Source organism: Pseudomonas gingeri (assembly GCF_013386115.1).
In the GTDB taxonomy this organism is placed as follows: Bacteria; Pseudomonadota; Gammaproteobacteria; order Pseudomonadales; family Pseudomonadaceae; genus Aquipseudomonas; species Aquipseudomonas gingeri.
The window spans coordinates 199,398-257,068 of the sequence record NZ_JACAOR010000008.1 but is presented as its reverse complement, the minus strand read 5'-3'; the positions used below and the strand labels follow the sequence as shown (position 1 = coordinate 257,068).

General features: G+C 63.2%; 52 protein-coding genes (1 of these 52 only partly in view). 32 read left to right on the top strand and 20 right to left on the bottom strand.

All coding sequences use genetic code 11. The annotated features are described in order from the left end of the window. The 5 genes from HX881_RS17155 to rlmF all read left to right on the top strand — a co-directional run. Positions 1-306: the final stretch of a leucyl aminopeptidase gene (locus HX881_RS17155; RefSeq protein ID WP_177085633.1), read on the top strand. The gene continues 1,185 nt to the left of window position 1, outside the view; the window shows 306 of its 1,491 coding nt (coding positions 1,186-1,491); the start codon falls outside the window, past its left edge; its stop codon occupies positions 304-306. 58 nt (positions 307-364) lie between these two features. After that, complete coding sequence (locus HX881_RS17150) at positions 365-793, top strand: DNA polymerase III subunit chi (protein ID WP_017124087.1); 429 nt, start codon at positions 365-367, stop codon at positions 791-793. An 8-nt stretch (positions 794-801) separates the two neighbouring features. After that, entirely contained in the window at positions 802-1,227 is a 426-nt protein-coding gene (locus tag HX881_RS17145; RefSeq protein ID WP_177085631.1) for a DNA polymerase III subunit chi, read from the top strand. A gap of 238 nt (positions 1,228-1,465) precedes the next feature. Further along, on the top strand, positions 1,466-4,312 hold the full coding sequence (locus HX881_RS17140; protein ID WP_177085629.1) for a valine--tRNA ligase: 2,847 nt from the start codon (positions 1,466-1,468) through the stop codon (positions 4,310-4,312). A 292-nt stretch (positions 4,313-4,604) separates the two neighbouring features. Next, positions 4,605-5,633: a 23S rRNA (adenine(1618)-N(6))-methyltransferase RlmF gene (gene rlmF / locus HX881_RS17135; protein ID WP_177085627.1), complete on the top strand. Its 1,029-nt coding sequence runs from the start codon at positions 4,605-4,607 to the stop codon at positions 5,631-5,633. A 62-nt stretch (positions 5,634-5,695) separates the two neighbouring features. On the opposite strand, the gene HX881_RS17130 is transcribed toward rlmF, so the two are convergent. Continuing rightward, entirely contained in the window at positions 5,696-5,977 is a 282-nt protein-coding gene (locus tag HX881_RS17130) for an HU family DNA-binding protein (protein ID WP_005785131.1), read from the bottom strand. A 396-nt stretch (positions 5,978-6,373) separates the two neighbouring features. On the opposite strand from HX881_RS17130, the gene yejK reads away from it, so the two are divergent. Continuing rightward, the gene (yejK, locus tag HX881_RS17125; RefSeq protein ID WP_017124091.1) at positions 6,374-7,381 is read left to right on the top strand and encodes a nucleoid-associated protein YejK; all 1,008 of its coding nucleotides are present in this window, start codon (positions 6,374-6,376) and stop codon (positions 7,379-7,381) included. Between the two features lie 3 nt (positions 7,382-7,384). Continuing rightward, positions 7,385-7,735 (top strand): glutaredoxin family protein, encoded by a 351-nt coding sequence (locus HX881_RS17120; RefSeq protein WP_017124092.1) that lies wholly within the window; start codon positions 7,385-7,387, stop codon positions 7,733-7,735. Positions 7,736-7,853: 118 nt separating this feature from the next. Here HX881_RS17120 and HX881_RS17115 read toward each other — a convergent pair whose 3' ends face one another. The 9 genes from HX881_RS17115 to HX881_RS17075 all read right to left on the bottom strand — a co-directional run bounded on the left by HX881_RS17115 (position 7,854) and on the right by HX881_RS17075 (position 16,409). Beyond that, the gene (locus HX881_RS17115; protein ID WP_177085625.1) at positions 7,854-8,795 is read right to left on the bottom strand and encodes a glutathione S-transferase family protein; all 942 of its coding nucleotides are present in this window, start codon (positions 8,793-8,795) and stop codon (positions 7,854-7,856) included. A 143-nt stretch (positions 8,796-8,938) separates the two neighbouring features. Continuing rightward, entirely contained in the window at positions 8,939-9,268 is a 330-nt protein-coding gene (locus HX881_RS17110) for a GIY-YIG nuclease family protein (protein WP_177085623.1), read from the bottom strand. A 46-nt stretch (positions 9,269-9,314) separates the two neighbouring features. Beyond that, positions 9,315-9,785, bottom strand: coding sequence for a nuclear transport factor 2 family protein (locus HX881_RS17105; RefSeq protein WP_017124095.1), 471 nt, complete (start codon positions 9,783-9,785; stop codon positions 9,315-9,317). Between the two features lie 102 nt (positions 9,786-9,887). Further along, a complete protein-coding gene (locus HX881_RS17100; RefSeq protein ID WP_017124096.1) occupies positions 9,888-11,201 on the bottom strand; it encodes a CynX/NimT family MFS transporter in 1,314 nt (437 codons plus the stop codon). Continuing rightward, positions 11,191-11,850, bottom strand: coding sequence for a FadR/GntR family transcriptional regulator (locus HX881_RS17095; RefSeq protein WP_017124097.1), 660 nt, complete (start codon positions 11,848-11,850; stop codon positions 11,191-11,193). Before HX881_RS17095 ends, HX881_RS17100 begins: the two co-directional genes overlap by 11 nt. Before the next feature lie 381 nt (positions 11,851-12,231). Beyond that, positions 12,232-12,996 (bottom strand): amino acid ABC transporter ATP-binding protein, encoded by a 765-nt coding sequence (locus HX881_RS17090; protein WP_010444394.1) that lies wholly within the window; start codon positions 12,994-12,996, stop codon positions 12,232-12,234. Between the two features lie 28 nt (positions 12,997-13,024). Continuing rightward, a complete protein-coding gene (locus tag HX881_RS17085) occupies positions 13,025-14,119 on the bottom strand; it encodes an amino acid ABC transporter permease (RefSeq protein WP_177085621.1) in 1,095 nt (364 codons plus the stop codon). A gap of 10 nt (positions 14,120-14,129) precedes the next feature. Then, entirely contained in the window at positions 14,130-15,311 is a 1,182-nt protein-coding gene (locus tag HX881_RS17080; RefSeq protein ID WP_177085619.1) for an amino acid ABC transporter permease, read from the bottom strand. Positions 15,312-15,377: 66 nt separating this feature from the next. Beyond that, entirely contained in the window at positions 15,378-16,409 is a 1,032-nt protein-coding gene (locus HX881_RS17075; RefSeq protein ID WP_017124100.1) for an amino acid ABC transporter substrate-binding protein, read from the bottom strand. Between the two features lie 472 nt (positions 16,410-16,881). Between HX881_RS17075 and HX881_RS17070 the strand changes: the two genes are divergently transcribed. From HX881_RS17070 to HX881_RS17050, 5 genes are all read left to right on the top strand, one after another. After that, positions 16,882-17,538, top strand: coding sequence for an alpha/beta hydrolase (locus HX881_RS17070; RefSeq protein ID WP_177085617.1), 657 nt, complete (start codon positions 16,882-16,884; stop codon positions 17,536-17,538). A gap of 75 nt (positions 17,539-17,613) precedes the next feature. Then, on the top strand, positions 17,614-19,089 hold the full coding sequence (gene rhlB / locus HX881_RS17065; RefSeq protein WP_177085615.1) for an ATP-dependent RNA helicase RhlB: 1,476 nt from the start codon (positions 17,614-17,616) through the stop codon (positions 19,087-19,089). A 134-nt stretch (positions 19,090-19,223) separates the two neighbouring features. Next, a complete protein-coding gene (locus HX881_RS17060) occupies positions 19,224-20,171 on the top strand; it encodes an ornithine cyclodeaminase family protein (protein WP_177085614.1) in 948 nt (315 codons plus the stop codon). A 25-nt stretch (positions 20,172-20,196) separates the two neighbouring features. Beyond that, positions 20,197-21,324: an NAD(P)/FAD-dependent oxidoreductase gene (locus HX881_RS17055; protein WP_177085612.1), complete on the top strand. Its 1,128-nt coding sequence runs from the start codon at positions 20,197-20,199 to the stop codon at positions 21,322-21,324. A 69-nt stretch (positions 21,325-21,393) separates the two neighbouring features. Next, the gene (locus HX881_RS17050; protein WP_177085610.1) at positions 21,394-22,023 is read left to right on the top strand and encodes a helix-turn-helix transcriptional regulator; all 630 of its coding nucleotides are present in this window, start codon (positions 21,394-21,396) and stop codon (positions 22,021-22,023) included. Between the two features lie 127 nt (positions 22,024-22,150). Here HX881_RS17050 and HX881_RS17045 read toward each other — a convergent pair whose 3' ends face one another. From HX881_RS17045 to HX881_RS17020, 6 genes are all read right to left on the bottom strand, one after another. Further along, on the bottom strand, positions 22,151-22,927 hold the full coding sequence (locus HX881_RS17045; RefSeq protein ID WP_177085609.1) for an ABC transporter substrate-binding protein: 777 nt from the start codon (positions 22,925-22,927) through the stop codon (positions 22,151-22,153). Between the two features lie 316 nt (positions 22,928-23,243). Continuing rightward, complete coding sequence (gene moaE / locus HX881_RS17040) at positions 23,244-23,693, bottom strand: molybdopterin synthase catalytic subunit MoaE (protein WP_177085607.1); 450 nt, start codon at positions 23,691-23,693, stop codon at positions 23,244-23,246. A gap of 1 nt (position 23,694) precedes the next feature. Continuing rightward, positions 23,695-23,940 (bottom strand): MoaD/ThiS family protein, encoded by a 246-nt coding sequence (locus HX881_RS17035; RefSeq protein ID WP_177085605.1) that lies wholly within the window; start codon positions 23,938-23,940, stop codon positions 23,695-23,697. Further along, entirely contained in the window at positions 23,940-24,410 is a 471-nt protein-coding gene (moaC, locus tag HX881_RS17030) for a cyclic pyranopterin monophosphate synthase MoaC (protein WP_177085603.1), read from the bottom strand. Before moaC ends, HX881_RS17035 begins: the two co-directional genes overlap by 1 nt. A gap of 230 nt (positions 24,411-24,640) precedes the next feature. Continuing rightward, entirely contained in the window at positions 24,641-26,035 is a 1,395-nt protein-coding gene (locus HX881_RS17025) for a PhoH family protein (RefSeq protein WP_017124110.1), read from the bottom strand. A gap of 337 nt (positions 26,036-26,372) precedes the next feature. Further along, entirely contained in the window at positions 26,373-27,497 is a 1,125-nt protein-coding gene (locus HX881_RS17020; RefSeq protein ID WP_177085601.1) for a polysaccharide deacetylase family protein, read from the bottom strand. 299 nt (positions 27,498-27,796) lie between these two features. On the opposite strand from HX881_RS17020, the gene yaaA reads away from it, so the two are divergent. From yaaA to HX881_RS16940, 16 genes are all read left to right on the top strand, one after another. Beyond that, positions 27,797-28,576 carry a peroxide stress protein YaaA gene (yaaA, locus tag HX881_RS17015; RefSeq protein WP_017124112.1) on the top strand — a complete coding sequence of 260 codons (780 nt, stop codon included), beginning with the start codon at positions 27,797-27,799 and terminating at the stop codon, positions 28,574-28,576. A gap of 959 nt (positions 28,577-29,535) precedes the next feature. Continuing rightward, positions 29,536-30,852, top strand: coding sequence for a nucleotide sugar dehydrogenase (locus HX881_RS17010; protein ID WP_017124113.1), 1,317 nt, complete (start codon positions 29,536-29,538; stop codon positions 30,850-30,852). Between the two features lie 193 nt (positions 30,853-31,045). Beyond that, positions 31,046-32,527 (top strand): mannuronan synthase, encoded by a 1,482-nt coding sequence (gene alg8 / locus HX881_RS17005; RefSeq protein ID WP_042934529.1) that lies wholly within the window; start codon positions 31,046-31,048, stop codon positions 32,525-32,527. Between the two features lie 36 nt (positions 32,528-32,563). After that, positions 32,564-33,736 carry an alginate biosynthesis protein Alg44 gene (locus HX881_RS17000; protein WP_177085599.1) on the top strand — a complete coding sequence of 391 codons (1,173 nt, stop codon included), beginning with the start codon at positions 32,564-32,566 and terminating at the stop codon, positions 33,734-33,736. Positions 33,737-33,745: 9 nt separating this feature from the next. Further along, the gene (algK, locus tag HX881_RS16995; RefSeq protein ID WP_042934519.1) at positions 33,746-35,155 is read left to right on the top strand and encodes an alginate biosynthesis TPR repeat lipoprotein AlgK; all 1,410 of its coding nucleotides are present in this window, start codon (positions 33,746-33,748) and stop codon (positions 35,153-35,155) included. Further along, entirely contained in the window at positions 35,152-36,636 is a 1,485-nt protein-coding gene (locus HX881_RS16990; protein ID WP_177085597.1) for an alginate export family protein, read from the top strand. The genes algK and HX881_RS16990 overlap by 4 nt, the downstream gene beginning before the upstream one ends. Continuing rightward, the gene (algG, locus tag HX881_RS16985) at positions 36,636-38,252 is read left to right on the top strand and encodes a mannuronan 5-epimerase AlgG (RefSeq protein WP_103033080.1); all 1,617 of its coding nucleotides are present in this window, start codon (positions 36,636-36,638) and stop codon (positions 38,250-38,252) included. Before HX881_RS16990 ends, algG begins: the two co-directional genes overlap by 1 nt. 11 nt (positions 38,253-38,263) lie before the next feature. Continuing rightward, positions 38,264-39,697 carry an alginate O-acetyltransferase gene (locus tag HX881_RS16980; protein WP_177085595.1) on the top strand — a complete coding sequence of 478 codons (1,434 nt, stop codon included), beginning with the start codon at positions 38,264-38,266 and terminating at the stop codon, positions 39,695-39,697. Positions 39,698-39,708: 11 nt separating this feature from the next. Next, positions 39,709-40,833 carry a mannuronate-specific alginate lyase gene (locus HX881_RS16975; RefSeq protein WP_042934522.1) on the top strand — a complete coding sequence of 375 codons (1,125 nt, stop codon included), beginning with the start codon at positions 39,709-39,711 and terminating at the stop codon, positions 40,831-40,833. Positions 40,834-41,141: 308 nt separating this feature from the next. Then, entirely contained in the window at positions 41,142-42,692 is a 1,551-nt protein-coding gene (locus HX881_RS16970; RefSeq protein WP_017124121.1) for an MBOAT family O-acyltransferase, read from the top strand. An 11-nt stretch (positions 42,693-42,703) separates the two neighbouring features. After that, positions 42,704-43,882: an alginate O-acetyltransferase gene (locus HX881_RS16965; RefSeq protein WP_017124122.1), complete on the top strand. Its 1,179-nt coding sequence runs from the start codon at positions 42,704-42,706 to the stop codon at positions 43,880-43,882. A 14-nt stretch (positions 43,883-43,896) separates the two neighbouring features. After that, positions 43,897-44,553, top strand: a complete 657-nt coding sequence (locus HX881_RS16960) for an alginate O-acetyltransferase AlgF (protein WP_017124123.1) — start codon at positions 43,897-43,899, stop codon at positions 44,551-44,553. Positions 44,554-44,705: 152 nt separating this feature from the next. Next, positions 44,706-46,157, top strand: a complete 1,452-nt coding sequence (locus HX881_RS16955; RefSeq protein WP_017124124.1) for a mannose-1-phosphate guanylyltransferase/mannose-6-phosphate isomerase — start codon at positions 44,706-44,708, stop codon at positions 46,155-46,157. A 174-nt stretch (positions 46,158-46,331) separates the two neighbouring features. Further along, positions 46,332-46,796, top strand: a complete 465-nt coding sequence (locus HX881_RS16950; RefSeq protein ID WP_017124125.1) for a hypothetical protein — start codon at positions 46,332-46,334, stop codon at positions 46,794-46,796. 108 nt (positions 46,797-46,904) lie between these two features. After that, positions 46,905-47,306 carry a thioredoxin domain-containing protein gene (locus tag HX881_RS16945; RefSeq protein ID WP_177085593.1) on the top strand — a complete coding sequence of 134 codons (402 nt, stop codon included), beginning with the start codon at positions 46,905-46,907 and terminating at the stop codon, positions 47,304-47,306. Positions 47,307-47,315: 9 nt separating this feature from the next. Then, on the top strand, positions 47,316-48,140 hold the full coding sequence (locus HX881_RS16940; protein ID WP_177085591.1) for an SDR family oxidoreductase: 825 nt from the start codon (positions 47,316-47,318) through the stop codon (positions 48,138-48,140). A gap of 86 nt (positions 48,141-48,226) precedes the next feature. Here the strand turns inward: HX881_RS16940 and HX881_RS16935 are convergent, their stop codons facing one another. From HX881_RS16935 to HX881_RS16920, 4 genes are read right to left on the bottom strand one after another with little or no spacing between them, the layout of a single operon-like run. Continuing rightward, positions 48,227-49,087: an efflux RND transporter periplasmic adaptor subunit gene (locus HX881_RS16935; RefSeq protein WP_177085589.1), complete on the bottom strand. Its 861-nt coding sequence runs from the start codon at positions 49,085-49,087 to the stop codon at positions 48,227-48,229. Between the two features lie 10 nt (positions 49,088-49,097). Further along, complete coding sequence (locus HX881_RS16930) at positions 49,098-49,298, bottom strand: DUF1656 domain-containing protein (RefSeq protein WP_017124129.1); 201 nt, start codon at positions 49,296-49,298, stop codon at positions 49,098-49,100. Then, a complete protein-coding gene (locus HX881_RS16925; RefSeq protein WP_177085587.1) occupies positions 49,288-51,474 on the bottom strand; it encodes an FUSC family protein in 2,187 nt (728 codons plus the stop codon). Before HX881_RS16925 ends, HX881_RS16930 begins: the two co-directional genes overlap by 11 nt. Before the next feature lie 10 nt (positions 51,475-51,484). Continuing rightward, positions 51,485-52,996 carry an efflux transporter outer membrane subunit gene (locus HX881_RS16920; protein ID WP_177085585.1) on the bottom strand — a complete coding sequence of 504 codons (1,512 nt, stop codon included), beginning with the start codon at positions 52,994-52,996 and terminating at the stop codon, positions 51,485-51,487. A gap of 269 nt (positions 52,997-53,265) precedes the next feature. On the opposite strand from HX881_RS16920, the gene HX881_RS16915 reads away from it, so the two are divergent. The 4 genes from HX881_RS16915 (at position 53,266) to HX881_RS16900 (ending at position 57,387) form a co-directional block, all read left to right on the top strand. Continuing rightward, the gene (locus HX881_RS16915; RefSeq protein WP_177085583.1) at positions 53,266-53,682 is read left to right on the top strand and encodes a hypothetical protein; all 417 of its coding nucleotides are present in this window, start codon (positions 53,266-53,268) and stop codon (positions 53,680-53,682) included. A 15-nt stretch (positions 53,683-53,697) separates the two neighbouring features. Continuing rightward, a complete protein-coding gene (locus HX881_RS16910) occupies positions 53,698-54,048 on the top strand; it encodes a hypothetical protein (protein ID WP_177085581.1) in 351 nt (116 codons plus the stop codon). Positions 54,049-54,054: 6 nt separating this feature from the next. After that, on the top strand, positions 54,055-56,334 hold the full coding sequence (locus HX881_RS16905; RefSeq protein WP_177085579.1) for a hypothetical protein: 2,280 nt from the start codon (positions 54,055-54,057) through the stop codon (positions 56,332-56,334). 96 nt (positions 56,335-56,430) lie between these two features. Next, the gene (locus HX881_RS16900) at positions 56,431-57,387 is read left to right on the top strand and encodes a LysR family transcriptional regulator (protein WP_177085577.1); all 957 of its coding nucleotides are present in this window, start codon (positions 56,431-56,433) and stop codon (positions 57,385-57,387) included. Positions 57,388-57,671: the final 284 nt, after the last annotated feature.

Here is a 57,671-nt window from a genome sequence, read left to right as displayed (position 1 = left end):
GACGAGCTGATCGAGCAACTGCTGAACGCCGGCCGCCAGGCCGACGACCGTGCCTGGCAACTGCCGCTGTTCGATGAATACCAGGAGCAACTGGACAGCCCGTTCGCCGACATCGCCAACATCGGCGGGCCGAAGGCCGGCACCATCACCGCCGCCTGCTTCCTGTCGCGCTTCACCAAGAACCTCAACTGGGCCCACCTGGACATCGCCGGCACCGCCTGGACCAGCGGCGGCAAGGACAAGGGCGCCACCGGCCGTCCGGTGCCCCTGCTGACCCAATACCTGCTGGATCGCGCCAAGGCCTGACGCCGGCGACCAGGGCGCCCTCCTCCACTGAGCAGGGCGCCGTGGCTCAGGAACCTCTATGACCCAAGTCGATTTCTATATTCTGCCCAGCCCTGATCCTTCAGCCCGGCTGGATTTCGCCTGCAAGCTGACCGAAAAGGCCTGGCGCCTGGGGCACAAGGTCTATCTGCACTGCAGCGATGCCGGCCAGCGCGATGAGCTGGACGCCCGCCTGTGGCGCTTCAAGGGCGAGAGCTTCGTTCCCCACGGCCCCGCGGAAAGCGAACCCGAGGGCAGCGTGGTCCTGGGACTGGGCGAAGACCCCGGCCCTCATCAGGACCTGCTGGTGAACCTGGACTTGAAAGTCCCGCCCTTTGCCTCGCGCTTTGCCCGCGTGGCGGAAGTGGTGGTGGAAGACCCGGCGATCCGCCAGGCGGCGCGGGAGAGTTTCCGCTTCTACCGCGAACAGGGATATCCTCTGCAAGATCACCGTCTACAGCGACTTTGAGCACCCCGATGGACACTCCAAAACAACCACAAAAAGCTGCCCCCCTGCTCGATGAGCTGGAATCGATCCGCAAGTTGCTCGGCGACGACACCCTGCAGCCACCGCTGCTGACCGAAACCGTCGCCAGCGAAGGGCAGATTCCCCTGCTGTTCGACATGGTGGGTAAAAAGGCCGAGGTCGAGCCAGTCCCCGAGGTCGCGCCGCCAGTCGCGGCCGAACCGACACCCGCGCCGGCACCGATCGCCGAAGCGAAGCCGGAACCGCCCAGGCCCGGCAACCAAGACGCCCTGCTGCACCTGGACAGCGAATTGCGCGCCGCCGCGCAACTGATCATGCAGGACGTGATCGACGACTTCGCCCCGCATATCGAAACCGAGATCAAGCGCCGCCTGGATGCCCGGATGGAGCGCCTGCTGAGCCAGTATCCCTCCTGACACGACGCCCCCCCCTGTGGGAGCCGGCTTGCCGGCGATGGCGTCCATAAGAGCGATGCCGGGCTGACGGGCCTCATCGCCGGCAAGCCGGCTCCCACAGAGGACCGCGTTTCAACGCAAAATACCGCGCCAGCGGGCATATTTGTCCCCCGGGCCCTCACCTCGCTCTACGCCCCGCGCCATATCCCCGTTATACTTGTCGGCTTTCCTGAATTAACGCCTAAGGGTCCCGCCGCGCATGGATAAGACCTACCAGCCGCACGCCATTGAAACTTCCTGGTACCAGACCTGGGAGTCCGAGAACTACTTCGCCCCGCAAGGCGCGGGCGACTCGTACACCATCATGATCCCGCCGCCGAACGTCACCGGCAGCCTGCACATGGGCCACGGCTTCAACAACGCGATCATGGATGCCCTGATCCGTTTCCGCCGCATGCAGGGTCGCAATACCCTGTGGCAGCCGGGCACCGACCACGCGGGGATCGCCACCCAGATGCTGGTGGAGCGCCAGCTCGAAGCCCAGGGCCAGAACCGGCATGACCTGGGACGCGAGAAGTTTCTCGAAAAGGTGTGGGAGTGGAAGGACCAATCCGGTGGCAATATCAGCCGCCAGATCCGCCGCCTGGGCTCGTCCGTGGACTGGAGCCGCGAGCGCTTCACCATGGACGACGGCCTTTCCGAAGCGGTCAAGGAAGCCTTCGTGCGCCTGCACGAAGACGGCCTGATCTACCGCGGCAAGCGCCTGGTCAACTGGGACACCAAGCTGCACACGGCGATTTCCGACCTCGAAGTGGAAAACCACGACGAAAAGGGTTTCCTGTGGAACCTGCGCTACCCGCTGGCTGATGGCGCCAAGACCGCCGAAGGCCTGGACTACCTGATCGTCGCGACCACTCGTCCGGAAACCATGCTTGGCGACGCCGCCGTCGCGGTCAACCCGGAAGACGAACGCTACAAGGCCCTGATCGGCAAATTCGTCGAGCTGCCGCTGGTCGGCCGCCGCATTCCGATCATCGCCGACGATTATTGCGATCCCGAATTCGGCACCGGCTGCGTGAAGATCACCCCGGCCCACGACTTCAACGACTATGAAGTCGGCAAGCGCCACAACCTGCCGCTGCTGAACATCTTCGACAAGAACGCCGCCGTCCTGCCGGCCTGCCAGGTGTTCAACCTCGACGGCACGCTGAACGACAGCATCGACGGCAAGATCCCGGCGCAATACGCCGGCCTCGACCGTTTCGAGGCGCGCAAGCAGATCGTTGCCGATTTCGATGCCGCGGGCCTGCTGGTCAGCGTCGATGACCATGCCCTGAAAGTGCCGAAGGGCGACCGTTCGGGCACCATCATCGAGCCGTGGCTGACCGACCAGTGGTACGTGTCGACCAAGCCGCTGGCCGAACCGGCCATTGCCGCCGTGGAAGACGGTCGCATCGCCTTCGTGCCCAAGCAGTACGAAAACATGTACTTCTCCTGGATGCGCGATATCCAGGACTGGTGCATCAGCCGCCAGCTGTGGTGGGGCCACCGCATTCCGGCCTGGTACGACGAGTCGGGCAAGGTCTATGTCGGTCGCGACGAAGCCGAAGTACGGGCCAAGCACAACCTCGGCCCGGACGTTGCGCTGCAACAGGACAACGACGTCCTCGACACCTGGTTCAGTTCGGGCCTGTGGACCTTCTCCACCCTGGGCTGGCCGGAGCAGACCGACTTCCTCAAGACCTTCCACCCCACCGATGTGCTGGTAACCGGTTTCGACATCATTTTCTTCTGGGTCGCCCGGATGATCATGCTGACCATGCACCTGGTGAAGAACGAGGACGGCACCCCGCAGGTCCCGTTCAAGACTGTCTACGTCCACGGCCTGGTGCGTGATGGCCAGGGCCAGAAGATGTCCAAGTCCAAGGGCAACGTCCTCGATCCACTGGACATCATCGACGGTATCGAGCTCGAAGCCCTGGTGCAGAAACGCACCACCGGCCTGATGCAGCCCAAATTGCAGAAGGCCATCGAGAAGCAGACCCGCGCCGAATTCGCCGAAGGTATCGCCAGCTACGGCACCGACGCCCTGCGCTTCACCTTCTGCTCGCTGGCTTCCACCGGTCGCGACATCAAGTTCGACATGGGCCGCGTCGAGGGCTATCGCAACTTCTGCAACAAGATCTGGAACGCCGCGCGTTATGTGCTGGACAAGGGCGAAGACTGCGGCCAGAACGGCGAAGCCTACGAGCTGTCCCTGGCTGATCGCTGGATCATCTCGCAGTTGCAGCGCACCGAAGCCGAAGTGACCCGCCAGCTCGACCAGTTCCGCTTCGACCTCGCGGCCCAGGCCCTCTACGAGTTCATCTGGAACCAGTACTGCGACTGGTACCTGGAACTGTCCAAGCCGGTCCTGTGGGACGAGAACGCACCGATCGAGCGCCATCGCGGCACCCGACGCACCCTGGTGCGCGTGCTGGAAGTGGCCCTGCGCCTGGCGCATCCGTTCATGCCGTTCATCACCGAGGAAATCTGGCAGCGCCTGGCGCCGCTGGTCGGGGCGCAAGGCAAGACCATCATGCTGCAACCATGGCCGGTGGCGAACGAAGCGCGGATCGACGCGGTTGCCGAAGACGATATCGAATGGCTCAAGGGCCTGATGCTCGGCGTGCGCAACATCCGCGCCGAGATGAATATCGGCCCGGGCAAGCCATTGGCGTTGTTCCTGAAGAACGTCAACGAGCAGGATCAGCGTCGCCTGAGCGAGAACGAGCAGTTGCTGAAAAAGCTCGCGAAACTCGAATCGATCACCGTGCTGGCTGCCGGCGACGAGGCACCGCTGTCCGCCACCGCCCTGGTGGGCGAGATGGAAGTGCTGGTGCCGATGGCCGGACTGATCGACAAGGGCGCCGAACTGGCGCGCCTGGACAAGGAAATCCAGCGCCTGCAGGGTGAAGTGCAACGGGTCGGCGGCAAGCTGTCCAATGCCGCGTTCGTCGACAAGGCTCCAGCCGAAGTCATCGAGAAAGAGCGCGCCAAGCTGGCCGAGGCCGAACAGGCCCTGGGCAAGCTGGCCGAGCAGCATGCACGGATCGCCAGCCTGTAAGCGTGACGCCTGACTGAAAAAGGGAGGCCCTCGGGTCTCCCTTTTTCATGCCCGGCGCATCCTCACAAGCGCCCCGAAACCTTGCAGGAGCCGGCTTGCTGGCGATAAGGCCCGCGGGCCTGGCGCCGCCTGATCGGACGCCATCGCCGACAAGCCGGCGCCTACCGGGTTATGTCGCGCTCAAGACAGAAGATCGGCACTGGAGCGTGTCCGCCACAATGCCCTGCGCGCCAGCGTCGGGGAATATGGGACAATGCCCGTCACTCCAAGCCCTACCCGAATCGATCCCGCCATGAACGCCCCGAGCAAACCCAAAGCCCCGCGCAAGAAGCCCAAGCCCGCCACCCCGGCCAAGAGCGTCGAGCCTCGCGAGAAAGCCAGCCTGCACCCACGCAACCGTCACCAGGGCCGCTATGACTTCCCGCAACTGATCAAGGGCTGCCCCGAACTGGGCCAGTTCGTGATCCTCAACCCCTATGGCAAGGAAAGCATCGACTTCGCCGACCCGGCTGCGGTGCGCGTGTTCAACCGGGCGCTGCTCAAGGCCTTCTACGGTATCCAGCACTGGGACATTCCGGCCGACTTCCTCTGTCCGCCAGTGCCGGGGCGAGCCGACTACGTGCACTTTCTCGCCGACCTGCTGGCCGAAAGCAACCAGGGCAACATTCCCCGTGGCGCGGCCGTGCGCGTGCTGGATATCGGCGTCGGCGCCAACTGCATCTATCCGTTGATCGGCCATGGCGACTATCGCTGGCAGTTTCTCGGCTCGGATATCGACAAGACCGCCCTGGCCGCGGCCAAGGCCATCGTCCAGGCCAACGGCCTGAACAAGGCCATCACCCTGCGCCAGCAAGACAACCCGAAGCACATCCTCAGCGGCCTGCTGGACAGTACCGAGCATTTTGACCTGACCCTGTGCAATCCGCCGTTCCATGCGTCCCTGGATGAAGCCCAAAGCGGCAGCCGGCGCAAATGGCGCGCCCTGGGCAAGGCCGACCCCAAGCGCAAGCTGCCCGTACTGAATTTCGGCGGTCAGGCGGCGGAATTATGGTGTGAGGGGGGCGAAGTGCGCTTCGTGACCCAACTGATCAGCGAAAGCCCGCCACTGGCGAGCCAGGTGCTGTGGTTCAGCACCCTGGTGTCGAAGGCCTCGAACCTGCCGGCCATCGAAGCGGCCCTGAAAAAAGCCGGCGCCCTGGAGAGCAAGGTGGTGGAGATGTCCCAGGGCCAGAAGCAGAGCCGTTTCGTCGCCTGGACGTTCCACAGCCAGGCCCAGCAACAGGCCTGGGCGCAACGGCACTGGAGCGCGGCCCGCGCCTGAGACTTTCACCAGGCGAAAAAAAACCGTGCCCGGATCGCTCCGAGGCACGGTCGCACTGCGTCTTACTTGTTAACAGCGTCAGTCAGGCCTTTGGCCACAACGAGCTTGATAACTTTCTTGGCAGCGATTTCGATGGCAGCGCCAGTCGATGGGTTGCGGCCAGTACGGGCAGGACGCTCGGTCACTTTCAGCTTGCCGATACCTGGCAGGGTGATTTCGCCGCCGTTTTCCAGTTGATCGGCAACGATCTGGCCCAGTTGGTCCAAGGCAGCGCGAGCGGTGGTTTTCGGCGCGTCGATAGCTTCAGCGATGTCGGCGATCAGTTGGTCTTTAGTCAAAGCCATTGAGATGTTCCTTCCCTATCAAATTCATTTGGATTGCAGAGTGCAGTGTCAGCCGTCGAGCCAAGTCTTGTGGACCTGACACCCCGCTGATAAACCACGACGGATCGCGGATGTAGATAGCAAAAACGGGGTTTGGTTCGACCTGACACCTGCTGAATGCACGCTTTGCGCCCTTACTGTGCGCAAGACGGGGGCAAAACTAGCACAGAGACGGGGAAATATCCGCCTCTACCTAGCCATTTGGTCAGCTTTTGCGCTCGTTTTCGAAAAAAAACTGCCAGAAACCGCCGATCGGCCAAGTTTGACCCCGCAAACGCTGATTCGGTCCGCGTCTACGGTACACTGGCAGCTTTTCCGGGGAGCCGCTCTTCCCCCTGACAATCAGCCGAGAAACCCATGCCGATCCGTCACTGTATCGTCCACCTGATCGACAAGAAACCCGATGGCACGCCAGCCGTGCTCCACGCCCGCGATTCGGAACTGAGCGAGTCCCAGGCCATCGAGCACATGCTGGCCGACCTCAATGAAAGCTATAACGCCAAGCAGGGCAAGGCCTGGGGCTTTTTCCACGCCGAGTCCGGCGCGCATCCTTTCAGCGGCTGGCTGAAAGAGTACCTGGACGGCGGCAAGGATTTTACCGCGTTCAGCCGCGTGGCCGTGGAACACCTGCAGAAGCTGATGGAAGAGTCCAACCTCTCGGTCGGCGGCCATGTCCTGTTCGCCCACTACCAGCAAGGCATGACCGATTACCTGGCCATCGCCCTGCTGCACCACAGCGAGGGCGTGGCGGTGAATGCCGAGCTGGACGTCACCCCGTCCCGGCACCTGGACCTGGCCCAGTTGCACCTGGCCGCACGCATCAACATCTCCGAGTGGCAGAACAACAAGCAGTCCAAGCAGTACATTTCCTTTATCAAGGGCAAGAACGGCAAGAAGGTCTCGGAGTACTTCCGCGACTTCATCGGCTGCCAGGAAGGGGTCGACGGCCCGGGTGAGACCCGCACCCTGCTCAAGGCCTTCAGTGACTTCGTCGAAAGCGAGGACCTGCCCGAAGACGATGCCCGCGAAAAAACCAAGACCCTGGTGGACTACGCCAGCAGCCAGGCCAAGATGGGCGAACCCATGGGCCTGGAAGAGCTGTCCGGGTTGATCGACGAAGACCGCCCGCGGGCGTTCTACGAACATATCCGCAACAAGGACTATGGCCTGTCGCCGGAAATCCCCGCCGACAAACGCACCCTGAACCAGTTCCGCCGCTTCACCGGTCGGGCCGAAGGGCTGTCCATCAGCTTCGAAGCGCACCTGCTGGGCTCGAAGATCGAATATGACGAGGAAGCCGGGACCCTGATCATCAAGGGCCTGCCGACCCAGCTCACCGATCAGCTCAAGCGCCGCAAGGACTGAACCGTGCTCAATGGCATGTTGAAGAAGTTCCTGCTGATCCTGCTGGTGGTCGTGGCCTATCAGAACTGGGGCAAGATCGAGCGGGTGTTCAACCCCGGTTCGGTGGTCTCCGAACAGACCCAGGCCAAGGCCCGGGTGACTCTCTATGCCACCGACTGGTGCGGCTACTGCAAGCTGACCCGGCGTTTTCTCGACCAGAAGGGCATTCCCTACAGGGAGTTCGATATCGAGAAGAACGCCGAGGCGCGCAAGGCCTATGAAGCCCTGGGTGGCGGGGGTATTCCGATACTGGATGTCAACGGCACCCTGATCCGCGGATATCAGCCAGAGGCGATCATCGCCGCCCTGCAATAGCCAGCCGGACGCATTCCCATTGTAGGAGCCGGCTTGCCGGCGATGAGGCCAATGAGTCTCGCATCGATCTTGCGGCCGCCATCGCCGGCAAGCCGGCTCCTACAGGGGGACGGTGTTTTCAATCCCTTAGCGCTTCGATCCTGAAGCCGAGCCGCGGAAAGTGCACATGCACCACGCCCGCGCGTTCATCCACACGTCGCAGGATCAGTTCCTCGCTGCCCGCAAACAGCAATTCGCCGGCCACCGGATCAACACCATAATCCGTCGCGGCGATCACCACCCGCTGGCCGGCCTTGAAACCATTCGGGTCGTTGAAGACTTCATCGGGAAGATCGGCCGGCGTGGCCTCGCGCGCGACCTGCAACGCCTCCCCGGCGCTCATGACATTCGCGGCGCCATGCCCGAACCCCAGGACCCGGGCGAGCCAGGCCGATACGGCCGGGTATTCGTCCACCAGCGGTGAGGTGACCGGCGTGGCCTTGAGGAACCACAGGGGATGGGCCATCGCGATATCGGCGATGGAGGGCTGGCCAAACAGGAAGTCGCCCTCTTCACGCTGCAACTGCTGTTCCAGGCGCGCCATGAAGGTCGGCCACTGGTGCCGGGCCTCTTCCAGGGATACCCGGGTGGCCGAACCACCGCTGAACAGGCCGGCGCGATCGATCATGAAGCCCTTGAGCTGCTCCGGGGAAAACCGGGCAAAGCGCACCGCCGCCGATTCCGGCTGGAACACCAGGCTCACGGCATGCTTGAACACCACCGAATCGGCCCAGGCGGCGAAGGTCGCCGCGACCATTTCCCGTCCTTCGGGGAACAGGGTCGGCGAGGCCTTTTCCTGTTCGAGGCGACGGGCGATCAAGGCGGTGTCGCAATAGATATCCGCGCCCACCTGCAATACCGGCGTCTTGCGATAACCGCCGGTCAAGGCCGTCAGGTCGGGCTTGGGCATTACCGGCGGGATCGTCACCGAACGCCAGGACAACCCCTTGAACCCCAGCAACAACCGGGCCTTTTCGGCAAAGGGCGAAGTTGCGTAATGGTGAAGAATCAACTCAGGCATGCTGGAGTCCGCCGGACAGGTAGGAGCCCGCAGCTTAGCCTGCAAATCGGGGTCAGCCTACCCGGATGGCCTGATGTCGCCTTATCAGCGATATCAATGACACGCCAGCCTGTTCGTGATGGGGCACCGAAAGGCGCCCCTTGTCATTTTCGGCCGACCGAAAAATCTTCCAGGCTGAAACCCGCCGCCAGGTTTTCCTTGGCGCTCTTGCGCAATTTCTTGATCAGGCGCTCCTGGCGCAGGGCCTCGCCCTTGTCGCCGCACGCCTCGATATACACCAGCGCCACCGCCGGGCTCGAATGGAAGAAACGCGCGCCCTTGCCGCTCTGGTGCGAGGCAAAACGCCGTTGCGGATCATCGCTGATGCCGCAATACAGCGAGCCGTTGGCAGCCCGCACCAGATAGACGAACCAGGGCTTGGCCGCCGGTGTGGCAGGTTCAGTGGCGGCAATCGGCGCTTGACGGGTGTTCACGGGGCAAAGGGACTTGGCGGCAACGGGGCCGGAATCTTAGCAGACCTCAGCGGTTCGCCTGGAATGCCTTCAAGCCCTTGAGCGCCTGGGCACGCACGGCGTTTTTCACCAGTGGCGTCCAGCCCAGCAGCAGGCCTTTGGTGCCCAGGGCCTGGCGGGCCCAGCGCCACAGGTCGAAATGATCGTGGTGCTCGCAGATCTTGCCATCGCGGAACACGAAGCGGGCCTGGATATCGTTGACCACGATATTGCCGGTCTGGCTGAACAGGTACGTCGCCACCCAGTGGGCGCCCCCGGTGCGCTCATCGGCGCGAACATTGTCGAAGACCAGGCTGAAGTCCTTGGCCCGGGTCGTCAGCATGCGCCACATATCACCGGCGTCACGGCCGCGCAGTTCGCCGAAGGCCGGATCACTGAACAGCACGTCCTCGGTGTAGCAGGCGCTCATCGCCTCGGCATCCAGTCGCTGGAAAGCCTTGTAGAACTCGGTAATCAACGCGCTGTGGGCATCACTCATGGGCAGGCTCCGTGCAGATCAAAAGATTGCCTGCACGATAGTCCGCAAATGCCCGCCTGACCATCGGCATTCGCCGGCCGAATACCCGCAGTGCGAGGTGCTTCAGAGTTTTTCGCTGTTGACCTGCACATAGCGCGCCCGACCGGCGCCCAGCCCCGCGACAATGGCGCCAAGACCGATCACGCCGAAGATCCAGCCCAGGGCCTGCCAGTCGCCGGTGAGGTCATGCACCAGGCCGACCGCGAACGGCCCCATGGAAGCCAGGGTGTAGCCGATGCCCTGGGCCATGCTCGACAGGTTCGCTGCCACATGGGCATCGCGCGAACGCAGCACGATCAGGGTCAGCGCCAGGCTGAAAGTGCCGCCCTGCCCCAGTCCCAGCAGGATCGCCCAGCCCCAGAGCCCGTCGAGCGGTGCATACAGGCAACCGAACAGGCCCCCCAGGGTCAGCAGCATGACCACCAGGATCGCCAGCCGCTGGTCCTTGCCACGGGTAGCCAGCCAGGGCGCGGCCAGTGAACTGGCCAGTTGCACGAGGATCGAACCGGACAGCACGATCCCCGCCTGGGTCGCCGTCAGGCCGCGGCCGATCAGCACCGAAGGCAACCAGCCGAAGACAATGTAGGCCAGGGACGATTGCAGCCCCATGTACAGGGTCACCTGCCAGGCCAGCGGATCGCGCAACAGGCCGCGCACGCGGTACGCCGCCTGATGGGCGCCGTGCTTGTTGCCGACCTGTGGCAGCCACAGCAACGCCGCCACCAGCGCCGGGATCACCCAGAAGCCCAGGCCCAGCGACCAACTGTTACCCAGGTGCTGGCTCAGCGGCACCGTCGCCCCTGCCGCCATCGCGGCGCCCAGGCACAGGGCCATGGTGTAGACCCCGGTCATGGTCCCCGCCTGCCTGGGAAAGTCACGCTTGACGATTCCCGGCAACAGCACGCCGATGACGCCGATACTCGCGCCCGCCATGATGCTGCCGGCAAACAGGCCGAACTCGCCAAAGGAACTGCGCACGATCAGGCCACCCGCCAGGGTCAGCAGGATTCCCAGCACCACCCGCTCACTGCCAAAACGCCGCGCCAGCAACGGCGCCAGAGGGGCAAACAACCCCAGGCAGAGCACGGGCAAGGTAGTCAGCAAGCCGGCCTTGGCCGCCGACAAGCCGAGGCTGCGGGATACCTCGCTGAGCATCGGCGCCATGCTCGACAACGCCGGGCGCAGGTTCAAGGCCACCAGCACCAGCCCCAGCAGCAACAACCAGGGACGGCGCAGCAGCGGTTGCTCCTGCTGGACGATGGCGTCATCGGCTTCGGCGTCGATCAGCAACCTGTCGAGCTCGGACGACTGGGCTGGCGTGGATGTCGAGGTAGTTGAAGCAGAACGGGGCATGAGGCTCTCGGATTCAAGGTTCATTGATCAAGGTCCGGCACAGGGCCTTGGCGCGTTCCGGGTCGCGCTGCTCGACCGCCTCCAGCAGGGCGATATGCAGATCGAACACCGACTGGCGACGTGGCGTGATATCCAGCGTCTGGTGCAGGGCACCGGCAATCACGCTGGAAAAGTAGCGATACAGCTCGCTGAGCATCGGGTTGTGCGCGGCGTCGATCAGGCGCTGGTGAAACACCAGGTCGCAGGTGATATAGCTGTCGAGGTCGCCGTGGTAGTGATCGCCGCTGGTCGCCAGGGCCTCGCGCAGGCCTTTGAGATCCTCGTCGGTCCGGCGCAGGGCCGCCAGGCCAACGGCTTCGACTTCAAAACTGTGCCGCGTCTCGCGGGCCTGATCCAGGGAACAACGCGACAGCGCCTGCATGGTCGCCAACGGATCGGTGGTCGCTCGCAGGTAGCTGCCGTCACCCTGGCGAATCTCGATCAAGCCGGAAAACGCCAGCACGCGCATGGCCTCGCGCATGGTATTGCGACTGATACCCAGCTCGGCAGCCAGCTCCGGCTCGGTCGGCAAACGCTCGCCCACGGCCCAGGTGCCGAGGGTAATGCGCTCGCGCAACTGCTCCAGGGCCTGGTCGACCAGGGAACGCTTGATCAGGGGAATACTGGAAGACATGGAATCCGCCTTAACATCCAATCATAGGATGAATTTACAGATAGCCTATCCCAGATCAACGGCTGAGCTCAAGGGCGAGTGATGCCAGCCGCACCGCCGCTTTCGCGGGCAAGCCCACTCCCACAGGATGGGGGCTCACCACGGACTATCGCCCAGCCTCAAACCCTGTAGGAGCTGGCTTGCCAGCGATAACGAGGCAAGGTACTCAGCTCAGAGAAGTTGAAGATGTCGCCGAGGTCGAGCCATTGCTGCCGAATGGGCATAAAAAATCCGATACCAGGGGACTGGTATCGGATTTTCTAGAAGCCCCGGATTGGACTCAAATGCTTAAGTAAACAGCATCACGGACCAGGTCCGGGTTTTTCATTCAGCGCCTGTCGATCAATGCAGGATCTGGCTCAGGAACAACTTGGTCCGCTCGTTCTGCGGATTGTCGAAGAAGTCGTTCGGCGCCGCCTGTTCGACGATTTCACCCTTGTCCATGAAGATCACGCGATTGGCCACGGTGCGGGCGAAGCCCATTTCGTGGGTCACGCAGAGCATGGTCATGCCGTCTTCGGCCAGGCCGATCATGGTGTCGAGTACTTCCTTGACCATTTCCGGGTCGAGAGCCGAGGTCGGCTCGTCGAACAGCATGATCTTCGGTTTCATGCACAGGGCACGGGCAATCGCCACACGCTGCTGCTGACCACCGGACAACTGACCCGGGAACTTGTGGGCCTGCTCCGGGATACGCACGCGCTCCAGGTAGTGCATGGCGATCTCTTCCGCCTTGCGCTTGGGCATCTTGCGCACCCACATCGGTGCCAGGGTGCAGTTCTGCAGGATGGTCAGGTGCGGGAACAGGTTGAAGTGCTGGAACACCATGCCGACTTCACGGCGGATCGCTTCGATCTGCTTGAGGTCGTTGGTCAGTTCCACGCCATCGACCACGATGCGGCCCTGCTGGTGCTCTTCCAGACGGTTGAGGCAGCGGATGGTGGTGGACTTGCCCGAACCGGACGGACCGCACAGGACGATACGCTCGCCCTGCTTGACGTTCAGGTTGATGTCCTTGAGCACGTGGAACTGGCCGTACCACTTGTTCACGCCCTGCATCTGAATAATGCCTTCAGGACTCACAGGCTGTTTGATCGCTTCACTCATAACAGAACTTCCTAAATTAGGTAGCGCCTCAGCGCTTGTGGCCTGTGTCCAGCTTGCGTTCCAAATGCATGGAATAGCGGGACATACCAAAACAGAAAATCCAGAACACCAGGGCGGCGAACACGTAGCCTTCGGTGGCCATGCCCAGCCATTTCGGGTCGGCGGCGGCTTGTTTGACGCTGTTAAGCAGGTCGAACAGGCCGATGATGATCACCAGGCTGGTGTCCTTGAACAGCGCGATCAGCGTGTTGACGATGCCGGGAATCACCAGCTTCAGGGCTTGCGGCAGGATCACCAGGCCCATGCTGCGCCAGTAGCCCAGGCCCATCGCGGCCGCGGCCTCGTATTGGCCTTTCGGAATCGCCTGCAGCCCGCCCCGGACCACCTCGGCCACATAGGCCGACTGGAACAGGATCACGCCGATCAAGGCCCGCAGCAGCTTGTCGAAGTTCATGCCTTCGGGCAGGAACAACGGCAGCATCACCGAGGACATGAACAGCACGGTGATCAACGGCACGCCGCGCCAGAACTCGATGAAGGTCACGCAGATCACCCGGATCGCCGGCAGGTTCGAGCGACGCCCGAGTGCCAGCAGGATCCCCAGCGGCAAGGCGCCGGCGATACCGACGGTGGCGATCACCAGGGTCAGCATCAGGCCGCCCCATTGGCTGGTCGCCACGTTTTCCAGGCCGAAACCGCCGTGCAGCAGGAAATAGGCGACGATCGGGAACACCACCAGGAAGCTCAGGCCGTAGATCGCCTTGCGCGGGAAGCGCGAGATGAACAACGGGGCGGCACCGATGATCGCCAGCCACACGGTCGAATCCACGCGCCAGCGCAGTTCCTGCGGGTAGTAGCCGTACATGAACTGGCCGAAACGCTGCTGGATGAACACCCAGCAGGCGCCGTCCTTGGTGCAGTCGGCACGGGTGGTACCGACCCAGTTGGCGTCCAGGATCGCCCAATGCAGGATCGGCGGCACCACCAGGTAGATCAGGTAGAAGGCGAACAGGGTCAGCAGCGTGTTGATCCAGCTGGAGAACATGTTCGCCCGTATCCACGCCATCGGGCCGAAGACCTTGGCCGGCGGTGGCATGTCGGGTTTGAAAGTATGGGAACTCATGGGCGTTTCCTCACCGCTCGATCAGCGCAATGCGCTTGTTGTACCAGTTCATCAGCAGGGAAATGCTGATACTGATCGCCAGGTACACGCTCATGGTGATGGCAATGACTTCGATGGCCTGCCCGGTCTGGTTCAGCACCGTACCGGCAAACAGCGAGACCATTTCCGGATAACCGATACCGGCGGCCAGGGACGAGTTCTTCGCCAGGTTCAGGTATTGGCTGGTCAGCGGTGGAATGATCACGCGCAGGGCCTGCGGAATGATCACCTTGCGCAGGGTCGGACCGTTGCGCAGGCCCAGGGAGCGTGCCGCCTCGGTCTGGCCATGGCTGACCGACTTGATCCCGGAACGCACGATCTCGGCGATGAACGCCGCGGTGTACACCGTCAGGGCCAGGGTCAGTGCCAGCAGTTCAGGGATCAGCACCCAGCCGCCGACGAAGTTGAAGCCTTGCAGCTTGGGCATTTCCCAGTGCAGCGGAGCACCGAAGACCAGCGCGCAGAGCGCCGGGATCACGATGAACAGCGCCAGGCCGGCCCAGAACTTGTGGAACGGCACGCCGGTTTCTTCGAAGCGCTTGGTCGCCCAGCGGGACATGAACACGATCGCGACGATGGCCAGCACCACGCTGATCACGAACGGCCAGAAACCTTCGGAGGCCCGGGCCGCCGGCATGTTCAGGCCACGGCTGCTGACGAAGAAGGTATCGCCGAAGTTATGGCTGTTGCGCGGCCCCGGCATGGTCAGGAACACCGCGAAATACCAGAACAGGATCTGCAGCAGAGGCGGAATGTTGCGGAAGATCTCCACATAGACCGTGGCCAGCTTGTTGATGATCCAGTTCGACGACAGCCGCGCGACACCGATGATGAAGCCCAGCAGGGTCGCCAGGATCACGCCGATAAAGGTCACCAGCAGGGTGTTGAGCAGACCGATGACGAAGACGCGCGAATAGCTGTCCGCCTCGGTGTAGTCGATCAGGTGTTGAGCGATACCGAAACCGGCACTGCGCTCGAGAAAACCGAAACCGGAAGTGATACCCCGGTGTTGCAGATTGGTCTGGGTGTTGTGAAACAGGTACCAGCCCAAGGCGATCACCGCGACAACCGTGATGACCTGAAATACCCACGCGCGCACTCGCGGATCGCTGAGGGTGAGCCTCTGCTTTGGTGCGCCGACTTGATTTTGCATGTAGTGCCCCAGAAAAAACGGAACAGAAACATCGCCCGGCGGTTGGCCCGCCGGACGATAGGTCAATCAGCGCACCGGTGGTGCGTATTGAATGCCGCCGTTGTTCCACAGAGCGTTCAGGCCGCGGTCGATTTCCAGCGGGGTGCTCTTGCCGAGGTTCTTCTCGAAGATTTCGCCGTAGTTACCGACCTGCTTGACGATCTGGACGACCCAGTCCTTGCGCAGTTTCAGGTCCTTGCCGTATTCACCGTCGCCACCCAGCAGACGGGCAACGTCCGGGTTCTTGGTGGACTTGGCTTCAGCTTCGACGTTCTTCGAAGTGATACCGGCTTCTTCGGTGTTGAGCAGCGCGTAGCCGACCCAACGAACGATGGCCAGCCACTCGTCGTCGCCGTTACGCACGACCGGGCCCAGAGGCTCCTTGGAAATGGTTTCCGGCAGAACCACGTAGTCCTTCGGCGAAGCCAGCTTGCTGCGCTGGGCGAACAGCTGGGACTTGTCGGAGGTCAGTACGTCGCAACGACCGGATTCCAGCGACTTGGCGCTTTCGTCGGAGGTGTCAAAGGTGATCGGGGTGTACTTCAGGCCGTTGGCACGGAAGTAGTCGGAAACGTTCAGCTCGGTGGTGGTACCGGCTTGAATACAGATGGTCGCGCCGTCCAGTTCCTTGGCACTTTTCACGCCCAGCTTGTTGTTGGCCAGGAAGCCCACGCCGTCGTAGTAAGTGATGAAGCCAGGGAATTTCAGGCCCATGCCCGCGTCACGGGAACTGGTCATGGTGGTGTTACGCGACAGGATGTCGATTTCGCCGGACTGCAGCGCGGTGAAACGCTCCTTGGCGTTCAACTGGCTGAACTTGACCTTGGTCGCGTCGCCGAATACGGCGGCGGCAACGGCACGGCAGACGTCAGCATCGATACCGAGGATCTTGCCGGTGGCATCAGGCACCGAGAAACCTGGCAAACCGTCACTCACACCGCACTGTACGAAACCCTTCTTCTGTACGGCATCGAGGGTAGCGCCCGCTTGCGCGAAACCGCTGACACCGAGAACGGCTGCAGCAGTCACGACTGCCAGGGTGGATTTCAACATCTTCATTCAAACCTCCAGTTTGCTCTTGTTGTGTCGGAGCTAGAGTCCTGCCGCACCCTTATGAGGCGCTGTTGACCCGCGTTGGCTTATTTTTGGGTCAAGCGGCAAAGAACTTGAGCCATGAGTCTAGTGGGGGAAAATCCCCCGAGGGGCACTCATTGCTCACCAATCGGCCGAGTGGGCTTGCGCCCTGTGTGTTCGCGAAGCCTTCCCGGCCATTGGCGAACGTCAATCTGAATCCGTTACCCGGATTCGTGCTATCCCACAGCTGGCGTTAGCCTGATAGTGTTACCGCCAGGGGAGAAAGCACACACTCGAATCTCCCATAGCAAAGCCCGTACCATAGTGGTGGCTAAAGCGATTCAGCCATTGGTCAACCGAAAAACTTTCAAAGTTGCGACATATTATTAATAGATCAACCATCCGTGCACCGCAATAACGCACTCAATCGGAGCGCACGCACACCAATGGAGCAGACATGACCGATCCCCTGATCATTCACCCCGCCAAGCCCGCCGACGCCTGTGTTATCTGGCTTCACGGCCTGGGCGCGGACCGCTATGACTTCCTGCCCGTGGCCGAGGCCCTGCAGGAACGCCTGCTGACCACCCGCTTCGTGCTGCCCCAGGCGCCGACCCGCGCGGTGACGATCAACGGCGGCTACGCGATGCCCAGCTGGTACGACATCCTGGCCATGAGCCCGGCCCGCTCCATCAGCCACGAAGAGCTCGAAGCCTCGGCCGCCACCGTCATCGAATTGATCGAAGCCCAGCGGGCCGCGGGGATCGACCCGGCGCGGATCTTCCTGGCCGGCTTCTCCCAGGGCGGCGCCGTGGTCCTGCATACCGCTTTCCTGAGATGGCAAGGCGCCCTGGGTGGCGTGCTCGCCCTGTCGACCTACGCCCCGACCTTCAGCGACAGCCTGCAGCTTTCGGCCAGCCAGCAGCGGATTCCGGTGTACTGCCTGCACGGCCATTACGACGAGGTGGTGCAGAACGCCATGGGTCGCACGGCCTACGAGCACCTGAAGCGCCTTGATGTCACCGTGACATGGCAGGAATACCCAATGGGGCACGAAGTGTTACCTGAGGAAATCAACGACATCGGGACCTGGCTGGCCGATCGTTTGCGCTGATCGCCGTAACGCACTACGCCGCGCCCGATTCTTGCATTACACTGGCCGGCGTACATTCCTTAACCAATTGATGAGATGACCGTGCTCAAAGCACTCAAAAAAATATTCGGTAAAAGCGAGGCTGAGCAGCTCGCACCAGGTCCCAGCGCTCCCACCCCCAGCCCAGACAGCCGCACCGCCGGCCAACCGTCGGGGCGCGCCGAGCCTGCCGCCAAACCGAAAGCCCAGCCGGTAACCCCTTCCGTTGCGCCAGAGCAGGCCGAAAAGCCGCGCAGCGAAAAGCCCAGGGCCGAACAACCGCGCCGTGAACGAGCGCCGAAACCCAAGCCCTTGCCGTGGAAACTCGAAGACTTCGTCGTCGAGCCACAGGAAGGCAAGACCCGCTTCCACGACTTCAAGCTGTCGCCGGAACTGATGCACGCCATCCAGGACCTGGGCTTTCCCTATTGCACGCCGATCCAGGCGCAGGTGCTCGGCTACACCCTGGCCGGCAAGGACGCCATCGGGCGTGCCCAGACCGGTACCGGCAAGACCGCCGCGTTCCTGATCTCGATCATCACCCAGCTGCTGCAGACCCCGCCGCCGAAAGAGCGCTACATGGGCGAGCCGCGGGCACTGATCATCGCGCCGACCCGCGAACTGGTGGTACAGATCGCCAAGGACGCCGCCGACCTGACCAAGTACACCGGCCTCAACGTCATGCAATTCGTCGGTGGCATGGACTTCGACAAGCAGCTCAAGCACCTCGAGGCCCGCCATTGCGACATCCTCGTCGCCACCCCGGGCCGCCTGCTGGACTTCAACCAGCGCGGCGAAGTGCACCTGGACATGGTCGAGGTGATGGTGCTGGACGAAGCCGACCGCATGCTCGACATGGGCTTCATCCCCCAGGTCCGCCAGATCATTCGCCAGACCCCGCCGAAAAGCGAACGCCAGACCCTGCTGTTCTCCGCGACCTTCACCGAAGACGTGATGAACCTCGCCAAGCAGTGGACCACCGACCCGGCGATCGTCGAGATCGAATCGCAGAACGTCGCCAGCCAGAACGTCGAACAGCATATCTATGCCGTGGCCGGTGCCGACAAGTACAAGCTGCTGTACAACCTGGTCACCGACAACGGTTGGGAACGGGTCATGGTCTTCGCCAACCGCAAGGACGAAGTACGCCGGATCGAGGAGCGCCTGGTGCGTGACGGCGTCAATGCCGCCCAGCTGTCGGGCGACGTGCCGCAGCACAAGCGCATCAAGACCCTGGAAGGTTTCCGCGAAGGCAAGATCCGCGTCCTTGTCGCCACCGACGTCGCCGGTCGCGGGATCCATATCGACGGCATCAGCCATGTGATCAACTTCACCCTGCCGGAAGTGCCGGACGACTACGTGCACCGCATCGGCCGCACCGGTCGTGCCGGAGCCGATGGCGTGTCCATCAGCTTCGCCGGGGAAGACGACTCCTACCAGTTGCCCTCGATCGAAGCCTTGCTGGGACGCAAGATCAGTTGCGAAACCCCGCCAACCGAACTGTTGCGCCCGGTGGTCCGCCAGCGTCCTTGACGCACGCCGCCAGCGCCACGCAAGAACGCCGCCTTTTCCAGGGCGGCGTTTTTTTTCGCTCGCCGATTGCCGAATTAAACTAAAAGTCCATAATGGACAAAATAGTTTAACAAAAAGCCAAGGGAGCCCCTCGCATGTCCAGCCCCACACCTTATGTGATTGCCCAGCCGCAGGCTCATCAGTTGCTGCAGCAAATCGACGTGCCGCAGATCATGCGCAAACTGTTTCGGGACCTCGCGGCCGGGCAGGCGGTGCAGCCCGCCCAGCAACTGGTCGGGTTCCCACAAGGCGACGGCGACTTCATCAACTACCTGGGGGTGCTGGCCGAGGAGCGCGTCTACGGCGTCAAGACCTCACCCTACATCGTGCGCGAACAAGGCCCGCTGGTCACGGCCTGGACCCTGCTGATGTCCATGGACAGCGGCCAGCCACTGCTGCTTTGCGACGCCGGCGAACTGACCACCGCGCGCACCGCGGCAACCACCGCCGTGGCCGTGGATGCCCTGGCCCCACCGACCGCCAGCCGCCTGGCGATAATCGGCAGCGGCCCGGTGGCCCAGGCGCACCTGCGCTACACCAGGAACCTGCGCGAATGGCAAGGCATCCGCCTGTATTCACCCAACCTCGCTGCCGAGACCCGGGGGCGCCTGCACGGCATCGAAGCCAGCCTGGAAATCGCCGACAGCCTCGACGCGGCCCTGGATGACGCCGATGTCATCATGCTCTGCACTTCCTCCGCCACGCCGGTCATCGACCCGCGCGCCCTGGGCAAGCCGGCACTGATCACCTCCATCAGCACCAACGCGCCACGCGCCCATGAAGTCCCGCCGCACTGCCTGGGCGAGATGCAGGTCTACTGCGACTACCGCCAGACCACGCCTGCCTCGGCGGGAGAAATGCTGATCGCCAGCACGCAGCACGACTGGCAGGCCGAGAGCATTCGCGGCGACCTGGCAGAATTGCTCAGTGGACAGGTTCCACGCCCGCAGTACGCACAGCACGTGTTCTTCCGCTCCATCGGCCTCGGCCTGGAAGACATCGCACTGGCCAATGCGCTCTATCATCTGCACGACGCCCGCTGACCACACCTTTTCCCGGAGGCCTTGAATGCACCAGGCAGACTTCATCATCATCGGCGGCGGCATAGCCGGCGCCTCCACCGGCTTCTGGCTGGCCGAACACGGCCGGGTCATCGTGCTCGAACGCGAGTCGCACCCGGCCTACCATTCCACCGGACGTTCGGCCGCCCTCTACAGCGCCGCCTACGGCACCGCCCAGGTGCGCGCCCTGACCCTCGCCAGCCGGGACTTTTTCGATCATCCACCCGCCGGCTTCGTCGAACACCTGCTGCTCACGCCCCGTGGCGAGATGACCGTGGACTTCACCGGCGACCCGGATGAATTGCAGTCGCAGTACCTGAGCGCCAAGGCCAGCGTGCCCGAAGTGCAGAAGCTCAGCGCCGACGAAGCCTGCGCCCGCCTGCCGATCCTGCGTCGGGACAAGGTCCACGGCGCCCTCTATGACCCCAGTGCCTGCGATATCGACACCGACGCCCTGCACCAGGGCTACCTGCGCGGCATTCGCCGCCGGCACGGGGCAATCCATACCGACTGCGAAGTCCTCGGACTGGAGCGCGATGCCGACGGCCTCTGGCAGGTGCGGACCAACGGACAGACCTTCAGCGCCCCGGTGATCATCAACGCCGCCGGCGCCTGGGCCGACCGGATCGCTCAACTGGCCGGCGCCGCCGCACTGGGCCTGCAGCCGAAACGGCGGGCCGCCTTTATCTTCGCGCCCCCGGAGGGCCTGGACAGCCACCACTGGCCGATGCTGGTCAGCCTCGACGAATCGTTCTACATGAAACCGGATGCCGGCATGTTCCTCGGTTCGCCGGCCAACGCCGACCCGGTCGAACCCCACGACGTGCAGCCCGAGGAACTGGACATTGCCATGGGCATCTACCAGATCGAGGAAGCCACCACCCTGAGCATTCGCCGTCCGACCCGCACCTGGGCCGGCCTGCGCAGCTTTGTCAGCGATGGCAACTTGGTGGCCGGTTTCGATTCGGCGGTCGCGGGCCTGTTCTGGGTCGCGGCGCAAGGCGGTTATGGCATCCAGACCTCCCCCGCCATGGGCCAGGCCAGTGCCGCCCTGGTGCGTGGCCAGGCCCTGCCCGAACATCTGCAACACTTCGGCCTGACGGCCGCGATGCTCTCGCCTGCCCGCCTGGGATGACGACCGCCGGCGATTACGGCACACTGCCAGCGCCCTTACCGGGGCGCTGACGCAGCCTGGAGAATGACCATGACACCCCGACAGGATCCCGCCCTGGATAATTTCCGGGCGATTGCCGACGCCATTGCCACCTTGTTCTTTCCCCACGCGGAAGTGGTGCTGCATGATCTGCGCACCCAAAAGGTCGACTACATCGCCAACAACATCTCCAAACGCGAGATCGGCGACGACGCGGCCCTGGAAGACATGCTTGACGAGGAAGTCAGCGAGCGCAATATCGGCCCCTATGAAAAGCTCAACTGGGACGGCCAGAAGATTCGCAGTGTCAGCACGGTCCTGCGCGACAGCCAGGGCACCCCGCTGGCGGTGCTGTGCATCAACCTGAATATTTCCCTGTTCGAAAGCGCCAAGGCCGCGCTGGACCTGTTTCTCTCACCCAGCAAACTGGTGCCGCAGCCCGACGCACTGTTTCGCGATGACTGGCAGGAGCGGATCAACACCTTCCTGCACAGCTGGCTGCGCCACCGACAACTGGGGCTCAACCTGCTGACCCGCGACCACAAGCGCGAGCTGGTGCTGGCGCTGCACGCCGAAGGTGCCTTCAAGGGCAAGAGCGCGGCCAACTATGTGGCGAACGTGCTGAACATGGGACGGGCGACGGTGTACAAGCACCTGAAGGAATTGAAGGCAGAGGTCTGAGCACAACCGGATCCTGACAGGAACACCCCACCTGCAGGAGCCCGGCTTGCCGGCGAAGAGGCCCTCGGGGCCGCCAGAAGCTTCGCTGGCAAGCCAGGCTCCTACAGGGAACGCGGTGTTTTGACACTCAGTCGCCGTAGATATCCGACTTGAAATACTTGCCCTCGATCTTCTGGTACTCGCCACTGGCACGGATACCCTCGATGGCCTTGTTCAACTGGCCCAGCAACTCGCTGTTGCCCTTGCGCACAGCGATCCCGGCGCCTTCGCCGACATACTTCGGATCCTTCAGTTCGGGCCCGACAAACCCATAACCGGCGCCCCGTGGCATCGCCAGGAAGTCGCTCAACGGAATGGTGTCGGCAAAGATGCCATCCAGGCGGCCCGAAGCCAGGTCCATGTAGATCTCTTCGTTGTTGCTGTAGCGCACCACCTTGATCCCCCGTGGCTCGAAGACCTCGGTGGCGTAGCGGTCGGTGGTGGTCGCGCGCTGCACGCCGATGGTCTTGCCCTTGAGGCTGGCGTACTGGTCGTCCACCACCGCGCCCTCCTTCATCACCAGCCGCGATGAAGTGAAGTAGTACTTGTGGGTGAAATCCACCGACTTCTTGCGTTCGTCGGTAATGGTCATCGATGACAGCGCCGCGTCGATCTTCTTGACCTTCAGCGACGGAATCAGTCCGTCGAACTCGCCTTCGATCCATTCGCACTTGACCTCCATCTGCGCGCACAAGGCATTGCCGATGTCGTAGTCGAAGCCGCTGATCTTGCCCTCCGAGGTCTTGAAGGCAAAGGGCGGATAGGCTGCCTCGATGCCGATACGCAAGGTCTTCTCGGCGGCGAACGGGCTGGCACTGGCGAGCAGGCTCAGGGTGACGGCACAGATCCGGGTGAACTTCTTCATGCTGGGGCTCCCGCTTGTTATTGGAGGTGTTGTGGCACGGCAGTGGACAGAAGAGGACAACTCTATTTTGTACTTATAAATCCATACTGGACTTTTATGTACATAACGTCAACGAGCAAATACAGCCTGCCCGAGGGGGCGGGAAGGAGAGGTTCGCAGTGATTTCACAGGTGCCTTCGCGGCGGTCCGGCCAGCCCGCGCCCTGCATTGATCGTTCCCACGCTCCGCGTGGGAACGCAGCCCGTGACGCTCCGCGTCACAGACCCGAAGCGAACGCGGAGCATGGGAACGATTGGGTAAGCGGCTATTGCAAATGCTACTTCCAGCGTTCGGCCGCCGCCTGGTCGCTGTCCCGCCCCTCGACCCAGCGCGGGCCTTCGGCGGTATTTTCCTTCTTCCAGAACGGCGCGCGGGTCTTGAGGTAATCCATGACGAAATTGCAGGCGTCGAAGGCCGCCTGACGATGGGCACTGGCCACGCCGACAAACACGATCGGCTCGCCCGGTTCCAGGGCGCCGACCCGGTGCAACACCTCCAGCCGGAGCAACGGCCAGCGCTGCGCGGCCTCGTCGACGATCTTCTCCAGGGCCTTCTCGGTCATGCCCGGGTAATGTTCGAGGAACATCCCCGCCACATCCCGCCCATCGTTGAAATCGCGGACATAGCCGACAAAAGCGACCACCGCGCCGACACCGACATTGGCCGCGTGCAACGCATTGACCTCAACACCGGGATCGAAGGCCCCGGCCTGGACGCGAACCGCCATGTCAGCCTCCGGTCACGGTAGGGAAAAACGCCACTTCATCACCCTCGGCCAGGGGCTCGTCCAACGAGCACAGCTCCTGGTTGCGCGCGCACATCAGGCTCTGTTCGGCCAGCACCGCCCAGGCCCCGCCCCGCTGCAACAGATGCTGGCGCAACTGCCCGATATCGGTGAAGTCACCTTCAACCTGTTCGGCGTCTACCCCGAGCACCTCCCGGTAACGGGCAAAAAACTGCACATCGAACGTCATCACGCATCCACCTGATAGTGACCGCTCTTGCCGCCCAGCTTCTCCAGCAGGCGTACATGCTCGATGATCATGCCGCGATCCACCGCCTTGCACATGTCGTAGATCGTCAGCGCCGCCACACTGGCCGCGGTCAGCGCTTCCATTTCCACCCCGGTCTGGCCGGACAGCTTGCAGCGGGCGACGATCCGCACCGCGTCGCTGCCCTCGGCGCTCAACTCGACCTTGACGCTGGTGAGCATCAGCGGATGGCAGAGGGGAATCAGCTCGGAGGTTTTCTTCGCGGCCTGGATACCGGCAATTCGCGCCACGGCGAACACATCCCCTTTCGGGTGACCGCCGCTGACAATCATTTGCAGGGTCTCGGGCAACATGCGCACTCGCGCTTCGGCCACCGCCTCGCGGAAGGTCACGGCCTTGTCGGTGACGTCGACCATATTGGCGCGACCTTGGGAATCGAGATGAGTCAGCACAGCGATACTCCTGATCAGGAGCGTCGATTGTAAACCTGCGGGTCAGCTTTACGCACGCCCCGCAAGACCTGCGCATGCACGCCGATGGCAGGAGCGGGCTGGCCCGCGATGGCGACCGACCAGACGCTGCAAGCCTCACCGGCCCCATCGCCGGCAAGCCGGCTCCCGCAGAGACCTCATGACCCATAAAAAAGGGCGGCCGCCTGGCCGCCCCTCGGGTGTGGATGAAATTACAGGTGGGATTCGGCGTATTCGGCCAGGATCGAACGCGGCACGCCCTGCAGGGTGATGTGCACGCCGTTCGGGAAATCCTTGAAGCGTTCGGTCAGGTAGGTCAGCCCGGAACTGGTCGCGGACAGGTAAGGGGTGTCGATCTGTGCCAGGTTGCCCAGGCACACCACTTTCGAACCGGCGCCGGCACGGGTGATGATGGTCTTCATCTGGTGCGGCGTGAGGTTCTGGCATTCATCGATCAGGATCAGGCTCTGCTGGAAGCTGCGACCTCGGATGTAGTTGAGGGATTTGAACTGCAACGGCACCTTGCTGAGGATGTAGTCGACGCTGCCATGGGTGTTTTCGTCATCCATGTGCAGGGCTTCGAGGTTGTCGGTGATCGCTCCCAGCCAGGGCTCCATCTTCTCCGCCTCGGTGCCGGGCAGGAAACCGATTTCCTGGTCCAGGCCCTGCACGCTGCGGGTCGCGATGATACGGCGGTAGCGCTTGCTGACCATGGTCTGCTCGATGGCAGCCGCCAGGGCCAGGATGGTTTTCCCGGAACCGGCGGCGCCGGTCAGGTTGACCAGGTGGATATCCGGATCGAGCAGCGCGAACAGCGCCAGGCTTTGATAGATGTCACGCGGTTTCAGGCCCCAGGCTTCCTGGTGCAACAGGGGCTCCTGATGCAGATCGAGGATCAACAGCACATCGGCGCGGATCTCCTTGACCCAGCCGACAAACCCTTGCTCATCGATGATGAATTCGTTGACGTGCACGGCCGGCAGGTTGTCGGTCATTTGCACCTGGTGCCAGGTGCGACCATGGTCCTGACGGGTCTCGACCTTGCTGACACGGTCCCAGAAGGAGCCGACCACATTGTGGAAGCCCTTGGGCAGCAGGTCGACGTCGTCGACCAGTTGGTCGGTGCTGTAGTCCTCGGAAGCGATACCGCAGGCGCGCGCCTTGAGGCGCATGTTGATGTCTTTGGTCACCAGCACCAGGCGCAGCCCCTTGTCGCGCGCGTGCATGTCGACCAGCTGGTTGATGATGATGTTGTCGTTGAGGTTTTCCGGCAGCAGCACATTGGGTTCGCTGCGCTTGCTCATCAGGATCGACAGCAGGCCCTTCGGCCCGCTCTTGCCGCGCTGGATCGGTACACCCAGCTCGACATCCTCGGGGCTGGCATCGCCCAGGGTCTTGTCGATCAGGCGGATCGCCTGGCGACATTCGGAAGCCACGCTGTGGTGGCCGCTCTTGAGCTTGTCGAGTTCCTCCAGGACGGTCATCGGGATGGCGACGTGGTGTTCTTCGAAGTTGAGCAGTGCGTTTGGATCGTGGATCAGTACGTTGGTATCGAGCACGTAAAGGATTGGCTGGTTGGAAGAAGGAGTGCGTCCGTGATCATCCATACTCGGTCACCTTTGTGGGAGCCAGTCGACGCGAGACCTTGACGGTATCGCGCCTCGAAGTGACCGCCGAATTCGCCTGGAGGGGACAGGCGCTCTGTGCACAAGGTAGGGCCTTGGGAGACGCCACCTGTGTCGCAGGTTTCGGCGGTCTGACTCCGTAATACCGCAAAACCCGTGACAGGAAAAAGCACTTTGACGCTTTTTTGAAGTTTATTTTTCAGAGTGACGAATAGCCCTTGGCGAGCTGGCCGGACACCGTTAAAGTCGGAAGTCCGCCTGCACTGAATTTCGTAAGAAATTTCCCACAAGCCCAGCAAATACGGGCTTCTCGCTCTTCCTATCGAAACGCGTCATCACAGCCTTTCCAGCCAAGCCCGCTTTCAGCGGTCTGCCTGAGCAGCCAGGGCAATGCGCCGAGGGCCTTGTCCTGAGTGTCATGGAAGACGATCACGCCACGACGCCACAACAACATCAGGGTCATCACCCGCTGGGCCGACTGCTCGGCGGTAAGCTTGCCGGTGGCGTCGGCGGAATCGATATCCCACAACACCACCTGCAACCCCTGGGACTTGAAGAACGCCCCGCTGTCCGCCTGGCGCTGCCCGTAGGGCGGACGGAACAAGGGCTGATAGTTCTCCGGCAACACGCGCTGCGCCAGCATGGCGCTACGCTGGACCGAGTCCTGCCAGTCCTGCCAATGGCTGTGGGAACGATACTGCCAGCCCTGGATACCCACGCACTGCTCTTTATAGAGATCGCGCACGGCCATGATCGAGGTCTTGTCGACCCGCGCCTGCAAGGCACTGCCGAGGACAAAGAACAGACCGTTCATCTTCTGCCGGCGCAGGTACGCGGTCAGTTCGTCGGTGTTGCCCGCCGAAGCCCCGGGGCCGCCGTCGAAGGTCAGCAGGAACAGCCGGTCATGGAACGCCTCGCCGTTACGCTCAGGCTCGCCGAACAGGGCGATCTCGCTGCTGGTCTGGGGAAACAGCGCGGCCATGCGCAGCAACTCGTCCAGATAGCGCTCGTGAAACGCCCGGCTCGGCTCGGCCCAGCGGGCATAGAAGGAATCCTCGGCCACCCGGAACTTGCCGGCCTGTTCGCGCAGGCTGTCCATGTCCTCGACGTAATAACAGAAGGAAGCATCCTGCTCGCAGCTCTGCTGGGCGAAATTGTAGTTTTCCAACAGACGCTGCCAGAGACGGGCGCGCACCCGGTTGATCGACGCCAGGTTGATCTGCTTGAGGCCAAGGCGCTGCCGCAGTGCCGGCTCATCGGTCATTTCGCTGATCAGCAGGGCGTGGGCGAAAGTGAGGATTTCCGCCCGCGAGGCGACATCGAACAGGGTCGGGCTGCTCAACTGTTCCGGCCAGGTGCCGCGATCCAGGGTCGCCGCGTCGTTCGGCGCGGCGACGGCGGCGAGGCAGGCCAGCAGGGCCGAGAAGAAAAGAACGATACGCAAAAGGGTGACTCCATTTCAGAACCCGCCGCGCACTATAGCCGATCTGACAATCCTGACTCTCGTGGAGCCTGTAGCGGCCTCTTCGCGGGCAAGCCCGCTCCCACGGGTTTGCGGCCTGATGTGGGAGCGGGTTCGCCAGCGAAGAAGCCATGAAAAGGCGCCCGAACGCTGACATTGTGGGAGCTGGCTTGCCCGCGAAGAGGTCCGCAAGCCTTGCACCCTCTGCTCTATCGCCATCATAGGTGGAGTCAAACCGCCCAAGCCCCTAGAATCCCCCGACGATTACAGGAGACGACTTCATGCTGATGGTGATTTCCCCCGCCAAGACCCTCGATTTCGAAACACCACCGGTGACGAAACGCTTCACCCAGCCGCAATACCTCGACCATTCCCAGGAACTGATCGAACAATTGCGCACCCTCAGCCCGGCGCAGATCAGCGAGCTGATGCACGTTTCCGACAAGATCGGCGGCCTCAACGCCGCGCGCTTCGGCAGCTGGAACCCGGCCTTTACCCCAGACAATGCCAAGCAGGCGCTGCTGGCCTTCAAGGGCGACGTCTACACCGGCCTGCGCGCCGAAGACTTCAGCGACGCCGACTTCGACTTCACCCAGACCCATCTGCGCATGCTCTCCGGCCTCTACGGCCTGTTGCGCCCGCTGGACCTGATGCAGCCCTATCGCCTGGAAATGGGCACGAAGTTCGCCAATGCCCGGGGCAAGGACCTTTATGCCTTCTGGGGCACGCGCATCAGCGAATGGCTGAACGAAGCCCTGGCCGAACAGGGTGACGACGTGCTGCTGAACCTGGCCTCGAACGAGTACTTCTCGGCAGTCAAGCGCCCGGCGCTGAAGGCGCGGATCATCAATACCGAATTCCGCGACCAGAAGAACGGGCAGTACAAGATCATCAGCTTCTATGCGAAAAAAGCCCGCGGCATGATGGCGCGTTTTGTGATCCGGGAACGCCTCGAGAACCCCGAACAGTTGAAGACGTTCGACGAACAAGGCTACCGATTCAGCACAGAACTGTCCAAGCCGGACAACCTGGTGTTCCTGCGCGATCACGCGCCGGAGTAACACCCTGCCCGATCGTTTCCACGCGCAGCAAAGGTACGCCTCACTGGACGCCGCGAGTGCGCTCCCGAGGTGACGCGCAGCGTCATGGGTTGCGTTCCCACACGGAGCGTGGGAACGAGCAACAGACGACCCACATTTCTGTTACCCTGCACCTACTCGGTGCATTACACGCAATGTGTAATCGCCGACGATCCCTGTGCATCCCCCCTCCCCGCAGCAGCAAAAAATCAATTATTTGACGCCAACAAATTGACTGTAACAACCATGAAATTTCTTTCACTCGACATTTCGCATTTTTTTGCGTAGTGGCACCGGAAATTTTTTTCCGTAGTGGCATACAACCATCTAGGCATTTTTCATCCCCGTAACTAAAGGGCGAAACGGAAAGTGCTATCAATATGAAAGCAGTGCCATCTTTCATAATATTTCAAAAATTTTCGAAAACAGGATGAGCGGACAGGAACTTATGTTCCAAAGCGTTGCTCATACCACCCGTAACGATTCTCGGAGAATTTGTAAGAGATGACTTACGTGGCGGCGGGATGACATGTTTAAGTTGCCATCAGCGACTTACAACCGCACCCCACAGTTTCAACTCAATCAAAAGGACAGGAGATACGCACCATTAATATCCCCTATACAGGCCAAGGCGGGCCCTCAGACAAAGCACTTGCAAGTGACTTATAACCTGTTGATTCAAAAGGCCCTAGCGCGGGCATAACAGAGTTTCGAGCACGCTGGCAAGGGTCTTCCCGATGAAGGCCGGCCACATGAAGGGGCACGTCCCCTATAACAAGGCCAAGTTTCGCCCAACTTGAGTGCAATTATTTAGCCACTCGACACTTATATGCCTGCACTCGGGGAGGTGACTTCATTTGGTCACACTTCGAGAGCAATACGGTTACTGGCTACATTAACTCCGGCCATTTAATGGCGTGATTAAGACAGAGGTAAATGCGATGCGCATTAGCATATTTGGTTTGGGTTACGTCGGTGCAGTATGTGCCGGTTGCCTGTCTGCACGGGGTCATGATGTCGTTGGCGTTGATATCTCCAAAGACAAGATCGACCTGATCAACAGCGGCAAATCGCCGATTGTCGAGCCGGGGTTGGAAGCGCTGTTGGCGCAGGGTATTTCCAGCGGTCGACTGCGTGGTACCACCGATTTTGCCGAAGCGATTCGCGCCACCGACCTGTCGATGCTGTGCGTCGGCACACCGAGCAAGAAGAACGGTGACCTGGAACTGAACTACATCGAATCGGTGTGCCGTGAAATCGGTTTTGTCCTGCGTGACAAGACCACCCGCCACACCATCGTCGTACGCAGCACCGTATTGCCGGGCACCGTGAAAAACGTGGTGATCCCGATCCTCGAAGACTGCTCGGGCAAGAAGGCCGGCGTCGACTTCGGCGTCGCGGTCAACCCCGAGTTCCTGCGTGAAAGCACCGCGATCAAGGACTACGACTTCCCGCCGATGACCGTCATCGGCGAATTCGACAGCGCTTCCGGCGACGTCCTGCAAGCCCTCTACGAAGAACTCGACGCCCCGATCATCCGCAAGGACATCGAAGTCGCCGAGATGATCAAGTACACCTGCAACGTCTGGCACGCCACCAAGGTGACCTTCGCCAACGAGATCGGCAACATCGCCAAGGCCGTCGGCGTCGATGGCCGCGAAGTGATGGATGTGGTCTGCCAGGACAAGACCCTCAACCTGTCCCAGTACTACATGCGTCCGGGCTTCGCCTTCGGCGGTTCCTGCCTGCCCAAGGATGTCCGCGCCCTGACCTACCGCGCCGGCTCCCTGGACGTCCAGTCGCCGCTGCTCAACTCGCTGATGCGCAGCAACGAGAGCCAGGTGCAGAACGCCTTCGACATCGTCGCCAGCCACGACAAGCGCAAGGTCGCCCTGCTCGGCCTGAGCTTCAAGGCCGGCACCGACGACCTGCGCGAAAGCCCGCTGGTGGAACTGGCGGAAATGCTCATCGGCAAGGGTTTCGACCTGAGCATCTACGACAAGAACGTCGAGTACGCCCGTGTCCATGGCGCGAACAAGGACTACATCGAGTCGAAGATCCCCCACGTATCGTCCCTGCTCAACGCCGACTTCGACGAGGTCGTGGGCAACAGCGACGTGATCATCCTCGGCAACCGTGACGAGAAGTTCCGCGCCCTGGCGGAGAACGCCCCGCACGGCAAACAGGTCATCGACCTGGTCGGCTTCATGTCCAAGGCCACCAGTGCGAGTGGCCGGACCGAAGGTATCTGTTGGTAAACCAACCCAACCGCTGCGCGGTTGATCGCCAGCAAGCCGGCTCCCGCAGGACGGAGTCGACCCTACGTATCAGGTACGACTCGGCACCGTAGGAGCCGGCTTGCCGGCGATGGCGTCCGAAAGGACGCCTTGCCTGCCTTAACCCCATCGGGCCAGCCGCCAGGTTCGCCCGAGATAGAGACGGATGCAGATTATGCACAGGCTAAAGCACGGCCTTCTTCAGGCCGCCGGTTGGCTGTTCTACATGAGTTTGCTGATGGGCCTGGCCTCGTTGCTGCCCACCTCGACCTTCGACGCCGAATCCAAGGACTTCATCTTCCTGATCGGTGCCGTGGGCATCTGGCGCTATTCCATGGGCGCCACCCATTTCGTGCGCGGGATGATCTTCCTCTACATCGTCTACCCGCACCTGCGGCGCAAACTGCGCAAGCTGGGCAAGGCCGCGGACCCGTCCCAGGTGTTCCTGATGGTCACCAGCTTCCGCATCGACGCCCTGACCACCGCCCAGGTCTACAGCTCGGTGATCCGCGAAGCCATCGACTGCGGCTTCCCGACCACCGTGGTCTGCTCCCTGGTGGAAATGTCCGATGAACTGCTGGTCAAGAGTCTCTGGGCCCGGATGAATCCGCCCGAGCGGGTCAAGCTCGACTTCGTGCGGATCGCCGGTACCGGCAAGCGCGACGGCCTGGCCTTCGGTTTCAGGGCGATCTCCCGGCACCTGCCGGACGACCGCGCGGTGGTCGCGGTGATCGACGGCGACACCGTGCTCAGCGAAGGCGTGGTGCGCAAGACCGTGCCCTGGTTCCAGCTGTTCGACAATGTCGGCGGCCTGACCACCAACGAATTCTGCGAAGTGCGCGGCGGCTACATCATGAGCGAATGGCACAAGCTGCGCTTCGCCCAGCGCCACATCAACATGTGCTCCATGGCCCTGTCCAAGCGCGTGCTGACCATGACCGGACGCATGTCGGTATTCCGTGCCAGCGTGGTCACCGACCCGGGCTTCATCGCCGACGTCGAAAGCGACTCGCTGCAACACTGGCGCCTGGGCCGCTTCAAGTTCCTCACCGGCGACGACAAGTCCAGCTGGTTCAGCCTGATGCGCCTGGGCTACGACACCTTCTACGTGCCCGACGCGGCGATCCACACCGTGGAGCACCCGCCGGAAAAGAGCTTCATCAAATCCAGCCGCAAGCTGATGTACCGCTGGTACGGCAACAACCTGCGGCAGAACTCCCGGGCCCTGGGCCTGGGGATCCGCCGCCTCGGCCTGTTCACCAGCGTCGTGCTGTTCGACCAGCGCGTGTCGATGTGGACCTCGCTGCTGGGCCTGACCGTGGCGCTGATCGCCAGCTTCAAGTACGGCATCGCGTTCATCCTCGCCTACCTGCTGTGGATCGGCATCACCCGCCTGATCCTGACGATCCTCCTGGCCTGTTCGGGACACACCATCGGCCCGGCCTACCCGGTGATTCTCTATTACAACCAGATCGTCGGGGCACTGATGAAGATCTACGTGTTCTTCCGCCTCGACCGTCAATCCTGGACCCGCCAGGACACCAAATTGAGCCGCGACCTCGCCAGCTTTCAAGGTTGGTTCAACACCTGGTCGTCTCGGACCATGACCTTCTCTGCCGGCAGCATCTTCGTCGCCGTGCTGATGACGATGGTCTGACCCGACTCGCCTGAATTAGCTAACGGAGCCTTACCCATGAACTCGAAAGTCAACGCCAATGTCGTCCACGAATCCGAAGCCCAGCGCCAGCACGCCCGGGTGAAAATCCCCGCCCGGCTGCGGTTCTTCGGCACCGAGGGCAAGCCCCTGGAAGTCCGTGTCGAAGACCTGTCCGCCGGCGGCCTGAGCTTCAACCTGCCGCAGCAACAGGCCGTGACCCTGGGAGAAGTACACAAGGGACGCCTGCAATTCGTCATCGACAACCTCGGCCTGGCCATGGACGTCGAGTTGCAGATCCGCTCCTACGATCGCCAGAGCGGCCGTGTCGGCTGCCAGTTCCAGAACCTGGAACAGCAGGACATCGCCACCCTGCGCCACCTGATCACCTCGCACCTGGCCGGTGACATCGTCAGCATGGGCGACGTGCTCGCCACCCTGCAGCGCGACAACTTCACCAGGGCGCGCAAGAAAAAGGATGACGGCAGCGGCATGAGCCCGCTCGGTCGCCTGCGCGCCGTGACCTTCAGCCTCGGTGTCTTCGTCGTCGGCCTGGCGGCCTTCGGCTTCGTCCTCAAGTCGGTCTACGGCATGTACTTCGTCAGCCACGCCCAGGCCGGCCTGGTCAGCGTGCAGGGGATGAACGTCACCATGCCCCGCGACGGCACCGTGCAGAGCCTGATCAAGGACGACGGCGTCGCGGCCAAGGGCGCCCCGCTGGCGACCTTCAGCACCAGCATGCTCGACGTGCTCAAGGGCCACCTGGACGAAGACCAGCTGCAGCCGGCCAAGGTCGAGGAACTGTTCGGCAAGCAGATGACCGGCACCCTGACCTCGCCCTGCGACTGCGTGGTTGCCCAGCAACTGGTCGCCAACGGCCAATACGCCAGCAAGGGCGACGTGATCTTCCAACTGGTGCCACGCAACAGCGTCGCCAACGTCGAGGCGCGGTTCTCCTACCGCCAGTTCGGCGAGGTGCGTCCGGGCACCCGGGTGAACTTCCAGGTCGCCGGTGAAGACCAGGTCCGCCAGGGCAGGATCGTCAGCAGCACCAGCCTGAAAAGCGACGACCTGTCCTCGGATATCCGTGTCCTGATCAAGCCTGACGAAAACCTCGACAGCACCCTCGCCGGCCGTCCGGTGGAGGTCAACAGCGACCGCGGCCCGAGCGTGAACTGGCTGATCGACAAAGCCATGGCCGCCGGTCTGTAAGCAGAGGACATGCCTGTGACGACCTTACGAACCCTGCCCCTACCGCTGACACTGGCCATGGCGATCAGCCTGGCCGGTTGCGCCGGCCTGCCCGACCAGCGCCTGGCCAACGAAGCGCTCAAGCGCGGCGATACCGCCCTGGCCGAGCAGAATTATCGCAAGCTGGCGGACCTGGGCTACAGCGACGCACAGGTCGGCCTGGCCGATATCCAGGTGGAAAGCCGCGATCCGGCGCAGATCAGGCAGGCGGAAGCGACCTACCGCGCCGCCGCCGACACCTCGCCCCGTGCCCAGGCACGCCTGGGCCGGTTGCTGGTGGCCAAGCCCGGCGCGACCGAGGCCGAACACCACGAAGCCGAAGGCCTGCTGAAAAAGGCCTTCGCCAACGGTGAAGGCAACACCCTGATCCCCCTGGCGATGCTCTACCTGCAATTCCCGCAGAGCTTCCCCGGTGTCGATGCCCAGCGGCAGATCAGCCAATGGCGCAGCGCCGGCTATCCGGAAGCGGGCCTGGCGCAAGTGCTGCTCTACCGTACCCAGGACACCTACGACCAGCACCTGGACGAGGTGGAAAAGATCTGCAAGGCCGCGCTCAACAGCACGGATATCTGCTACGTCGAACTCGCCACCGTGTACCAGAAACGTGCCCAGCCGGACCAGCAGGCCGAACTGCTCAAGCAACTGCAGGCCGCCTACAGCCGTGGCACCGTCGGTGCCCAGAGGATGGACAGCGTGGCCCGCGTGCTCAGCGATTCGACCCTCGGCCAGCCGGACGCGAAAACCGCCCAGGCGATGCTCGAACAGGTCGCCCCCGGCTACCCGGCCTCCTGGGTCAGCCTGGCGCAACTGCTCTACGACTTCCCGGACCTGGGCGACGTCGACCAGATGATGGAGTACCTCAACAACGGCCGCGCGGCCGACCAGCCCCGCGCTGAACTGCTGCTGGGCAAGCTCTACTACGAAGGCAAGTGGGTGCCGGCGGATGCCAGGCAGGCCGAGGCGCACTTCCAGAAAGCCCTCGGCAGGGAAGTCGCCGCCGACTACTACCTGGGACAGATCTACCGCCGCGGCTACCTCGGCCAGGTCTACCCGCAGAAGGCCCTCGACCACCTGCTCAAGGCCGCCCGCAACGGCCAGAACAGCGCCGACTTCGCCATCGCCCAGCTGTTTTCCCAGGGGCGCGGGACCAAGCCCGATCCGCTCAACGCCTACGTCTTCAGCCAGCTGGCCAAGGCCCAGGACACGCCGCAGGCCAATGAGCTGGCCCAACAACTCGAAGAACAACTGCCGCCCGCGCAGCGCGCCGATGCCCAGCGCCTGCTGCAACAGGAGCAGCGCCTGCGCGGGACCCTGAGCCGTAACCCGCTGGACCTGCAACAAGCCCTGCAAGAAGGCGACAGCGAGGAAAAAACCCTATGACACTCAATCCTTTCGTGAAGGCCGGTATCGGCCTGAGCTTCGCCCTGGCCTGGTCCACACCGACCCTGGCAGCGCTCAGCGACACCCAGAATTTCGGCCTGGAAGTGAAGATCACCGCGCAATCGGAAGACGACCGCGACCTCGGCACCCTCAAGGGCGGCGACGCCAACGGCGTCGGCCTCGACCTGCGCCCATGGGCCTACGGCGAACGCGGCAACTGGAGCGCCTACGCCATGGGCCAGGCCGTGACCGCCACCGACATCATCGAGACCGACACCCTGCAGCAGTCCGATGGCAGCCAGGAAACCTCGGGCAACGATGCCCGCAAGCCGGACAAGAGCTACCTGGCCCTGCGCGAATTCTGGGTCGGCTACAAAGGCCTGACGCCTTATCCGGGCGAGCTGCTCAAGTTCGGTCGGCAACGCCTGCGCAACGATGACGGACAATGGCGCGACACCAATATCGAAGCGCTGAACTGGACCTTCGACACCACGCTGCTGCGGGCCAACCTGGGTGCCGCCGAGCGCTTCAGCGAGTACCGCACCGACCTCACCGAACTGGCGCCCAAGGACAAGGACCGCCTGCATGTCTATGGCGATGTCGCCTACCAGTGGACACCCGGGCAGTGGATCGGCGTGCGCGCCCATCACACCCACGACGACGGCAAGCTCGACTACCCGACACCCGGTGTCGCCGCCGATCCGCTGGACAAGAAGGAAAACGGCGACCTGACCTGGCTCGGCCTGGAAGCCAACAGCGACGCCTATAACTGGCGCAACACCAACACCGTCAACTACTGGGCCAGCCTCACCGGCATGAGCGGCAACCGCGACAGCGTCAATGCGCTCAACGCCGACGGCAGCCGCCCGGTCGACGCCAAGCACAGCGACAGCATCAACGGCTGGGCCACCGACCTGGGTATCCGCGTGCGCCTCGATCCGAACTGGCAGGTCGGCGCGGCCTATGCCCGCGCCAGCGGCGACTACGAACAGAACGGCCTGGAAAGCAACCGCTCGAATTTCACCGGTACCCGTTCGCGCACCCACCGCTTCGGCGAAGCCTTCCGCGGTGAACTGAACAACCTGCAGACCGCCACCCTGTTCGGCTCCTGGCAGTTGCGCGAGGACTACGACGCCAGTCTGGTCTACCACAAGTTCTGGCGCGTCGACGGCAACAAGGACGTCGGCAGCAACGGCATCAACGCCGTGCAGAACAACTATGACGACGCCACCGGCGCCCTGCTCTCCAGCACTTCGCTGCCGTTGCAGGACGGCAAGAAAGACATGGGCCAGGAGATGGACCTGGTGGTCACCAAGTACTTCAAGCAGGGCCTGCTGCCGGCGGCCCTCAGCCAATCCATCGATGAACCCTCGGCGCTGGTGCGCTTTCGCGGCGGCGTGTTCAAGCCGGGCGATGCCTACGGCAAAAACGTCGATTCCTATATGCACCGCGCGTTCATTGACGTGATCTGGCGCTTCTGATGCAGCTCGCGAAGGGAGTGTCCGAGATGAACCATATCGCCATGCAAGGCCCGCTCAGTGTCCTGGCTGCAGCCCTGCTGCTGGCCAGCGGCGCCGCCTTCGGCAATGCCGAGCAGCCGCTCGCCAGGACCGAGCGCGCGCCGATCATCGCCAAGGAGCTGCAACAGGCCAAGACCTACACCGTCAGCAGCGCGCCGACCGAACCGCTGCACCTGGAAAAACCGAAGCTGCCGGACCTCAGTGGCTACACCGCCGAAGCGGCGGCGGCGAAGATCGTGCGCAGCAAACCGGGCAAGATCAGCGTGCGCCGGATGATGCAGGAAGACGCCCTGAAGGACTTTATCGGCGGCGACAACAAGATGGCCGAATGGGTGGTCCGCCAGCACGGCATTCCCCAGGCGATCTTCGTCGACGATGGCTATATCAACCTCAAGGACCTGAGCAAGAAACTGCCGAAGAACTACATCAGCGAAACCTCGCCGGGTGTGTTCCTCGCCAGGCTGCCGATCGTCGTCGGGCGCAAGGGCATCCTCGAAATCGACCGGCAGACCCAGGAACTGCGGCTGTCCCAGGAAGGCGGTTCGTTCCTAGTCAACGACGGCCAACTGTTCATCCGTGACACCAAGGTCACCGGCTGGCGCGAAGCGGACAACGGCCCGGCCACCTTCCGCTCGCCCAAGGAGTTCCGACCGTTCCTGCTCGCCTGGGGCGGCACCGAGACCTATATCGTCAACAGCCAGATGGCCAGCTTCGGCTACGCCAACAGCAAGTCCTACGGCGTGAGTATTTCCCAGTACACGCCGAACATGGCCAAGGTCCTCAAGCGGCCCGAGCCGACCGGCTGGATCATCGGCTCGCAGTTCTCGGACATGTGGTACGGCTTCTACTGCTACGAGACCCGCGACTTCGTGGTCAAGGGCAATACCTACCGCGACAACATCGTCTACGGCATCGACCCCCACGACCGTTCGCACCGGCTGATCATCGCCGACAACACCGTCCATGGGACCAAGAAGAAGCACGGCATCATCATTTCCCGGGAAGTGAACGACAGCTTCATCTTCAACAACCGCAGCTATGACAACCACCTCTCGGGCCTGGTGATCGACCGTAACAGCGTCAACAACCTGATCGCCTACAACGAGATCTACAAGAACCACACCGACGGCATCACCCTCTACGAGAGTGCCGACAACCTGATCTATGGCAACAAGGTGATCAGCAACAAGCGCCACGGCATCCGTATCCGCAACAGCGTGAACATCCGCCTGTACGAGAACGTATCCATGGCCAACGGCCTGACGGGCATCTACGGCCACATCAAGGACCTGACCGACACCGACCGCGACATCAAGCTCGACCCGTTCGACGCCGAAGTCTCGCTGATCGTGGTCGGCGGCGAACTGGCCGGCAATGGCAGCGGCCCGCTATCCATCGACTCGCCGCTGAGTGTCGAGCTGTACCGGGTGTCCATGCTCGCCCCGGCGAAGAACAGCGGCATCAGCTTCACCGGGATTCTCGGCGATCGCCAGGATGAAATTCTCGACCTGCTGGTACGCCAGCAGAAAGCCGTGCTGATCGACCCCGTCGAACGCCAGACCCAACTGCGGGATTGAGGATGACCTTTATGAACCCACACCTGATCAAACTGCTCGGCCTGTCCGGCCTCGCCGCCGCGATCTTCGCCGCCAGCGGCAACCTGCGGGCCGAGGAAGTCCAGGCGCCGAACTTCACCGCGCAGCCCTGCTGCAGCCTGTGCCCGGCGGCCCATGACGCGAAGAACTACGTCACCCGCTACCAGCAGAACTTCACCACGCTGGTCCAGGCCCAGGGCGACTGGCTGTTCCGTACCCAGGAAGACCTGCGCACCGAATTCGACACCACGCCGGCCGGCTACAAGCGCATGCAACAGTTGCACGACGCCTTCAAGAGCAAGGGCGTGGAACTGGTGGTGGTCTACCAGCCGACCCGCGGCCTGGTGGATCGCAACAAACTGTTCCCGGCCGAACGCGACAAGTTCGATTACGAGAAGGCCCTGCACAACTACCAGGCCATGCTCGGGCGCTTCGCGAAAATGGGCTATCACGTCCCGGACCTGTCGCCCCTGACCAACGAACAGCAGGCCCACGATTTCTACTTCCGCGGCGACCAGCACTGGACGCCATACGGCGCCGAGCGCACCGCGAAGATCGTCGCCGAGACGGTGAAAAAAGTCCCCGGCTTCGCCGACATTCCCCATCGCGAATTCGAGACCAAGGTCTCCGGGCGCATGGGCAAGACCGGCACCCTGCACAACATGGCCGGCCAGCTGTGCGGCACCAGCTACGCGATCCAGTACATGGAACAGTTCAGCACCGAGCCCAAGGGCGAGGCGGGAGACGGCGACCTGTTCGGCGATTCCGGCAACCCGCAGATCACCCTGGTGGGGACCAGTCACAGCGGCAAGAACTACAACTTCGCCGGCTTCCTGCAACAGTACATCGGAGCCGACATCCTCAACGTCGCCTTCCCCGGCGGCGGCCTCGAGGGTTCGATGTTGCAGTACCTGGGCAGCGACGAATTCCAGAAGACCCCGCCGAAGATCCTTATCTGGGAATTCTCGCCGCTGTATCGCCTCGACCAGGAAACCATCTACCGGCAGATGATGGCGCTGCTCGACAACGGCTGCGAGGGCAAGAGCGCCGACATGAGCGCCAGCACCACGGTCAAGCCGGGCAAGAACGAACTGCTGGTCAACAGCAACAACCGCGACCTGCGCAACAGCGCTCACCAGGTCGACATCCGCTTCGCCGACACCTCGGTGAAAACCCTGCACGCCACCCTCTGGTACATGAACGGGCGCCACGAGGACATCAAGATCGAGAAACCGGAAACCTCCGACACGGACGGACGTTTCGCCTTCGAACTGCGCACCGACGAAGACTGGGCCAACCAGAACCTGCTGGCCGTCGAAGTCCAGGGCCCGGAAGCGGGCAGCGCACCGCAGAAAGTCGAGGCGAAGATCTGCAAACGCAACGTATTCCCCAGCGCTGAGCCCCACAGGGCGCAGGCCGGGTTATGAGGTGCCTACCGATGAAACTCCGCACACTGCTCGCTCCCTCCCTCCTGGCTCCATCAATGCTGGTCCTCGCGATGGTCGCCGGCTCGGCCGGGGCCGCTGCGCCGCTGCGCCCGCCACAGGGCTACTTCGCCGCCGTCGACAAGTTCAAGACCGGTGACAACAGCGAGGGCTGCGACACCATGCCCCAGCCCTACACCGGGCAGTTGCAGTTCCGCAGCAAATACGAGGGCTCCGACAAGGCCCGCGCGACCCTGAACGTGCAGTCGGAAAAAGCCTTTCGCGACACCACCGCCGACATCACCACGATGGAGCGCGGCACCAGCAAGCGCGTGATGCAGTTCATGCGCGACGGTCGTCCGGAACAGTTGAGCTGTACCCTGAGCTGGCTCACCGCCTGGGCCCAGGCCGATGCGCTGATGTCCAAGGACTTCAACCACACCGGCAAGTCCATGCGCAAATGGGCCCTGGGCAGCATGGCCTCGGCCTATATCCGCCTGAAGTTCTCCGACTCCCATCCGCTGGCGACCCACCAGAAGGAAGCGCAGCAGATCGAGGCCTGGTTCGGCAAGATGGCCGACCAGGTGGTCAGCGACTGGGACAACCTGCCGCTGGAGAAGACCAACAATCACTCGTACTGGGCCGCCTGGTCAGTGATGGCTACCGCCATCGCCACCGACCGCCGCGACCTCTTCGACTGGGCCGTGAAGGAATACAAGGTCGGCGCCAACCAGGTCGACCCGCAGGGTTTCCTGCCCAACGAACTCAAGCGCCAGCAACGCGCCCTGGCCTACCACAACTACGCGTTGCCGCCGCTGGCGATGATCGCCAGCTTCGCCCTGGTCAACGGCGTCGACCTGCGCCAGGAAAACAACGGTGCGCTCAAGCGCCTGGGTGACCGGGTGCTGGCCGGGGTCAAGGACCCCGGCGAGTTCCAGGCCAGGAACGGCAAGGAACAGGACATGACCGACCTCAAGGTCGACTCGAAATTCGCCTGGCTCGAACCGTTCTGCACGCTCTACACCTGCCCGGCGGATGTGCTCGAACGCAAACATGGAATGCAACCGTTCAAGACCTTCCGCCTCGGCGGCGACCTGACCAAGGTCTACGACCCGACGCACGAAAAGGGCAACCAGTAGCACCCGGCACACCGCTCTTTTTTGTGGGAGCCGGCTTGCTGGCGATAGCGGCCGAACAGGCGATGCAAGGCTCACTGGCCCCATCGCTGGCAAGCCAGCTCCTACAGGTGAGCTAGTGGATTGACCGATCGTTCCCACGCTCTGCGTGGGCATGCAGCCCGTGACGCTCCGCGTCACAAAGCGGACGCGGAGCGTCCAGAGAGGCGTTCCCCCGCAGAGCGAGGGAACGATCGACACGCCCCCGGTTTTCATGGGGGGTTTGGGGGGGCTTCGGCCCTTGAACGTTGATTAAACAAGGAGAGATCGGGATGGTATTTTCATCCAATGTGTTCCTGTTCCTGTTCCTGCCGATCTTTCTCGGCTTGTACTACCTGAGCGGGCAACGCTATCGCAACCTGCTGTTGCTGATCGCCAGCTACGTGTTCTACGCGTGGTGGCGGGTGGACTTCCTGGCGCTGTTCGCCGGCGTCACCCTGTGGAACTACTGGATCGGCCTCAAGGTCGGCGCCGCCGGCGTGCGCACCAGGCCGGCCCAGCGCTGGCTGCTGCTGGGCGTGGCCGTCGACCTGTGCATCCTCGGCTACTTCAAGTACGCCAACTTCGGGGTCGACAGCCTCAACGCGATCATGACCTCGTTCGGTCTCGAGCCCTTCATCCTGACCCACGTGCTGCTGCCGATCGGTATCTCGTTCTACATCTTCGAGTCCATCAGCTACATCATCGACGTCTACCGTGGCGATACCCCGGCGACCCGCAACCTGATCGACTTCGCGGCCTTCGTGGCGATCTTCCCGCACCTGATCGCCGGTCCCGTGCTGCGCTTTCGCGACCTCGCCGACCAGTTCAACAACCGCACCCACACCCTCGACAAATTCTCCGAAGGTGCCACGCGGTTCATGCAGGGCTTCATCAAGAAGGTCTTCATCGCCGATACCCTGGCGGTGGTCGCCGATCACTGCTTCGCCCTGCAGAACCCGACCACCGGCGACGCCTGGCTCGGTGCCCTGGCCTACACCGCGCAGCTGTACTTCGACTTCTCCGGCTACAGCGACATGGCCATCGGCCTCGGCCTGATGATGGGCTTCCGCTTCATGGAGAACTTCAAGCAGCCCTATATCAGCCAGTCGATCACCGAGTTCTGGCGGCGCTGGCACATCAGCCTGTCGACCTGGCTGCGCGACTACCTCTACATCACCCTGGGCGGTAACCGCAAAGGCACCCTGACCACCTATCGCAACCTGTTCCTGACCATGCTGCTCGGTGGCCTGTGGCACGGCGCGAACATCACCTACATCGTCTGGGGCGCCTGGCATGGCATGTGGCTGGCGATCGAAAAAGCCCTGGGCATCAACACCACGCCACGCAGCTTCAACCCGATCCGCTGGGCGCTGACCTTCCTGCTGGTGATCATGGGCTGGGTGATCTTCCGTGCCGAGAACCTGCACGTGGCCGGCCGCATGTACGGCGCCATGTTCAGCTTCAGCGACTGGTCGCTGTCGGAGCTCAACCGCGCCAGCCTCACCGGCCTGCAAGTGGCGACCCTGGTGGTGGCCTACGCGACCCTGGCGTTCTTCGGCCTGCGCGATTTCTACAGCAACCCGCCCGCGCCGAAGGCCAAGCCCGCCGACGGTCCGGCCACCGCGCAACCCGGCCTGATCAAGGCCGCCCCCGGCGAAGCGGCCGGTAGCATCCACGAGCCCGGCTACAACGTCGGCGTCGAAGCCCAGGTGCAACCGGCCTACTGGGTGGCCGACTGGCCGCGCTACCTGATGCGCACCCTGGTGCTGCTGCTGTTCATCGCCTCGATTCTCAAACTTTCGGCGCAAAGCTTCTCGCCGTTCCTCTACTTCCAGTTCTGAGGGAGCCGACCATGACCCGCTCATTACGCATCCTCTACATCGCCCTGTTCCTCGTCACCTTGCTGGCGCTGGGGCTGTGGTCCCTGCGCAGCTTCATCGGCTTCAGCACCAACGCCGACGCGACCGTGCTCAACGGCCGCTGGACCAAGGCCATCGAGACCCACTACGACGGCGAGTTCCCGATCAAGCGCCTGGGTACCAACCTCTGGGCCGCGCTGGACTTCAAGCTGTTCAACGAAGGCCGTCCGGGCGTGGTGCTGGGCCGCGACCACTGGCTCTACAGCGACGAGGAATTCAACCCCATCGCCAACGAGCAGCAGAACCTGCAGGGCAACTACGCCCTGGTCGAAGGTGTGCGCCAGACCCTCAAGGCCAAGGGCGTGAACCTGGTGATGGCCATCGTGCCAGCCAAGGTCCGGCTGTACCCGGAACACCTGGGTGAAGTCCGCCCGGCGAGCATCCACGCCAACCTCTACGAGGATTTCCATGCCCGCGTCGCCGCCGACCGGATCCTCGCCCCCGACCTGCTCGGCCCGCTGCAACAGGCCAAGCAACAGGGCCGCCAGGTGTTCCTGCGTACCGACACCCACTGGACCCCGGACGGCGCGCAGATCGCCGCCACCCAGCTGGCCAGCGCCATCGCCGCACAGGCGCCGCTCAGCGGCACGCCGCAGCGCTTTGTCACCGAAGCCGAGAAGACCGAGCAGCACAAGGGCGACCTGACCCTGTTCCTGCCGCTGGATCCGCTGTTCGACAACCTGATGCCGCCGCAGGAACCGCTGGAAAAACGCATCACCCGTGCCGCGGACGACCAGCCGGCCGGCGACGACGCGCTGTTCGCCGACAACGAAGTGCCGGTGGCGCTGATCGGCACCAGCTACAGCGCCAATCCGAACTGGAACTTCGTCGGCGCCCTCAAGCAGGCCCTGCACAGCGACGTGGTGAATTACGCCGAGGACGGCCACGGCCCGATCCTGCCGATGCTCGCCTACCTGAAAAGCGACGCCTTCAAGAACAACCCGCCACAGGTGCTGATCTGGGAATTCCCGGAACGCTACCTGCCGGTCAACAACGAAATCGGCGATGCCGACCCGCAGTGGGTCGCGCAACTCAAAGCCGCTGGTATCCGCCAACAGAACCTGGTGCAGAACACCACCCGATCCGAGTCGCCTGTACAGGCGCAAAACTGAAAGAGGTATGCCCCATGACCTTCAACACTACTCGTAAAAACACCGTCAAGACCCTGGCCATGGCCGCAGGCCTGAGCCTGCTCTCGCTACAGGTCTGGGCCGGCGGCGACGCCGCCCTGTACGGCCCGACCGCACCGAAGGGTTCGAGCTTCGTGCGTCTGTACAACGCCAGCAACCAGGAAGTCAGCGCCACCGTCGGCGCCACCGCCCTCAGCGATGTCGCGCCCCTGGCCAGCAGCGATTTCAGCTTCATGCCCGGTGGCGACTACAGCGCCAAGGTCGGCAGCCAGAGCCTGCCGGTGAAACTCGCCGCCGACCACTATTACACCCTGGTCAACAACGCCAGCGGCCAGCCGCAGCTGATCGAGGAACCGCCGTTCAAGAACAAGCAGAAGTCCCTGGTGCGGGTACAGAACCTGAGTGACAAGGCCCTGACCCTGAAGACCGCCGACGGCAAGACCGCCGTGGTCGAGTCCGTAGCCGCCAAGGGCCGCGGCGAGCGCGAGATCAACCCGGTGAAGGTCAGCTTCGCCCTCTACGAAGGCAACCAGAAGGTCAGCGACCTCAAGCCGGTGGCCCTGGAGCGCGGTGAAGCGGCGGTGCTCTACGTCACCGGCAGCGGCAGCAGCCTGTCGCCGGTCTGGGTCAAGCGCCCGGTGTCGACCCGCTGATGATTTTCCGAGTGGCCCACGCCCCCTGTGGGAGCCGGCTTGCTGGCTGCCACAAGGAATCGCGTTGGCCATTCGGACACGGACAACAACAAGAGAGTGAAACGACCAACCGCAGTAGCTCTAACCCATACATTGCTTAAAGGAGTAACAACATGATTCCGGTAATCCTGTCAGGTGGTAGCGGCTCACGTCTTTGGCCGCTTTCGCGCAAGCAGTTTCCCAAGCAGTTCCTCGCCCTCACCGGCGAACAGACGCTGTTCCAGCAGACCCTCGAGCGCCTGGTGTTCGAAGGCATGGACACGCCTATCGTGGTCTGCAACAAGGACCATCGCTTCATCGTCAACGAACAGTTGAGCAACCGCCACCTCGAGGCCCAGCGCATCCTGATGGAACCGTTCGGCCGCAACACCGCGCCGGCCGTGGCCCTGACCGCGATGATGCTGATCAACGAAGGTCGCGACGAGTTGATGCTGGTGCTGCCCGCCGACCACGTGCTGGACGACCAGAAAGCCCTGCAACGCGCCCTGGCCCTGGCTACCGTGGCCGCCGAGCGTGGCGAGATGGTGCTGTTCGGCGTACCGGCGACCAAACCGGAAACCGGTTATGGCTACATCAAGTCGAGCAACGATGCGCTGCTGCCCGAAGGCGTCAGCCGCGTCTCGCACTTCGTCGAGAAGCCCGATGAAAAACGCGCCATCGAGTTCGTCGAAGCCGGCGGTTACTTCTGGAACAGCGGCATGTTCCTGTTCCGCGCCAGCCGTTTCCTCGAAGAGCTGAAGAAACACGATCCGGATATCTACGACACCTGCCTGCTGACCCTCGAACGCAGCCACCAGGACGCCGATACCGTGACCCTGGACGAAGCCACCTTCGCCCAGTGCCCGGACAACTCCATCGACTACGCGGTGATGGAAAAGACCCAGCGCGCCTGCGTGGTACCGCTGAGCGCCGGCTGGAGCGATGTCGGTTGCTGGTCGTCGCTGTGGGACGTGCATGAAAAGGACGAGAACGGCAACGTCAGCAAGGGCGACGTGGTCATCCAGGACAGCCGCAACTGCATGATCCACGGCAACGGCAAGCTGGTGTCGGTGATCGGCCTGGAAAACATCGTGGTCGTGGAAACCAAGGACGCGATGATGATCGCCCACAAGGACAAGGTCCAGGGCGTGAAACAGATGGTCAACACCCTCAACGAACAGGGCCGCAGCGAGACCCAGAACCACTGCGAAGTCTACCGGCCATGGGGTTCCTATGACTCGGTGGACATGGGCGGCCGCTTCCAGGTCAAGCACATCTCGGTCAAGCCGGGCGCGTGCCTGTCGTTGCAGATGCACCACCACCGCGCCGAACACTGGATCGTGGTCAGCGGCACCGCCGAAGTGACCTGCGACGAGAACGTGTTCCTGCTCTGCGAGAACCAATCCACCTACATCCCGATCGCCTCGGTGCACCGCCTGCGCAACCCGGGCAAGATCCCCCTGGAGATCATCGAAGTGCAATCGGGCAGCTACCTGGGCGAAGACGATATCGAGCGTTTCGAAGATATCTACGGGCGTTCGACCCCGGTCGAGCGCGGCATCTCGGTGAAAACCATCGCCCAGTAAGCCCTGGCGTTCCACTCACCCCCGCCCCCGCTGGCTGCGTCCCCTATCCGCAGTCAGTGGGGGCGGGGGTGTTTTTTTGCCGGCGATGCAAAACCCGCCCGCCCCGTCCCCGAAGTGAAGGGCACCACCTACACTGTTAGGATGATGCTTCCTGTCTTTTCGAGGCTGCTTTTCATGTTTATCGGCGTGCTGCTGATCATCACCTGGCTGGTCCTGCTGTTGCGCTACCCGGCCAAGGCCTTGCCGGTGTCCATGGCCGCATTGGCCGGGCTGGGACTGGTGGCCGCCTGGGTCGCCTGGATGGATACCCGCGAGGCCCGGCAACTGGCGCGCCTGGAAATGCGCATCAGCTATGCTCCCGAGCACTGCCCGGCCGACCGGCCGCTGCAATTGAAGATGAAAAACGACAACGACGTACCCCTGACCGACCTGCGCTGGCGCATCGCGGCCTATGCTCCGGGCGATACCGTCAACCTGGCGGAAAACAGCTATACCGCGCCGCGTTACCGCGGCCCCGGTGAACTCCAGGCCGCAGGTGCCTGGGAAGACTGCTTGCCGATGCCACCGCTGCGCCCCGGCTACCGTCCACAAACCCTGGAATTTCGTGCCGAACGCCTGCAAGGCAGTTTTTCCGGCTGACACCGAGAATAGTGGCTCATTGCCACCTGTCATTTCTGACAGGTTACAACCCAGTGCATTTGACGTTGAATACCCCCTGGAGGTGAAGCTACCGATCAGGGAGTCAGGATGAAAAGCAAGAACACAGTCACCGAAATCAAGACCCGGAGGGCTTTTCGTACGGCCCTGGGCAGCCTGGAGATTCCCCTGATCCGGCCCAAACCGTCGGTGGTTCTTGTCTACAGCCGCGGCTGCCCGCCCTGCGATCAACTCAAGCGACTGCTCGAGGCCCTGGCATCAGGCCCTTATCAGGAGCGGGTGGCGTTTTTCCAGCTCAGCTACCCGATCTTCAAGCTGCTGCAGCCCGGTATCGAGATCCAGTACGTACCCACCCTGTTCTTTCTCGACGGCCACGGTGCGCAGACCCGCATGCATGGCACCGACCGGATCAAGATCAAACAAGGACTCGATTCGCTCTTTTTTGTCACGGACAAGGTATTCTCGGAGGTCTTCGACTCCCAGGCCCAATAAGGATGTGCCATGCCCGTAGCCTTGATCACCGGATGTTCCAGCGGCATCGGCCGCGCGCTGGCAGATGCTTTCCGAAACGCGGGGTATGACGTCTGGGCCACGGCGCGCAAGCCCGTGGATGTCGCCGCCCTGGCCGCCGCCGGTTTCACCGCCGTGCAACTCGATGTCAACGATGGCCCGGCCCTGCAACAACTGGCCGAACGTATCGAGCGGCAGCACGCCGGCCTCGATGTGCTGATCAACAATGCCGGTTATGGCGCCATGGGACCGCTGCTCGATGGCGGTGTCGAGGCCATGCAGCGCCAGTTCGAAACCAATGTCTTCGCCATCGTCGGCGTGACCCGCGCGCTGCTCGCGGCGCTGCGTCGCAACAACGGCCTGGTGGTGAATATCGGCAGTGTCTCCGGTGTCCTGGTGACACCGTTCGCCGGCGCCTATTGCGCGTCCAAGGCGGCGGTCCATGCCTTGAGCGATGCCCTGCGCATGGAGCTGGCGCCCTTCGGCGTGCGCGTGATGGAAGTCCAGCCCGGCGCCATCGATACCCAGTTCGCCAGGAATGCCAGCCATGAGGCCGAGCAACTGATCGCCGAGACGTCGCCCTGGTGGCCGCTGCGCGAGGGCATTCGCGCCCGGGCCAATGCGTCGCAGAACAACCCGACCCCGGCGGCCAGCTTTGCCGCCGACTTGCTCAAGGCCGCGCAAAAACCACAGCCTCCGCGCCTGCTGCGCCTGGGCAACGGCTGCCGGGCGTTGCCGTTGCTGTCAGCCCTGCTGCCCAAGGGCCTGCTGGAAAAGGTGTTGATGAAGCGCTTTGGCCTGAACCACTCCCTGTAATGACCGCGCGCAAACCGTAGGAGCCGGCTTGCCGGCTCCCACAAGTGCCGTCGATCCGACCACCGCCGCGAAGCTTCTGGTGATCTTCACTCCCCCGCCGGCTTGACGATCACCGTGCAGGTAATCCCCGCCGCCAGCAGCACCCCGTCCGGCACCTCGTCGATATGAATCCGCACCGGCACCCGCTGGGCCAGGCGCACCCAGTTGAAGGTCGGGTTCACATCGGCGACCAGCTCGCGGCTTTGCGGGTTGTCACGGTCGTAGATGCCCCGCGAGATACTCTCCACATGGCCCTTGAGCACCTGCCCGCTCATCAACTGCATATCGGCCAGGTCACCGACCTGCACATGGGGCAGCTTGGTTTCCTCGAAGAAGCCGTAGACCCAGAACGAATTCAGGTCGACCACCGCCATCTTCGCCTCGCCGATCCGCGCATAGTCGCCGCGGTGCACGTTGAGGTTGGTGACATAGCCGTCCACCGCCGCCCGCACCTGGGTCCGCGCCAGGTTCAACTGCGCCGCCTCCAGTTGCGCCTGGGCCTGCTGGTAGTCGGCCAGGGCGGCGTCGGCCAGGTTGCCGGCATCGTCACGGCTCTCCTTGGAGATCACCATGTTGTCCAGGTCGGCCCGGCGATGGGCGTTGACCTTGCGCATCTCCCAGGTGGCCTTGCGCGAGTCCACCAGCGATTGCGCCTGCTTGACCGCGATGCGGTAGTGCTCGGGATCGATCTGCATCAGCAGGTCGCCCTTGTTCACTCTCTGGTTGTCACGCACCGGCACGTCCACCACCTCACCGGTGACGTCCGCCGCGACATTGATGATGTCGGCGCGCACACGGCCGTCACGGGTCCACGGGCTTTCCATGTACTGCATCCACAGCAGCCGGCCGATCCAGATCGCAAGGGCCAGGACCAGCAAGGTGGCGATCAGGCTGAAGAGCTTTTTCATCAGGTCGTTCTCAACGGTAAACAGTGAGCGCCAGGGCGCCGAAAATGCAGCTGAACAGGCTCAGGCGCAGCAACGCCGGGTGCCAGAAGAAGCGGTACAGGTCATGGCTGGCGATAAAACGGTCGAGCGCCCAACCGACGCCGGCGGCGATCAGGAACAACAGGGTCATGGCCGGCAGGTAGAGACCGTGGAACGCGATTTCACGGGGCATGGGAATTTCCTTGTGCGCCGCCCAGGGTCGCCAGCGGCGAGCGCGGGTCCAGCAGCGAGGTACGGATAAAGTGCAGGTAGCTCTGGACCCGGCGCAGCACCGAGGTATCGAAGTGCCGGGCAAAAGGTTCGTCGGTGGCCTGGACCCGGCTGATGGCGTGGTCCACCGCCAGCAAGGCGCGCTCCAGGTTGCTCGCGTTGGGCTGGATGAACAGGCGCATCAGCGAGCGGCCCATGACCCGGATCGACTGGCGCCATGGCTGCGCTTCGGCATAGGCCGGGTGCACCGGGAGGACCGCCTGTTCCTTGCGCAATTCGATGACCGCGTGGCCGACCTCCAGCACCACGAACATCCAGCGCAGCAGCTCGCTCTGCACCTTCGGCTGCCCCGCGGCGAAACCGTAGGCCTGGTGCAACAGGTCACGGGTGCCGCTTTCGAAGGTCGAGCCCAGCCCCTTGAGCCTGCCGCTGATGGCGAACACCACCTGTTCGCGCAGGTCCTGCTCCAGGCGCCGCCACAGCCAGCGGCTGTTGGGCGGCAGGATGATCGCCCCCGCCGCCGCGCACACCAGCATGCCGATGACCATGCCGATATAGTCGTTGATAAAACCGTAGGGGTTGTAGATCGTCAGGTTGTCCGGGACCGAGCCGGTGCTGAAGAAGATCAGCAGGCCCACGCCGACACCCATCCAGGCCGGGCGCGAAGCGAGGAAAGCACCGAACACGAATACCGGTGCCAGGACCATGCACAGCAGGGCGAAACCGTCGATGGAAGGAAAGATGAAGAACATCTCGACGAAGCCGATCAGCGCCCCGAGCAAGGTCCCGCAGGCCATCTGGAAGGCCATGCGCTTGGGGTTCGGGGTGGCCGCCGACAGGCCGACCGTGGCGGCGGCGATCAGGGTCATGGTCGCCCCGCTCGGCCAGGCGGTCGCCACCCAGTAGCTGCCGAGCACGATCAGGATAAAGGCGCCACGGATCCCCGAGGCGGCCGCCGCGAGCCAGTTGGTCTTCGGCACATAGGGCTCGTCCCACTGTTCGCGCTCATGACGATGGTCGGCCAGGGAGGCATGGGTCAGCGCATAGCTGTGCAGTTCCTCGACAAAGCGGTAGAGCAGCTCGAAGGCGGTATGAAACTCCAGCTGCCCGGCCGCGTCCGGGTCGCCTTCCTCGAAGCGCGCCCGCAGGCTGCGCACCCGTTGCGGCAAGGCCAGCTTGTAGTCCGCCAGTTGCACGGCCAGCCGCCTGGCATCGGCATCGGTCAGCGCCCGTCCGGCAAAACCGTCGAGCAGTTCGGCAAGGCCCAGGAAGCCCGGTTCGATGGCCGCCAGCACCTGCAGCGGTCCGCGGCTGCGCAGGCGTTCAAGCAATTGATGCAGGGCATTGAAGCGGGTGGTCAGGGTCATGAACTCGCTGTTCAATCGGTTCAACCGCCCGTTGCGCCGACGCATGTGCGGGTCTTCGAACACGGTGACGCTGCGCAGGCCCTCAAGGCCCACGGCCTGGGCGATAAAGCCGATGTTGGCGGTTTCGAATGCCGCGCCGGCATGGGGCGCGCGCAGGCCGCTGCCGACAAACCCGGCAAACGCGCCGAAGCGCTGGTAGAGCGCGTTGCGCATGGCCGCGCTGGCGCTCTGCGGGAGAATCGCCGCACTGACGAAGGTCGAGCAGACGATCCCCAGGGAGATTTCCAGCACCCGCCACACCGCCGCCATGAAGGCCCCTTCGGGATGGGCCAGGGCGGGCAGGCCGACCATGGCGGCGGTGTAGCCCGCCAGCACGAAACCATAGGCGCGGAAGTTGCGATTGCGCGCCGCCCCCGCCGAACAGGTCCCGATCCAGATCGCCAGCGCGCCGAGAAACAGCTCGGTGTTCTGCGCGAACAGGGCGATCAGCAGCACCATCACCGCCGACCCGGCCAGGGTGCCCAAGAGCCGGTAGAAACTCTTGGCAAACACATGCCCGCTTTGCGGCTGCATGACGATAAACACCGTGATCATCGCGGTGCGCGGCTGGGGCAGCTCCAGGCGCATGGCCAGCCACAGGGTCAGGAAGGCGGCGGCCAGGGTCTTGAAGATATACACCCAGGTCACGCCGTCGCTGCGGGCCCAGTCAAAGAAGCCGCGACGCCATTCGAGGGAATACAGCCAGCGCACCGGGGCGGGCAAGGGAGTCATGACGCGGTTCTCAGTGATCGAAGGCGGCCAGCACCGCAGGAGGTTTGCCCGGCACGCCACGCTCCGGCGCCGGTACATCGTTGCCCGCGCCCAACCCGCCGCCGAGGGCGGTGACCAGTTCGGCATGGGCGCTCAGGCGCGCGGCCTGGACCTGCTGCTCGACCTGCTGCTGATGGAACAGCAGGGTCTGGGCATTGAGCACATTGAGGTAGTCGGTCAGGCCGCGCTGGTAGGCGAGCATGGCGATGTCGTAGGTCTTCTGCGCCGCCGCCACCGACTCGGCGGCAAAGACCTGCTGCTTGTCCATCGACTCGCGGCGTATCAGGCGGTCGGAAATGCCCTTGAGGGCATTGATCAGCGTCTGGTTGTAGTGGGCGACCGCGATATCGTAGCCGGCGGTGGCTTCACCCAGTTCCGCGCGCAGGCGGCCACCGTCGAAGATCGGCAGGGAGATCGCCGGGCCGACGCTGTAGTTGAATTTCCGGGCGGCGAGGAATTCCAGCATGCCACCGCCCGTGGCCATGTAGCCGAGGCTACCGACCAGGTCGACATTGGGATAGAAGCCGGCGTGGGCCACATCGATACCACGGGCCTGCGCCGCCACCTGCCAGCGGCTGGCAACCACATCGGGACGCTGGCCCAGCAGTTCGACGGGCAACGCCGATGGCAGTTTCAGCGCGGTCCGCAGGGACAGCGCCGGACGCCGCAACCGCGCGCCCTCGCCCGGACCGAAACCGGCCAGGGCCGCCAGCTGGTTACGGCTCAGGGCGATCTCTTCGTCCAGGGCATCCAGTTGCCGATGGGTCTCGGGCAGCGGTGTCTGCGCCTGGCTGACTTCGAAGTGGGTACCGAGTCCGCCGTTCAGGCGCCTCTGCGCCAGGTCGAGAATCTGTGTCTGCTGCCTGAGGGTCGCCTCGACGATATCGCGCTGGGCGTAGTGCAGCGACAGCTGGATATAGGCGCGCACGATATTGTCCTGCAACTCGAGCCGGGCCTGGCGCTCCTCGGCGACGCTCATGTGCGCCAGGTCCACGGCGCGTTCGCTGGCATTGCTGTCGCGGCCCCAGAGGTCGAGGGAATAACTCAGGCCCAGGCCCGCATTGTTGTCCCAGGTGTTCGAGTCGGCCAGTTCGCCGGGACCATAGAACTGATCGTTGGCCCATTGATGGCGCTTGAGGCTGGCATCCCCCTTGATCTGCAGCGACTCGGCCGATTCGGCGACCCCGGCCATGGCCCGGGCCTGGCGCACGCGCGCGGCGGCCATGGCCAGGCTCGGGCTGCCCTGCATGGCCTGGCTGATCCATTGGTCGAGTTGCGGGTCACCGTAGACCTGCCACCAGCGGGCGGTCGGCCAGTGCGCATCGCGGGCGGCGCTCTGGATCGCCTCGTCGGTGGCCAGGGTATTGGCGGCCAGGGTCTTGCCTTGTGGGGCAATACCTCCGGTTCCGATGCAGCCGCCGATTGCTAACGATAAGGCCCAAACACTGAGAGTCTTCAGCTCTCTGCTGATGCGACGCGGCACTGCTGCAAATTCCCGACATGGATGGAGAAGCTCTGGAGCGGCAATTCTAGGGGGCGCCCGAGGCGGCGATAAGCGGGGCTTCCTGCGAATGTTTGTTACCGTTCCCGAGATAATCCGTGTCCTGGCGACGGAGCTGGCAACGACCGGGAATCCGGGGCGCCGGAGGATGAGCGCAATGTGATATTGGCCGGCTGCAGGGGCGTGCGAGGCTTCGTCCTACACCGACCTGGCACCAGCCTGACAACAAGAACACAAGGCAGAGGCATCCGATGAACCTGTCTCTTGAACTGCAGAAACGCCGCGACCGCTTCAACCCGTCTCTCGTGCCCGTCCCTCCGGCGCCCCTGGACGCCTTGCAGGAATGCCTGGTGCAGCACCTCGGCATCGCCGTCGAACAGCGCGACGAACGCCTGCACTTCCACACCCTCGACGGCGATCCCTGCACGCTCGAGTATGCCGACGCCTACGTGGTGCGCCGCACCCTGCACGGGGTCGAGGCCATCGGCGTGCAACAGTGGCTGCGGCTGAACCTGAGCCTGTGCCGGCACTACATGAGTATCGACTGCCAGGGCCCGAGCCCGGTCATCAGCGGCCTGATCATCGAGGGGGCGTCCCAGGACCAGACCCTGCGCGGCCTGGCCAGCTTTTTCAATCTCTCGAACGCCGCCAAGCATACGGCCCACTGAACAGGACCAGCAGTCATGTCCGACGCCAGCCGCAACGACCTGATTCGCCAGCTACACAGGCTGATGCCCGACAGCCAGGCCGACTACTTCCAGATCGCGCTGGATCACGACGACCGCAGGCTGTGGCTGGAATACGGCCAGCAGGGACTGCTGCTCATGCTCACGCCGCCGGTCGTCGATGCGCCAGCCTCTGACTTCGTTATCCGGGCGCCCGGCGGCTCCATGGCTTTGCTGTTCGACACCTGGTTCCAGGAACAGGCTGCCCAGGCCCTGTTCCTCAGGCTGCCGTTTCCCGACAGGACGGCCATCCTCGACACCTGCGAACTGTTCCTGCAACGTTGCCATGCGCCGCTGGCGCAGGAGTGATCGCCCATGAGTCCCCTTGATGCGCTACAGGCACGTCCCACCTCGTTGTTTCACCCGTCCGCCGGACAACCGAGCCTGATCAGCTACAAGGAAAAATACTCGATCTTCCATCACGCGCCCGACCTGCAAGCGGGCGATACCTGCCTCGGCGACAACCTGCAAGGTATCGACGCCGCCAGGCAGCCGCAAGCTGCCGGCGAACACTTCGGAGGCGCCGTCGAGCGCATCATGCAGCGCCTGCAGGACAGTCTCCCGGCCACGCAACAACAGGCCCTCGAACCGTTGCAGAAACTTCACGCGCAAGCCCTGCCCGCCCTTCGCGCCAACGACCTCGACAGCCTCGGCAAGCAGGAACTGCAGGTTCTCTATCGCTACTTCAAGACCGCCCAGCACACCTTTGCCAACCTGCCCGGCGCAGGCGAAAACCAACAGCAGCAACGCCTGTGCCGGGTGCTCAAGTGGCAATTTCGCGCGAGCTTGAGCGTGCACCTGAAGAACTCGCTGGACCAGGCCCTGGCCAAAAGCCGGGCGACGGTCGGCGAAGGCGGGTCCCAGGGCTGGGATGCGCGGATCGGGGTGCAGGTCGGCACGGGGGCGCTGGGCGGCGCCAGTATCGGGCCGAATGTTGGGCTGTCGTCAAAGCTGGAGACCACGCAGACCCGCATCATCAAGGACACCACCAGCGTCGACAAGCGGGTGACAGGCCGCCTGCATCTGGCCAATGCCGTCTCGCTGGAACTGGGCATGGGCCACGAAACGGTCTACACCAGGAAATACAGCAACCTGGACACCTACGTCCGGGCCAACAGCCTGTCCAAATGGGCCTGGTGGAATGGCTCCAAGCGCGACCTGCTGATGCAGGCAAAACCCTTGCTCAGCGCCTGCAACAACTATCAGCGCAATATCCGCCTGGCCTCCCTCAGCCAGGCGTGGCTTGGCGACGAACTGCGAAAAAGCGGCAACCCCTGCCCGCTGTTCAAGAGCCACCAGCCCCTGCCCCAACCCTTCCAGATCGAATCCGGCCAGCGGGTCGCGGCCAGCGCGACGATGGCGTTCGATGGGTTGGGCGTGCTCCAGGTCCAGGCGCAGGCGAGGGCCGATGTGCTGAAAACCGAGAAAGCCCAGGCCCTGGATATCATCGGGCTCTACGAACTGAACCCGGTCACCGCCGAGCAGCGCCTGGAGGGCGTCGGGGAGTACGGCCCCGATGCGCGGCAACTGATCCGCGCGATGCAGGCCCATGTCGTCGACAGCAGCCACCAGTTGACCCGCGCCGTGCTGGACGGCAAGAACGCCGAGCAATTGCGCGAGATCAGCCAGGGCCTCGACCAGCGCTCACGGCAACTGACAGAGCAGTACGTCCACCTCAAGATCGCCCGAACCATCGATGCCGACGCGGACGCCACTATTCGCCAATTGCTGGAGCAGCACCTGGCGCTGTTCCGGCCGGACACCCTGAAACGCTATACCGCCAAGGCCAACACCGAGACCCGGACCCTTTCCGTCGAACCGAAAGCGAAGCTGTCGTGGGGCGTGAGCCTCGACGCCGGGGTGAAGATCAGCCTGGCATCCGTGAAGGAGGACGACCCGCACCTGTCCGGCACCTACCTGGATATCGTCGTGTCCGGCCAGTTCAACACCCTGGAAAGCGTGCAGAAACTGATCGCCGGCGGGCTCTCCAGCGCCGGGGTCGAAAACTTCGACAGCGCGCCGATCATTGCCCTGATCGGCGGCACGGTGCTCTATCAATCCCACGGGACCTCGGCCAGGTTCGCGCTGAAACTCAAGGACGGAGAACCGGCGCTGTTGCTGACCCAGCGCTTCCTCACGCAAAAGGATGCCTTCAGCCAGGCCATCCCGACACCCACGCCGATCACCCTGGAAGGCGCCACCGGCAGCCAGGTCAACACCCTGTTCGACGAGCAACTGGGCAGCCAGTCCCTGGATCTGCTGCTGCCGATTGCCCTGGGCAAGCTGGCCCCGGGCCAGGATACGACCTGGTGGGACGGCTACGTCGACAAGCATGTGCAGGCCTTCGACACCCTGCGGAACAACATCGCCGACCCGGGCAAAGGCACGCTGCTGCGCCGTGAACTGGCGACGATCAAGGCACGGATTGCCCCCTCGGACGCGGTGGACACCTTGCTAAGCGCGGCACAAGCCGCTCGCGAGCGACCGGACGCCAGCACTTTGCCGGCAGCGCGGGAGGCCTTGAAAGCCATGTTGACCGCCTACATCAGCGGTTACTATGAGGCCAAGGTGAAGGAGGCCTGGCGCGTGACCTGAGACGTTGGCCGTAAAGACACCGTTCCTGGCCCGCGACAAGCTGACACCACCCCGTTACTTCATGTCACAATTTGTCATCGCCCCAGAGAACACCCCATGGACACTCTGCAAAACATGCGCGCCTTCAGTTGCGTGGCCGAAGCCGGGAGCTTCACTGCCGCCGCCGTGCAACTGGACACCACGACGGCCAATGTCTCGCGCGCGGTCTCCAACCTGGAAGCCCATCTGCAAACCCGCCTGCTCAACCGCACCACCCGCCGCATCGCCCTGACCGAGGCCGGCAAGCGTTATCTGCTGCGCTGCGAGCAGATCCTCGCCTACGTCGAGGAAGCGGAGGCCGAGGCCAGCGATGCCCATGCCCGGCCCGCCGGGCTGTTGAAAGTGCACACCATGACCGGGGTCGGCCAGCATTTCGTGATCGACGCCATCGCCCGTTATCGCAAGACCCATCCCGACGTGACCTTCGACCTGACCCTGGCCAACCGCGTGCCGGACCTGCTGGACGAGGGCTACGACGTGTCCATCGTGCTCGCCAAGGAGCTGCCGGATTCGGGTTTTGTCTCCCAGCGCCTGGGCATCACCTACAGCATCGTCTGTGCCTCGCCCGACTATGTGAAGGCCAACGGTTGCGCGCGCAAGCCCAGCGAACTGCTCAACCACGCCTGCCTGCGCCTGGTCAGCCCGGTGACCGCCCTGGACAACTGGATCTTCAACGGTCCTGACGGCCAGGAGGCGGTGACCCTGTCCAGCTCGCCGTTCCTGGTCAACTCGGCCGACGCGATGAAAGCGGCGATCACCAGCGGCATGGGCGTCGGCGTGTTGCCGGTGTACGCCGCCATCGAGGGCCTGCGCAACGGCAGCCTGGTGCGCATGATGCCCAACTACCGCTCCCAGGAACTGAACCTGTACGCGATCTACCCGTCGCGCCAGTACCTGGACGCCAAGATCAAGACCTGGGTCGAGTACCTGCGCGGCTCCCTGCCGGAGATCCTCGCGGCCCACCAGGCCGAGCTGGCGGCCTATGAAATGGGGCATGTGCGTCTGGCCACCTGAGATCATCGGCGCCCGCCCGCGCCTCATCGCTGGCAAGCCAGCTCCCACAAGGATCGCGGCGTGCACAAGATGTGCGCCTGGCGTGGTGGTCATTGTGGGAGTGGGCTTGCCCACGAAGAGGCCCTTGAGCCCTACACTGCCCGCCCGCACGCCTTCGCTGGCAAGCCAGCTCCCACAAGGATTGCGCCGTGCACAAGATGTGCGCCTGACGCGATGGTCATTGTGGGAGTGGGCTTGCCCACGAAGAGGCCCTTGAACCCTGCACCGCCCGCCCGGACGCCTTC

What these genes read in the sequence shown, in the direction of transcription:
- HX881_RS17150 (WP_017124087.1), top strand. Translation starts at nt 365, where the DNA reads ATGACCCAAGTCGATTTCTATATTCTGCCCAGCCCTGATCCTTCAGCC.
- HX881_RS17145 (WP_177085631.1), top strand. Translation starts at nt 802, where the DNA reads ATGGACACTCCAAAACAACCACAAAAAGCTGCCCCCCTGCTCGATGAG.
- HX881_RS17140 (WP_177085629.1), top strand. Translation starts at nt 1,466, where the DNA reads ATGGATAAGACCTACCAGCCGCACGCCATTGAAACTTCCTGGTACCAG.
- rlmF (WP_177085627.1), top strand. Translation starts at nt 4,605, where the DNA reads ATGAACGCCCCGAGCAAACCCAAAGCCCCGCGCAAGAAGCCCAAGCCC.
- HX881_RS17130 (WP_005785131.1), bottom strand. Translation starts at nt 5,977, where the DNA reads ATGGCTTTGACTAAAGACCAACTGATCGCCGACATCGCTGAAGCTATC.
- yejK (WP_017124091.1), top strand. Translation starts at nt 6,374, where the DNA reads ATGCCGATCCGTCACTGTATCGTCCACCTGATCGACAAGAAACCCGAT.
- HX881_RS17115 (WP_177085625.1), bottom strand. Translation starts at nt 8,795, where the DNA reads ATGCCTGAGTTGATTCTTCACCATTACGCAACTTCGCCCTTTGCCGAA.
- HX881_RS17105 (WP_017124095.1), bottom strand. Translation starts at nt 9,785, where the DNA reads ATGAGTGATGCCCACAGCGCGTTGATTACCGAGTTCTACAAGGCTTTC.
- HX881_RS17100 (WP_017124096.1), bottom strand. Translation starts at nt 11,201, where the DNA reads ATGAACCTTGAATCCGAGAGCCTCATGCCCCGTTCTGCTTCAACTACC.
- HX881_RS17095 (WP_017124097.1), bottom strand. Translation starts at nt 11,850, where the DNA reads ATGTCTTCCAGTATTCCCCTGATCAAGCGTTCCCTGGTCGACCAGGCC.
- HX881_RS17090 (WP_010444394.1), bottom strand. Translation starts at nt 12,996, where the DNA reads ATGAGTGAAGCGATCAAACAGCCTGTGAGTCCTGAAGGCATTATTCAG.
- HX881_RS17085 (WP_177085621.1), bottom strand. Translation starts at nt 14,119, where the DNA reads ATGAGTTCCCATACTTTCAAACCCGACATGCCACCGCCGGCCAAGGTC.
- HX881_RS17080 (WP_177085619.1), bottom strand. Translation starts at nt 15,311, where the DNA reads ATGCAAAATCAAGTCGGCGCACCAAAGCAGAGGCTCACCCTCAGCGAT.
- HX881_RS17075 (WP_017124100.1), bottom strand. Translation starts at nt 16,409, where the DNA reads ATGAAGATGTTGAAATCCACCCTGGCAGTCGTGACTGCTGCAGCCGTT.
- HX881_RS17070 (WP_177085617.1), top strand. Translation starts at nt 16,882, where the DNA reads ATGACCGATCCCCTGATCATTCACCCCGCCAAGCCCGCCGACGCCTGT.
- rhlB (WP_177085615.1), top strand. Translation starts at nt 17,614, where the DNA reads ATGACCGTGCTCAAAGCACTCAAAAAAATATTCGGTAAAAGCGAGGCT.
- HX881_RS17060 (WP_177085614.1), top strand. Translation starts at nt 19,224, where the DNA reads ATGTCCAGCCCCACACCTTATGTGATTGCCCAGCCGCAGGCTCATCAG.
- HX881_RS17055 (WP_177085612.1), top strand. Translation starts at nt 20,197, where the DNA reads ATGCACCAGGCAGACTTCATCATCATCGGCGGCGGCATAGCCGGCGCC.
- HX881_RS17050 (WP_177085610.1), top strand. Translation starts at nt 21,394, where the DNA reads ATGACACCCCGACAGGATCCCGCCCTGGATAATTTCCGGGCGATTGCC.
- HX881_RS17045 (WP_177085609.1), bottom strand. Translation starts at nt 22,927, where the DNA reads ATGAAGAAGTTCACCCGGATCTGTGCCGTCACCCTGAGCCTGCTCGCC.
- moaE (WP_177085607.1), bottom strand. Translation starts at nt 23,693, where the DNA reads ATGGCGGTTCGCGTCCAGGCCGGGGCCTTCGATCCCGGTGTTGAGGTC.
- HX881_RS17035 (WP_177085605.1), bottom strand. Translation starts at nt 23,940, where the DNA reads ATGACGTTCGATGTGCAGTTTTTTGCCCGTTACCGGGAGGTGCTCGGG.
- HX881_RS17025 (WP_017124110.1), bottom strand. Translation starts at nt 26,035, where the DNA reads ATGGATGATCACGGACGCACTCCTTCTTCCAACCAGCCAATCCTTTAC.
- yaaA (WP_017124112.1), top strand. Translation starts at nt 27,797, where the DNA reads ATGCTGATGGTGATTTCCCCCGCCAAGACCCTCGATTTCGAAACACCA.
- HX881_RS17010 (WP_017124113.1), top strand. Translation starts at nt 29,536, where the DNA reads ATGCGCATTAGCATATTTGGTTTGGGTTACGTCGGTGCAGTATGTGCC.
- alg8 (WP_042934529.1), top strand. Translation starts at nt 31,046, where the DNA reads ATGCACAGGCTAAAGCACGGCCTTCTTCAGGCCGCCGGTTGGCTGTTC.
- HX881_RS17000 (WP_177085599.1), top strand. Translation starts at nt 32,564, where the DNA reads ATGAACTCGAAAGTCAACGCCAATGTCGTCCACGAATCCGAAGCCCAG.
- algK (WP_042934519.1), top strand. Translation starts at nt 33,746, where the DNA reads ATGCCTGTGACGACCTTACGAACCCTGCCCCTACCGCTGACACTGGCC.
- HX881_RS16990 (WP_177085597.1), top strand. Translation starts at nt 35,152, where the DNA reads ATGACACTCAATCCTTTCGTGAAGGCCGGTATCGGCCTGAGCTTCGCC.
- algG (WP_103033080.1), top strand. Translation starts at nt 36,636, where the DNA reads ATGCAGCTCGCGAAGGGAGTGTCCGAGATGAACCATATCGCCATGCAA.
- HX881_RS16980 (WP_177085595.1), top strand. Translation starts at nt 38,264, where the DNA reads ATGAACCCACACCTGATCAAACTGCTCGGCCTGTCCGGCCTCGCCGCC.
- HX881_RS16975 (WP_042934522.1), top strand. Translation starts at nt 39,709, where the DNA reads ATGAAACTCCGCACACTGCTCGCTCCCTCCCTCCTGGCTCCATCAATG.
- HX881_RS16970 (WP_017124121.1), top strand. Translation starts at nt 41,142, where the DNA reads ATGGTATTTTCATCCAATGTGTTCCTGTTCCTGTTCCTGCCGATCTTT.
- HX881_RS16965 (WP_017124122.1), top strand. Translation starts at nt 42,704, where the DNA reads ATGACCCGCTCATTACGCATCCTCTACATCGCCCTGTTCCTCGTCACC.
- HX881_RS16960 (WP_017124123.1), top strand. Translation starts at nt 43,897, where the DNA reads ATGACCTTCAACACTACTCGTAAAAACACCGTCAAGACCCTGGCCATG.
- HX881_RS16955 (WP_017124124.1), top strand. Translation starts at nt 44,706, where the DNA reads ATGATTCCGGTAATCCTGTCAGGTGGTAGCGGCTCACGTCTTTGGCCG.
- HX881_RS16950 (WP_017124125.1), top strand. Translation starts at nt 46,332, where the DNA reads ATGTTTATCGGCGTGCTGCTGATCATCACCTGGCTGGTCCTGCTGTTG.
- HX881_RS16945 (WP_177085593.1), top strand. Translation starts at nt 46,905, where the DNA reads ATGAAAAGCAAGAACACAGTCACCGAAATCAAGACCCGGAGGGCTTTT.
- HX881_RS16940 (WP_177085591.1), top strand. Translation starts at nt 47,316, where the DNA reads ATGCCCGTAGCCTTGATCACCGGATGTTCCAGCGGCATCGGCCGCGCG.
- HX881_RS16935 (WP_177085589.1), bottom strand. Translation starts at nt 49,087, where the DNA reads ATGAAAAAGCTCTTCAGCCTGATCGCCACCTTGCTGGTCCTGGCCCTT.
- HX881_RS16930 (WP_017124129.1), bottom strand. Translation starts at nt 49,298, where the DNA reads ATGCCCCGTGAAATCGCGTTCCACGGTCTCTACCTGCCGGCCATGACC.
- HX881_RS16925 (WP_177085587.1), bottom strand. Translation starts at nt 51,474, where the DNA reads ATGACTCCCTTGCCCGCCCCGGTGCGCTGGCTGTATTCCCTCGAATGG.
- HX881_RS16915 (WP_177085583.1), top strand. Translation starts at nt 53,266, where the DNA reads ATGAACCTGTCTCTTGAACTGCAGAAACGCCGCGACCGCTTCAACCCG.
- HX881_RS16910 (WP_177085581.1), top strand. Translation starts at nt 53,698, where the DNA reads ATGTCCGACGCCAGCCGCAACGACCTGATTCGCCAGCTACACAGGCTG.
- HX881_RS16905 (WP_177085579.1), top strand. Translation starts at nt 54,055, where the DNA reads ATGAGTCCCCTTGATGCGCTACAGGCACGTCCCACCTCGTTGTTTCAC.
- HX881_RS16900 (WP_177085577.1), top strand. Translation starts at nt 56,431, where the DNA reads ATGGACACTCTGCAAAACATGCGCGCCTTCAGTTGCGTGGCCGAAGCC.